Raw genomic sequence first — 56,809 nt, 5'->3', positions numbered from 1 at the left:
GCCGGAGTGGTCAGCCTGGACCTCACCGCCATGAACCGGGTCCTGGAGGTCGACGCCACCAGCCGGGCCGCGCTCATCGAGGCCGGAGCGCTCGGCCCGCACCTGGAGCGCCGGCTGCGGCCGCACGGGCTCACCCTGCGCTTCTTCCCCCAGTCCTTCGAGTTCTCCTCGCTCGGCGGCTGGCTGGCCACCCGTGCGGGCGGCCACTTCGCCACCCACCTCACCCACATCGACGACCTCACCGAGTCACTGCGCGTCGTCACACCCGCCGGCGTCGTGGAGACCCGCCGCCTGCCGGCATCCGGCGCCGGGCCGTCGCCCGACCGGATGTTCCTCGGCTCCGAGGGATCGCTCGGCGTCATCACCCGGGCCTGGGTCCGCCTCCAGGACCGCCCCCGTTGGCGCTCCGGCGCCTCGGTCTCCTTCAGCGACCACGACGCGGGCGTCCGAGCGGTCCGCGCGCTGTCCCAGTCGGGTCTGAACCCCGCCAACTGCCGTCTCCTGGACCCCGTGGAGGCGTTCCTCAACGCCGGTTCCCCGACCGCGGTCCTGCTCCTCGGCTTCGAGTCCGCCGACCATCCCGTCGACGCGTGGCTGGACCGGGCGCTGGAACTGTGCCGGGACCACGGCGGCACCCTGCCCGAGCCGCCCCGCCACACCGACGGCGCCGACCGCACCGGGGACGCGCGCACCGGGGCCGCCGACACCTGGCGCTCCGCCTTCCTGCGCATGCCCTACCAGCGGGACGCGCTCGCCGCCCAGGGCATGATCGTGGAGACCTTCGAGACGGCCTGCACCTGGGACCGGTTCGACGCGCTGCGCGCGGCCGTCGACGCCGCCGCCCGGGACGCCATGCGCCAGGTCGGCGCGACCGGCGTGGTGACCTGCCGCTTCACCCACGTCTACCCCGACGGCCCGGCACCGTACTTCGGTGTGTACGCCGCGGGCCGCTGGGGCAGCACGGTGGAGCAGTGGGACGAGATCAAGCGGGCCGTCTCCGAGGCGCTGATCGCGGGCGGCGCCACCATCACCCACCATCACGCGGTGGGCCGCGACCACCGGCCCTGGTACGACCGGCAGCGCCCCGACCTGTTCGCCGCCGCCCTCCGGGCCGGCAAGAAGGTCTTCGACCCGTCGGGAATCCTCAACCCCGGCGCGGTCGTCGACCCCCTGCCCTGACGGCCCGGCCCGGCGGCGGCGCCGGGCCTACGTCGAGTCGCCACCTCTCCACGAACCTACGGAAGGGTCCATTTCTGGTTGGGTCCGGTGTGGCAGGTCCACAGGTGGACGGCGGTTCCGTCGTTCCAGGTGCCGCCGGACGCGTCGAGGCACTTGCCGGACTGCGGGTTGCGGACGGTGCCGTCGGCCTGCGGCGTCCATTTCTGGGCGCCGGTGTTGTTGCAGGTCCAGAGCTGGATCCTGGTGCCGTCGGCGCTGCCGCCGCCGGAGACGTCGAGGCACTTGCCGAGCGCCCGGACGCTGTTGTCGCTGCTGATGGTCCAGGTCTGGGCGGCGGAGTTGTTGCAGCTCCACAGCTGGACCTTGGTCCCGTCCGCGGTGCCGGCGTTGTCGACGTCCAGGCACTTGCCGTTGACGCCCTTCACCGCACCCGAGCGAGGACCGGGCGTCGTACCGCCCGCCTCGTCGATCCGGATGTCGCGGAAGGCGACCTCGTCCCCGGCACCGTGGTTCTGGATGCCGATGTGCCCCTGGCGGAGGCTGCGGGCGGGGTCGGTGTTGGTGAAGTCGTTGATCCTGCGGCCGTTGAGGAAGATCTCCAGCCGTTCGCCGGTGACCCGGAGTTCGTACGTGTTCCACTCGCCCGGCGGATTCAGCGCCGCGTCCCGGGCCGCGATGTCGGCGGACTTGAACCCGTAGACGGAACCTGTCGTGCGGTCGGTGGCGTCGGTGGCGTCGATCTGGATCTCGTAGCCGTTGTTCACCGCCGACCACGGGTCGTCGGAGGCGGGGAAACCGATGAAGACGCCCGAGTTGTCGTCACCGGCGGCCCTCCAGTCGAGCTTGAGGGAGTAGTCGCCGGTGAACTCCTTCGCGGAGTACCAGAGCATGCCCAGCCCGCCCTGGGAGGTCAGGCTGCCGTCGGCGAGGGTGAAGCCGCCGGGGCCCGCCTGACGCCAGCCGGTGGTGGACGAGCCGTCGAAGAGGGAGGTGTAGCCGGTCTCGGGCCGGCAGTCCGCCTCCGTCATGCCGGAGGCCCAGCGGATCCCGCCGAGGAGATGGCGGCGGAACGCGGGTTCGGCGAACGACTCGTCGGTGTGCCCGCCGCCGGTGTAGAAGGCCCGGCCGCCCTGGTAGTCCTTGCACCAGGCGATCGGGTGGTCGCCGGACATGTTGCCGCCCGTGTAGCTGGACTCGTCGAGGGAGGCCAGCACCCGTGCCGTGGTGCGCGGATTGGTGCGGTAGTTGTACCACTCGTCGGTGCGCTGCCAGGTGGCGCCCAGATGGGCGGTGGCGTCGTGCGCCCGGTTCTCGACCTCGACGGTCGCGGACTGGATGGCCGGGTGGGAGTGGAACAGGGCGCCTGCCAGACCTTCGTAGAACGGCCAGTTGTACTCGGTGTCGGCCGCCGCGTGGATGCCGACGTAACCGCCACCGCCCTTGATGTACTGCTCGAACGCCGTCTGCTGGGCGTCGCCCAGGACGTCCCCGGTGGTGGAGAGGAAGACGACCGCCCGGTACTGGCCCAGGTTGCCGGTGGTGAAGACCTGCGGGTCCTCCGAGGCGTCGACGGTGAAGTTGTTCTCCGAGCCGAGGGACCGCAGGGTGGCGATGCCGTCGTCGATGGAGGAGTGCCGGAATCCCGCGGTGCGGGAGAACACCAGGATCTTGTAGGCCGGGTCGGCCGCCGCGACCTGCCGGGTGGAACCGGACGGCTCCTCGGCGGCGGCCGGCGCGGCGCCGGCCTGCGGGGTCAGACAGAGCACGAGGCCGGTGAACAGGCCGAGCAGGGTCTTGAGTCGCGTACGCATGTCGTGTCGCCTCCTCTCTACGGAAGGGTCCATTTCTGGTTGGGTCCGGTGTGGCAGGTCCACAGGTGGACGGCGGTTCCGTCGTTCCAGGTGCCGCCGGACGCGTCGAGGCACTTGCCGGACTGCGGGTTGCGGACGGTGCCGTCGCTCTGCGGTGCCCACTTCTGGGCGCCGGTGTTGTTGCAGGTCCAGAGCTGGACCTTCGTCCCGTCGGCGGTGCCGCCGCCGGAGATGTCGAGGCACTTGCCGAGCGCCCGGACGGAGCCGTCGCTGTTCGGCGTCCAGGTCTGGGCCGTGCTGTTGTTGCAGGTCCACAGCTGGACCTTGGTGCCGTCGGCGGTGCCGGCGTTGTCGACGTCCAGGCATTTGCCGTTGACGCCCTTCACCGCACCGGAACCGGTCGTGCCGCCGGAGGTGGTGAAGGAGAACTCGTCGACGTCGAACAGCGAACCGGCGCCGCCCTTGAACACCAGGTACAGCCGGGTGGAACCGGCGGGCTGGTTGGCGAGGCCCACGGTCACGTCCTGGAAGGTCTCCCAGCCGCCGGTCACCGGCACGGTCGCCGTGCCGAGCAGGGTGCCGGTCGGGGAACCGGTGCGCACCTCGATGGTGCCGCCCGCGCCCGCGGAGGACACCCGGGCGGTGAACCGTGTGGTGTTGTCCAGGGCGTACGGCGTGAAGGAGATCCAGTCGCCGTTCTCGATGTGGCCGACGGTCCTGCCGCCGTGCGCGGGAGCGTGGCTGACCACCTGGACGCCGGCGGAGTCGCCGTAGTGCTCGGCCTGCCGGTGAGAGGGCTGGGCGACATGCTGGTCGTGCGTGGTGAGCGCGGGCTGGCCGTTCGCGCCCTTGTCGGTGTACTCGGCGTCGATGACCCCGAAGATGTTGGCGTTCGGGTCGTGTTCGCCGTCGGCCAGGGTCTGCAGGGTGCCGGTGCAGCCGGTGGCCGAGGTCTGCGGGTGGCCGTGGCTGTCGTGTCCGACGATGAAGGACACCTTCACCTTGGAGCAGTCGATGGTGCCGTCCTCCGGGTCGGTCACCGTCACCCTGAACGGGATCGCCGCCCCGAAGTCGTAGATGCGGCCGTCGTCGGGCAGGTCGATCCGCACCGTCGGAGCGGTGTTGCCGACGGTGAGCCGCACGGACGCGGTCGCCGTCTTCCCGGTTGGGTCCGTCACCTTCAGCGTGGCCGTGTACTGGCCGTTGGCCGTGTAGGTGTGCGAGGGACTCGCGGCGGTGGAACTCGTTCCGTCGCCGAACGTCCAGGCGTACGAGAGCGTCCCGCCGTCCGGGTCCGAGCTGCCGGCCGAGGAGAAGGCCACCGCCAGGGGCGCGGTTCCGGAGGTGACGTTCGCCGCGGCCTGGGCGACCGGTGCGAGGCCGTCGGTCACATGCTCGATGCGGTACAGGGCGGAGTTCGCGTCCCCGTTGAAGTAGCCGGTGCCGTAGTCCAGGACGTACAGCGCGCCGTCCGGGCCGAAGGCCATGTCCATCACCTGGGTGCCGCTCCAGGGAACGGGGTTGATGGACTGCACGGTGCCGTCGGCGGCGGCCTCGACGCGCTTGATCCAGCGGCGGCCGAACTCCCCGGCGAAGTAGTCCCCGTCGTACTCCTGGGGGAACTTGACCGCGGAGGTGGAAGCGGCGTCGTAGCGGTAGACGGGGCCGCCCATCGGTGACTCCGAGCCGCCGCCGAACTCCGGTACGGAACCGCCGTTGTAGGGGATCCACGCCGGTTGCGCCGGGGGCAGGTCGGTCAGGCCCGTGTTGCGCGGTGAGGTGTTCCTCGGTGCGGAGCAGGAGAACTTGGCGCCCGAGGTGCCGGCGCCGAAGTCGTAGTCCGTGTAGGCGTCGTTGGCGCCGGTGCAGTACGGCCAGCCGTAGTTGCCCGCCCGCGTGATCCGGTTGAACTCGACCTGGCCCTCCGGCCCCCGGGTGGCCTGCGCGGTTCCGGCGTCGGGCCCGTAGTCACCGAGGTAGACGATGCCCGTGGCCCTGTCCACGCTCATCCGGAAGGGGTTGCGGAAGCCCATCGCGTAGATCTCCGGCCGCGTCCTCGCGGTGCCGGGCGCGAAGAGGTTGCCGCTCGGGACGGAGTACGTCCCGTCGGCGTTCACCTTGATGCGCAGCACCTTGCCGCGCAGGTCGTTGGTGTTGCCCGCGGAGCGCTGGGCGTCGAAGGCCGGGTTGCGGGAGGCCCGTTCGTCGATCGGGGTGTAGCCGTCCGAGGCGAACGGGTTGGTGTCGTCGCCGGTCGAGAGGTAGAGGTTGCCCGCCGCGTCGAAGTCGATGTCACCGCCGACATGGCAGCAGGTTCCGCGTGAGGCCGGTACGTCGAGGATCTTCGTCTCGCTCGCGGTGTCCAGCGTGCCGTTGGTCCGCAGGACGAACCGGGAGAGCCGGTTGACACCGTCGAACGGTGTGAAGTCGGCGCTGGTCCCGTCGCCGGGGGCGTCGCCGGCCGGCGTGCTGAGCTTGGGTGCGTAGTAGAGGTAGACGAAGCGGTTGGAGGTGAAGGACGGGTCCACCGCGATGCCCTGGAGGCCCTCCTCGTCGTGGCTGTACACGTCGAGCTTGCCCGCCACGGCGGTGTTGCCGTCGGCGTCGGTGAGCCGGACGGTGCCGTCGCGGGAGGTATGCAGTACGGAGCGGTTCGGCAGGACGGCGAGGGTCATGGGCTCGCCCGTCTCGGCCACGCCCTTGGCGAGCGTGATCTGCTGGAACTCCACGGCTTCCGCGTTCGCGCCGTCGGCCGGACCCGGCGGTGCGGCCGATGCAGCCCCCGGCGTCAGACAGCCGACGGCGCACACCAGCGCCAGTGTCAGCGAGCGGATGAGGCCGGGTCTGAGCAGTCGTGTGCGCACAGACGTCTCCCGAGGTGTGGGGATGACAGCAGGACAGGACCTGTCCTGCCTAGGGGAGAACCGGCGCGCGCCGTCGCGCCGTCGAACGAACCGGCCCGCATCAGCATGACCGGTTCATTTCAAGGAAGTTAGCGGCCTTGGTCCTGGCGCGTAACCCCTTTCGCGTCAGAACTCTCCGCTTCTTCCGTGATCAGGACAAAGTGAGGGGGGCGGTCCGGGGCGACCGGCCGAGATGGGCGGCGCCGACCGTGCTTCGAACGCGCGGAGTGGGGGACTTGGAGATCAGGCCAGGTTCCAGCGGCGTACCCCATGGGGGCTGACCCGGCCAGGCTCCCTTGGTTCGGCCCATGAGCCGAGGGGGCCGAATCAGCGTGTCTGAGGGCCCGGGTCATGTCCGGGGTCCGGCTCGTGCCCGGGTTCGGCCCTCGCGTCGGGACGGCCGGGCAGGGCCGTCAGAGCGGGCCGCCGTGCTCGCGTACGCGCTGCGCGACCTCGCGGAGCTTGACGTTGTGGGTCTGCGAGTACCGGCGCAGGACGTCAAAGGCCTGTTCCTCGGTCAGATCGCGGCTGCCCATCAGGATGCCCATGGCCTCACCGATGGTGTGGCGGGTGTCCAGGGCCCGCTCCATCTGGGCGTGCGAGCGGGCGCTGGAGAAGGCGACCGCGGCATGGGAGGCGAGGAGCCACCCGGCGAGTTCACTGGTCTCGGTGAACGCGCCGGGCCGGGAGGAGTAGACGTTCAGGGCGCCGAGGTCCTCGTCCTCGGTGTAGAGCAGAAAGCCCATCATGCTGCCCACGCCCAGCTCGCGGGCCTGCGGCACGTAGGCCGGCCAGCGAGGCTGGTCCTGGGTGAAGTCGCGGATACGGAACACGCGCTCGTCGGTCTCGGCCTGGGCCACGTCGAAGCAGGGGCCCTCGCCCAGCCGCTCCTGCAGGAGGTCGCTGGCCACGACGAGCTGCTCGGTCGGCGCCAGCGTCTGGATGCGGTCGCCGTGCAGGACCAGGATGCCGGCCGCCTCGCAGCCCTCGACCAGCTCGACCGCGGAACTCGTGATCCGCTCCAGCGTGCCGGAGAGGGAGTCCTGCGACAGCAGGTCCCTCGCCATCGATGCCATCTGCTGTGCGAAGAGCGCCCAGTCCATAGTCCCTGCCACCTCCGGCTCCGCCAGACCCGGGCTCCCGGGTCTGGCGCAAGCTTCGCAGCATCGGACGGGTTCGGGCGCTGCCGCCGGCTCGTGTCCCCGTGTGGCGGGCTGCGCCTGGAGAGGGTCCGCCCAATCCGGGCGGGGCGTTACGCCGCGGGGCGGGCGCGGTCGGTCACCAGTAGTGCCGTCGGCCGGCGACCGCGTGACCCATGGAGCCCATGACCCACAGGACGGCGCCGATGACGGCCAGGATCAGGCCGATCGTCCACAGGATCGAGATGCCGGTGATGAAGCCGATGATGAGCAGGATGATGCCTATGAGGAGCATGACGGCCTCCGTGTGAAGTGATGCAGTTACCGCTGTGAACCAAAACGGGCCCCTTGAAACACGCGGGAGGAAATCCCGGGGCTCCGGCGGTACCCCTTCGGCATCCGACGACAGGCCCCGGGCGGATCAGGCGACCAGCAGACGCAGTCCGAGTTCCGCGGCGTCGAGACCGGCCAGGTCCCGGTTGCGCTCGGCCCACCGGCCCGTGGCGAGGTCGTCACGGAGCCGGCTCACGGCCCGCTCCTCGGCCTCCGCGCCCACCCGCGTCCACACGGACACCGCACGGCGCACCCGCTCGTCCAAGTACGCCTCCGGCCGCCGCCAATGCGCCTCGAAGAAGCCGTCGGCACAGTCCCACGGGATGAGCACCGGCTCCAGCCGGGCCCCGATCGCCCGCGCCAGCTCGTCCACCGGCGGACGGCCCGCGACCAGATCGGCCACCTCGGGCAGATAGTCGCGCGTGAGCCAGAACCGGTGGTGCCAGCCGGCTCCACTGGCGTCATGCGTGAACACCACCACCCGGCGCGCCACACGCCGCATCTCGCGCAGCCCGGCGACGGGGTCGTGCCAGTGATGGACGGTGCTGAAGGCCATGGCCGCGTCGAAGGACTGGTCCTCGAACGGCAGGTTCTCCGCGGTGGCGGCCACACACGGCGCCGCGCCCCTCGGACGCTGCGCCCGCATGACCGCGGACGGCTCCACCGCCGTGACCTCGCGGTCCGCGGGCTCGTAGGAGCCGGTGCCGGCACCGACGTTCAGTACCGTCCGCGCGTCCCCCAGCGCGTCCCAGACCCGTGCCGCGATCCGCGGCTCGGTGCGCCGCGTCGCCGGATACGCGGACCCGATGGCCTCGTACAACTTCGCGCCGAACAATCGCAGTTGCTCCGTGGGTGTGGTCCTGATCCCCATCGCGCGTGCCTCCACTTCCCGGTCGATCGCCGTCACCATGGCGGCTGCCTGGTCGCGTTGCTCCAGCAGGAGGCCGCGCAGACGGCGCAGCCGCTCGACCGCGTCGGTGGCCGGGTCGTCGATGAGATCCGCGATCTCACTCAGCCCGAAGCCCAGCCGCCGGTGGGCGAGGACCTCCCGCAGCCGTTCCACGTCGTCCGCCGAGTAGGCGCGGTATCCGGACGCCGTCCGCGCGGACGGCCGTACGAGGCCGATGGCGTCGTAGTGATGCAGCGTTCGGACGCTGACACCCGCCAGCCCGGCCACGCGCCCCACGGTCAGGATCTCCTCCATGCCCTCGACCATGCGGCATCACGTCACGTCAGGGTCAAGAGTCCGGCGCCCCTGATCGTCGGGACGGGGTATGGTCCGGGCATGCCCTCCGACCTTCCGCCCTCCTGTCCCGCGTGCGGCGAGCCGATGAGCTTCGGCGGGCTGGTTCTCTGCGACCGCGAGGGCGTGAACGCCTGCCGCGGAGTGTGGGGTTGTCCTCTGGGTCATGTCTGGTGGCAGTGGGCGGACCGGCCAAAGACCCCGCCGGAGCCCTGTCCGTACCCGGACCTGTTCCAGGGGTGAAGTCGCCCGGCCGCGACCATGGCCGGCCGGCGTGCGGCGGAAGTCGCTCCCCGGACAAGGGAGTTGGTTCCGCCCCGCTCCACCCCGCGTGATCAACGGACGACGTCGAAGACCTGCTTCTGCAGCCCGTTGGCGTACGCCTCGTGCTCGATCAGCTGCAGCTTCTGGGTGTCCTTGTCCGTCTCACTGAACAGTCGCTTGCCCGCGCCGAGCAGCAGCGGGAAGGCGAGCAGGTGGTAGCGGTCGATGAGACCGGCGTCCGAGAGGCCGCGGTTGAGGGTGGCGCTGCCGTGCATGATGATCGGGCCGCCCTCGGTCTCCTTGAGCGCGGCGACCTCGTCGAGCGAGCGGAGGATCGTGGTCTCGCCCCAGTTCGAGACGAGGTCGTCCTCGGTGAGCGTGGTGGAGACGACGTACTTCGGCATGAGCTTGTAGTCGGCGAAGTCCTCCATGTCCGGCCACACGGGGCTGAACGCCTCGTAGCTGGTCCGGCCCAGCAGGATCGCCGACGCCTCCTTCTGCTCCCGGCCCTTGATCTCGAACGCCTCGGGCAGGAACTCCACGTCCTTGAAGGTCCATCCGGAGTTCCGGTAGCCGGGCTCGCCGCCCGGGGCCTCCACGACGCCGTCCAGGGAGACGAAGGCGGAGCTGATCAGAGTGCGCATGTCGGTCCTCGCTGAGTCGTATCGGTTCGTTTGTCGTGCGGCCGTCGTGTGCTCCGGTCGAACAACAGGTCAGACAGTGGGTCGTGCGGAAACTCATCGGTGTGGGGTGCGGAAGTTTCGAGCCCGTGCGGGCGGTGCCTCTTCCCGCGGTTCGCTCACAGGTAGTCGACCCTGTCCCGTACGTCTCGCGCCACCGGAACGCGGTTGACTCCGGGGGTGGGATATCGGCATAGTATTTCGACGAGACGGAACGGTCCGTCTCGCTTGGTCGACCGTGGGGGAGAAGTGGTGCGGCGCATGCCCCCCTCATGCCCCCGCGACGGTCGGCTTTCCGCTCGCCGGCGAGTAGACGAGCACCACGACGCCCGTGTCGAGGACCTCGGTGCGGACGTGCTCCAGACGGTCCTGGAAGCCGTCCGCGGCGAGTGTTCCGCCGCCCGCGATCACCGGGTGGACCCAGAAGTGGATCTCGTCCAGCAGGCCGTGCGACAGCAGGGACTTGGCCACGGGCCCGAAGCCGTACATGAGGATGTCGCCGCCCGGCCCGTCCTTCAGCGCGGCGATCGCCTGCACCGCCGTGTCCCGGGGCAGCACCGTGGTGGTGCCCCAGGCGCCGCCGTTGAGCGTCGAGGAGACGACGTACTTGTCGATGTCGTTCATCCGGTCGGAGAAGGCGTCGGCACCGGCGCGCCGCGACCACGCGGACTCGAAGTTCACGTAGGTCTCCCGCCCCATCAGCAGGGCGTCGGCGGCGAAGAGCAGCTTGTGGGCGTACCGCTCCAGGTCGTCGCTCCAGTAGTCGAAGGACCACCGGTCGAGCTTCTCGATGTCCCCGTCGAGGGAGAGGTACGTCGAGTTGATGATTCTGCGCATGGCGGTTCGGCTCCTTGACCGAGAGGGAATCCCCGGGGACCGGTTCGGCCGGCCGACAGATGGGCGGCCGGTCGGTGAAGAGTGAATCAAGTTGCCTGCTCGCGGCAGGCGTTGGAAGATTTCGCGCCGGTCGGGCGCGGCCGTCCCAGCATCGGGCCGGGGGAGCCGGCCGACAAGGCCGGAAGGGAGCACGCTGCGTTGAGCGTGGCTACACGACGAGGAGAGGCATGCTGGAACGACTGGAGCTGGAGGCGTTCCTCACGCTGGCCGAGGAACTCCACTTCGGCAGGACGGCGGCGCGTCTCCATGTCACGACCAGCCGGATCAGCCAGACCATCAAGCGACTGGAACGCCGCGTCGGCGCCGAGCTGTTCGTCCGCAACAGCCGCAGTGTGACGCTCACCGAGGTGGGCAAGCAGCTCCGCGAGGATCTGCTGCCCGCCTACGAACAGATCGGCGTGGGCCTCGCCCAGGCCGTCGCCTTCGGCCGCGGGGTGCGCGTCAAGGGCGTCCTGCGCGTCGGCTGGTCCGCGCCGTGGTGCGGGAACCTCATGGTGCGTGCCGCCGAACTGTTCCGCGTACGGCACCCGGAGAGCGACGTCGGGTTCGAGATCGGCGAGGTCCAGCTCTGCGACCCCCTCGGCGGTATGCGGGAGGGCCGCATCGACGTACAGCTGACCGAATTCCCCATCGCCGAGCCGGACATCACCACCGGACGCCGGGTGTTCTCGGAACCCCGCTCCCTCATGGTCCCGGCGGACCACCCCCTCGCCCGCAAGGAGTCCGTCTCGCTGGAGGACCTCGCCGACGCGGTCCTGATCACCCTCGCCGACGCGCGCATCCCCCGCTACTGGATGGACCGCTACTTCCCCCGCCGCACTCCCTCCGGCCGCCCGATCCCGCAGGGGCCGGCGACCAACTACTGGCCGGAGGTCCTCGTGCATGTCGCCGCCGGCACGGGCGTCAGCACCGTCGCCGCCCGCGCCGAACACTTCCACGCCCGGCCGGGTCTGACCTTCGTGCCGTTCCGGGACGCCTCGCCCATCGACTACGGACTGATGTGGCCCGCGGCGGGCCGCAACCCGCTGCTCCCGCCCTTCCTGGACGTCGTCGACGAACTCGCCCGGAACCAGGGAACGTGAGCGCCCCGGATCGGGCACCATCGAAGCCGACGAGGGCAACGGCCGGAACGGCCCGCGGGGCCGGAGGAAGGGAAGCGGTGCATGGAACGGTTCGAGACGGAGAGCCTGGCTCTTCTGCCTGGCCAGAGGGTGCGGGCCAGGGTCGTCAGCCACCATCCGTGGGGCGTGGCCGTGGAGATCGAGGGCCATGAGAACGCGGGACTGGTGGCCTCCGTCGACATGTTCGAGCACTTCTCCCGGACCACGAGCAGCTACGACGAACTCCTCGCGCTCTTTCCGCCCGTCGGCGAGTGGATCGACGCGGTGATCGAGCGCATCAGCCGCCTGAACCCGCCGGTGTCGGTCCGGCTGAGCATCCGCCCCGCCGACCTCCAGGCCCTGGTCAGGACCTGCGACTTCTGCGGCGACCCGATCACCCTCAGCCCGGGCGGCGACGCCCTGTTCCTGGAGTCCCGAAGCCACGACGGCCCGGGCAGCAGCACGGTCGTCTCCCACCGCCACTGCCTCGCCGAGCGCATCCGCCCGGGCAACGGCGGAGAACGGGCCCGCGCACTGCGCATCGGCCGGACGGACTGAGGGCGATATCGCTTGCCGCGCAGACCCGACAGGGAAGGTTGCCCCCGTGATCGATCGAGAGGCCGCGATGCGGACCGTCGGGCGGCTGGTGCGGGGGGTCGATCCGGGTCGGCCGTGGAGACGGTTCGGAGGGGTTCGGGTCGCCCGGGTTCGTGATCGCGGGTGCGGTGGGCGCGCTATTCGGAGCCGGTCACAACCCGTGGTTGTGTCAGGGTCAGCGTGCGGCGGTCGTGGTCGATGTTCGTGATGACGACGGCCATGTCGTCGCCGACGGCACTGCGCGCGGGCGCCGAGGGCGTGGCATCGAGGTCCTCGGGCCGGACCAGGCCCTCGATGCCATCGGCGACCCTGACGAAGACACCGATCGGGGTCAGCCGGGTGACCCGCCCCGGTAGCCGCTGCCCCACCGAGTGGCTCTCGGCGAAGGCCCGGAAGGGGTCCGGCCGGAGCGCCCGCAGGGACAGCCCGGCCTCACCGTGCCCATCGTCGAACTGGAGGAACTCGCACGACACACGCTGACCCACCTCGACGACGTCCGTCGCCGAGTCGAGGCGCCGCCAGGACAGTTCGGGAACGGTGATGAACCCGACCCCGGGGAGGACGGGATGCCCGGGGCCCTCGTCCAGCGCCACGAAGACACCGAATCGCTCGATGGCCGCGACCGTGCCGGACAGGACCTCGCCCGGGCGGCGCGCCTTCAGGAACGCCCACAGTTCCGGATGCTCGGTCGCGGTCATCGCGAGCCGGACCAGGCCCGCGTCCGGATCGACGGCGATCACCTCGCCGGTGACCCGCTCACCGACCCCCACGGCCGCGGACCGCGTGCCACTCCAGGAGACGTCCGACGGCCGGACGGTGCCCAGGGGGCGGGCGGGGAACCCGTCGAGGGTGATCGTCACCCCGCCGCGATCCGGGACCTCTGCCACGGTCCCGCCGCACACGTCGCCGATGCGGATGCCCGACAGGAACTCCCGAACCTTCTGATCATCCGACTCGGCCGCCACGCCGACGAGTCTCCCACGGAGCTCCTTCAGCCGTCAGTGGACCGCGGCGCCTCGACCGGCGTCAGCTGCGTCAGCGCGCAGCGCCACCGTTCGCCGTCCCAGACGAAGACGTCCGTGGCCCATTCGTCCGCGGTGAACCGCTCGCCCCGGTAGGCGCCGCTGTTGGTGCCGTGGGTCGTCACCAGCACCGTCGTGTCGGACAGCGACACCACGCGCTCCACGTCGAGGTTCATGGTGTCGTGGGTGAGGTCGCCCGAGGCGACCAGCTTGAGGAAGGTCGCGCCCGGCGTGACGCCGTTGCCGCCGACGAACGTCCAGTCCGCGGTGGTGAAGCGGGCGATCGCCTCGGCGTCGTTCGCGACGAGCGCGGCGGCCCACTCGTCGATCAGCGCGGCGAAGGTCTCTCGGTCCGCCCTCGGCGCCGCGCCCTCACCCCGGTAGGTGCCGAAGCTCCAGAGGTTGCCCTCGATGTCGCGGACGGTGAAGCCGCGCGATCCGTAGTCCTCGTCGACCAGGCCGCGCACGGTCTCGGCGCCGGCGGCGACGGCCCGCTCGAACAGCGCGTCGGGGTCGTCGCACACGACGTACACCGCGTCGTTGCCCGGGGTGCGCAGCCCCCACGCGGACTCGTCCTTCGCCGACGTACCCAGCATCACGCCGCCTCCCAGCGGCCAGCGCAGCTCCGCGTGCTCGACGACCGACGGGTCGTCCTGGCGTGCGTACACGGCGCTCTCCCGGAAGCCGAACGCCTCCGACAGGAAACGGATCGCGCCACGGGCGTCACGGTAGGTGAGGCACGGCCACAGGGCGGTTGTCGTTGTCTCGGTGGTGGTGTCCATGGTTCGACGATCCCGCGCCGACACGCGAACCGTCTTGGACGGATGGAACATCCCCCGCGAGCAGCATGGTCGGTGTGCAGCCGGCCAGCGCAACGAAGTCCCTGGTCAGATGGGACTGGTCGTAGTAGCCGCAGGCCGCCGCCACCTGGGCGACGGACACGAAGGGCGGCGCGTGCCGCAGCATCCGCTGAGCCCGTTCGAACCGCACCACGCGGGCCGCGAGCTTGGGCGAGAGCCCGAACTCGCCGCGGAAGCGCCGGGTGAGGTGCTGGCGGCTCCACCCGCTCTCCTCGGCCAGGTCACCGACGGACACCTCGCCGCTGGACGCCACCACCGCCTCCCACGCGAACCGCAGCTCGGGTGCCGGCTCCCGGTCCCCGGCCAGAGCGCCGAGCACGGCGTCGCAGACGGCGAACCGGTGCGCCCATCCGGCGGTCGGCTGGAGGCGCTCCCACAGCTCATGGCCGACGGGCCCGACCACGTCCCCGAGCTCCACGGACAGGTTCCACAGTTCACCCGCGGGCATCCCGAACAGCGCCCGGCTCCCGAGCGGCGTGAGCTCCACCGCCACGCCCTCCTGGTCGCTGCCGTGGGAGATCAGCGCCGTGGAAGCCTGGAGCCCGCTCAGCACACACCCGTAGTGCTGCGGAGGCTGCCCCGGATCGGTCTGGGCGACCACGTCGATGTCATCGCCGATGCTCACGATGAACGTCATGTGCCGCGACGGCAGCCCGCGATGCAAGGCCGGCGGAAACCCGGTGAGCCGGTAGCCGCAGTAACTCTCGACGAACGGCCGCAGCGACGGCCCCGGCACGCCCGTCACCCATTCCTCACACCGCTCCACCATGCCAAAAGTGTACAAGTCTAGCTGCATCGGGCGTCGGGTCGTTCGCATCGCCATGTCACAACACGGACACAGGGAACCCGCAGTGACCCCGTGGGGTGCTCCGCCGCATCATGATCCCTTTCAGTAGTCCGAACCTCAGGGGGAATCATGAAGACCCGTACCGCCGCTATTGCCGTACTGCTCGCATGCGCGGCGCTCACCGCGTGCAGCAGTGACGCCAGCGCCGACCCCGCCGCCTGTAAGGCCGCGCTCGCCGAGCAGGTGGGCGAGGCCATGGAGAGCGGCAAGGAAGGCAGCCGTCCCGGCGCGTGCGACGGCCTCAGCGACAAGGAGGTCGAGGACATCGCGCGGGAGGTCGTCGGTGAGGAGGTCGAGGACTCCCTCGGGGACCTCGAAGCCAGCCTCGACGACTCGCTCAAGGACCTGGAGACCGCGGCCCCCTGACAGGCCGTCCGACGCGGTGCCCGTCCTCGGTGACTCCCGCGACGGGCGCCCCGGCCGTCCGGACCAGCGGTCCGGCGGCCACGGTCGCGCCTTCGCTGCGCATCGTGCGGGTCACGGTCTCGGCGTCAGGTCCCACAACCTCTGGTTGTCGCTCAAGCCGGGCGGGAAGGGGCCGGCCCGGTCGTTCGAGGGGCGGGTGGTGCGGCGAGGGCAGACAGGCGGGGAAGTACGAGACGAACACGCAGGGGACGCCCAGCTGTTCGGCAGCCGTCCTCGCGCCCGCCGCCGCGGACAGCAGGCCGGTCGCCACCATCAGGTCACAGCCGTCGGCCGCGGTGCGGACCGCGCCCCACGTCGTCGGGGGCAGCGCGCCCGCCCGCGTGGGCAGCCCCTTCGCCGGCGCCATCGTCCGCCCCGCGAGCCGATCGGCACCAGCGGAAGGCCGACGGAGTCGCACAGCTCCGCGCCCGAGGCCCATCGCAACGCGAGTGGTGCGTGGGGCGTATCGACATGTCGTCCTTGGAGGGGAACCGGCGCGCGCGGCCCGGCGTCAATCCACGAGTCCGAAAGATCGATTTCGTTGGAGGACGTGCCCGTGAGTCGTACGGCCGCCCGCTATCTCTACCTCGCCCGCCATGGACAGGCCTCGCCGGACGAGAGCGAACTGACCGGCGCCGGACGTGAGCAGGCCACACTGCTCGGGCGGCGCCTGCGAGGTGTGCCCCTCACGGCTGTTCACCACGGTCCGCTCGGCCGGGCCGAACAGACCGCCCGTCTGATCGGTGACCAGCTCGACGACGTCCCCCTGCGCCGCTCCGAAGCGGCCGGGGACTACCTTCCCTACCTGCCGGCCCGGGACGAGCTGCCTCCGCAGGCCGCGGACGACTGGCTCGGGTTCCTGGACGGGTTCACGGCCGAGGAGCGGGCACAGGGCCCTGGACTCGCCGCGTCGGCGCTCGCCGAGTTCACCGGTCCGGTCGACGGGGACGAGCCGCGCCACGAACTCGTCGTCACCCACAACTTCCTGGCCGGCTGGCTGGTCCGAGCGGCCCTCGACGCGCCGAAGTGGCGGTGGCTGGGCATCAACCACGCGAACGCGGCCCTGACCGTCATCCGCTACACCCCCGACCGTCCCCCGGCGCTCCTCCTCTTCAACGACGCCCGCCACCTCCCCGCCGAACTGCGCTGGACCGGCTTCCCGCCGGAACTCCACGTCTGAGACGAGCCCGGCGACAAGGACGGGTGGGCGTCCTCCGTATGCTGCGGGCGGCGAGAGGTTGGCTCGTCGACCGCACGACTTCTCGGCGAGGGCATGAGCGATGGATGAAGACCAGTGGGTTCGTGAGTACGGCCTGCGGCCAGTCGGTGCGGCCCTCGACGAGGTCCGGAGCAAGCTCACGGAGCAGATCCGGCTGGAGCGGCGCGCTCAGGGCGACGGCGACACCCTGCTGATGAAGCTGTGCTGCGTCCAGCTGTTCAACGCCGGCGGCCAGGACGACGTACTGCTCATCTGGCAGGCCAAGACCGCCAGTTTCGACGCCGACTGCTCGATCGACATCCAGTTGCTGTGCGGCGGCGGACTGGACGCGACCAAGGCGTACCTGTCGTCCCGCCCCCTGCCCGAGGCCGAGGCCGCGCTCAGCCGCCTGCTCCACTGCGAGCGGAGCGGCGACTTCGAGGACTTCTCGGTGGAGAGGTACGCCGACTACTACGACGACCACTACGCGCAGTGAGAGGCCGCCCGTAGCCTCGGGTGCCATGAGTATCGAGATCGATGTCGTGGTGGGCCACCCGGACAACGACGAGGTGGAACGGGTGCTGCGGCTGGCCGAGACGGTCGCGGGGCCGGTCACCGTCACCTTCATGTGGGAGGGACGCGAGGAGGCGGAGCGCAGGGTCCTGGTGCCCGCGGCCACGCTGGCGCTCTGGGAACACTGGGCCCCGTCCGCGTACCCGGCGAGCGGCGTGGAGGCGGAGGAGCCGGAACTGGCGCACCCGGCCGGGTTCGGCGAGTTCACGCTCTTCCGGCGTCGCGTGGGGCGGCGTACGGCCGTCGCCCGTGACGGTGTCGTGGTCGCCGAGCTGCTGGAGCCCGGCGAGGCGCACTGGTTGCAGGAGACGGCGCGCAACGTCCGGCAGGGCTTCATGGACCCGAAGCAGAAGGCGGCGTTCGAGGAGTTCCTCGCCCGGCAGGCCGCCAAGGGTGACGGGTCCGCCTGAACGGCCCTGCGACGCAAGGGTGTTAGCTTCTGCTCCGTGGCGGAACACCAGGACGGGACCAGGGCGGCCTACGACGGGGTCGTCGAGCTCTACGCGTCGCTCTTCGCCGACCGGCTGGAGACTCAGCCGTTCGCGCGGGCGATGATCGGCACCTTCGCCGAGCTGGTGCGCGCGACGGGGAACCTACGGGTGGCCGACGTCGGATGCGGGCCCGGGCATCTGACCGGCATGCTCAACGAGTTGGGCCTCGACGCCTTCGGGATCGACCTCTCGCCCGGCATGGTGGAGCACGCCCGGCGCGCCCGACCGGCCCTGCGGTTCGACGAGGCGCGGATGGAGCGGCTGCCGGTCGAGGACGGTGCCCTCGGCGGCGTACTGGCCCACTACTCGATGATCCACACCCCGCCGGCCGAACTGCCCGCCCTGCTGAAGGAGCAGGTGCGGGTGCTGGCGCCCGGTGGTCTGCTGCTGGTCTCGTTCTTCGGCACCGACGGGCCGGACCCGGTCCGCTTCGACCACAAGGTGACACCCGCCTACAGCTGGCCCGCGGACCGGCTGGCCGAGCTGCTCACCGAGGCCGGCCTCGTCCCCTTCGCCCGCCTGCTCCACGACCCGGCGACCGAACGGGGCTTCCTCGACGCGCACTTGCTGGCCCGCCGCCCCTAGGACAGCTACAGGTACGTCGTGACGACGACCACCGACACCGTTGCGCCCGTCGCGGAGCGGCCGAGCCACACCGGCCAGGTTCCGTCGCCTCCCGTGGGGAACGACACCAGGTCGCTTCCGGACTCACGGTCGGCCACGCGGACATGGCTCTCGTCGATCTCCTCGCAGGCGTCGTCGTCCTGCTCCTCGTCGTGGAAGCGCCGGAACCTCTCCGCGAGGGCCCTCCAGGCGGCGGCGTCCGCGAAGCCGCCCGTGGCGGTGTCGGTGCCGAAGCCGTAGCCGTGGCCGTCCAGGAGGAGGCGCGGGTCCTCGCCCTCGGCGAGGGCCAACTCCCAGGTGACGGCGGGCTCGTCGCGGATCAGCAGTCGAACGGCGGGCTCCTCGGTGACCGGGAAGCGCTCACCGCAGTACTCGCCCTCGCCGACGACCACGGCCGCCTGCAGCGGGTACGCGCCGGGAGGGACGCGCTCGGCGAGTTCACGGGCGGCGCCGTCGCGCGGCTCGGAGACGGCCAGGCGTCCGGTCGGGACGCGCACCGTGGCGATGTGCCGCGGTGGCGCGGTCACGGTCTTCTCCCACGGTTCCACGGGGAAGGGGTTGCCCGGCTGGAAGAGGTCGTCGACCGCCGCACTCAGGCGCATGGGCGTCGGCGGGCGCCACGCGGACGCGGGCGCTTCGCCGATTCCCACGGTGGCCTCCCGGCCGCGGTCCGGCAGCCGCGGCGAGGTGTCCGCCAGGACCCCGAAGCCCGACCTGGAGTGCCGGCGCTTCTCCTCCGGTACATCGGCCAGGGTGTGGAACGAGCCGCCGAGGTCGCCGCGCTCCTCCAGGATGCTGCGCGCCTTCTCGCCGGGCAGCAGGTTCACGGTGCGCCGCCAGGCGTCCGGTGCCCGGTCCGGCTGCTCCGGTGAGGCGTACCGGCGTTCTACGTACTGGCGTAGGAACAGCCGGTCGTCGTTCAGTAGGCGGAGGTCGACGTCGTGGATGCGGCGCCCCAGTTCGTCGTAGACCCACTGGCCGACGAAGTGGTCGCGCCAGGCGATCAGATGGACCTCCGACGGGATCTCCCGCCCGGGAAGCCGGTGCAGCACCACGTACGGGTCCCCGGCGCCGTCCCGTTCGGCCGCCTGGGCCCGGGTCAGTGGCCCGAACGGGCGGCGGGCGTCGGCGTCCCAGCCCTCGGCATAGGAAACCGCCACGCCGTCCTCGCCCATGCTCCACCCCTCTGATCCGGCCACGACGGGCCGAGGCTACCCCGGCCTTTTGATCACGGCCGGTCAGCCCCTTGATACGCCACAGTTACGTCTCTCCCAAACCCTGGTGTCCAGGGGGTGAGCGCCTCATGATGAGACCATGACTGCCGCCTGGCATGCCATGGCTCAACTGGCGAGCTGGCCGGACCTCATGGAGGCTCCGCCCAGCTGCGGCACCGGCCGGGCGTTGCGCTCGACCCGTGCCGAACTCGCGCATTTCCACTCCGACCGCAGTGCCGACGTGCACCTGACCGCGGGAGCGATCCACCGCTTCGAGCGTCAGCTGCGGGACTCGACCGCCATCCATCTGATTCCGGGCTCGCACTGGGTGACCGTGCGCATGGAGTGCGAGGTGGACATCAGCCTGCTCATGACGTTGACGAGCGCGGCGCTCCAGGCACACGGCAGGTGGCCGGCGGGCCTGGCGGCGTTGCCCGTGCGCTGCAACGACCGCCGGGAGACGGTGCTCGCGCACCGGGTGTGCCTGTGACCGCCTGACGGGCCGGTCGCACGGTCACCGCCGCACGGGTTCGAGTCTGGACTGGAAGTGCCGCAGGATCGGCGGCTGTTCGACCAGGCGGTATCCCGGGATGCGGTCCCTGTCCCGGGCCGTCGCCGCGAGCACCTCGCCGACGTGGTCGAGGTGGCTGAAGGTGTACGTTCGGCGGGGCAGGGCCAGCCGCAGGAGTTCGAAGGGGGCCGTGGCGACGGGGTTGCCGTCGGCGTCCTCCTTGCCGAGGTAGAGGGAGCCCAGCTCGACGGAGCGGATGCCGCCCTCCAGATAGAGCTGGCAGGCGAGGGCGTGGCCGGGGAACCGGTGCGGCGCGATATGGGGCAGGAGCCGGCCGGCGTTGAGGTAGACCGCGTGCAGGCCGGGCGGTTCGAGGATGCTGATGCCCGCCTCGCGGGCCAGCCGGGCGAGATGCCGGGCCGCGTCCGCCCGGGAGCGGAGATAGTGAGGGTCGGTGACCTCGGTGAGGCCCTGGGCGACCATGTCGAGGTCACGTCCGGCCAGTCCGCCGTAGGTGGGGAAACCCTCGGTGGCGACGAGCAGCAGCCGGCAGCGTTCGGCGAGCGCGGTGTCGCGCAGGCCGAGGAAGCCGCCGATGTGGACGATGCCGTCCTTCTTGGCGCTCATCAGGCAGCCGTCGGCGAGGCGGAACGCCTGCTCGGCGACCTCGCGCGGGCTGACGTCCCGGTAGGCGGGCTCGTGCTGGGTGACCAGCCAGGCGTTCTCCGCGAAGCGCGCGGCGTCCAGGAAGAAGGGGACCTCGTGCTCCCGGCACAGCTCGGCGGCGCGCGCGAGGTTGTCCATCGAGACGGGCTGCCCGCCCTGCCCGTTGTTGGTCAGCGTCATGACGACCACGGCGACGCGGGAGGCGTCCGGGCCGCTGAGGGTCTCCTTGAGCCGGTCGAGGTCGATGTCGCCCTTGAACGGATCGTCGCTGTCGAGGTCCCGGGCCTGCGGGCAGGGCAGGTCGACGGCCAGCCCGCCGCACAGTTCCACGTTGGCGCGGGTGGTGTCGAAGTGGGTGTTGCTCAGGGTGATCCGCCCGGGCTTCAGCAGCGCGGAGAAGAGGATGCGCTCCGCCGCCCGGCCCTGGTGGACCGGCAGGACGTGCGGGTAGGACGTCAGCTCCCGCACCACCTCGTGGAAGCGGTGGTAGGAGCGCGAACCGGCGTAGGACTCGTCGCCGGCCATGCCCGCGGCCCACTGCGCCGCCGAGAGGGCGCCGGTCCCCGAGTCGGTGAGCAGATCGATGGTGACCTCGTCGGCGTGGAGGTCGAAGAGGTTGTAGTGCACGCGCCGCAGTGCCGTCTCGCGCTGTGCTCGGGTGGTGAGGGGGAGGGGCTCCACGGCCTTGATCCGGTACGGCTCCACGAGGGCTGTGCTCCTGTTCGGGGGTTCGGGTGGGTGCGTGCGAGACGTTGTGCCGCGGACGGGAGACAGGCCCTACGGCCGTTCCGGCAGGCCGGGCAGCGGGGGCCGGACCTCGTACGCCTCGGGGGAGAGGTAGACCGTCACCCGGGGCGGCTGCCGGGTGCTCCGGACCAGGGAGAGGTACGAGATCAGGCCCACCCCGTGCGCCGGGTCGCGGGGCGTCACGGCGGCGAGCGCCCGGTCGAGGCCGTCGGTGGGGATGCCGTGACGCCGCAGGAGGACCGCCGCGCGGTCCCGGGCGACCCGGTCGTCGGGGGCGTAGTCGCGGACCGGGACGTGCAGGGTGTAGCCGGTGGGGTGCTCGTCGTCCCCCGGGGTGAAGGACAGGCAGGAGACCAGCGGGCGGCGGTCGAAGCGTTCGGTGTCCCCGGCCGTACGGCAGAACTCGCCGACGGATGCGGCGTGTTCGCCGGGCAGCAGACGGGCGACCGACTCGGCGCCGGCGGCGGAGAAGCCGTGGTGGGTGACGTACACCTTGACCCGCGGTGTCCGCCAGCGGCCCAGGTCGACAGCGAAGAACGAGAACTCGTCGCCGCCCGGTCCGCGGGGCGCGGCGTGCTCCAGCAGCGCGGGCCACGCCCGGCCGAATCCGAAGCGGGTCAGCGCCTCCTCGGTGAGCCGCGGGGAGAGGCCGCTCCCCTGACAGCGCGGGTTGAGGTACACCTTGACGCCGGGGGCGCGGTCCCCGCGCAGGTCCAGCGCGCACCACAGGGCGAACGGACCCTGGGCGGCGGCCGGGAGGAAGAGGTCCGCCACCCGGTCCACGGGCTCGGTCGAGAAGTTCCAGCGTGCGGCCAGATCCGCGAGCGCACTTTGGCCCACCCGCCCGCTCTCCTCGAAGGACGTGGTCGCGCAGCCCGGTTCCGCGACGATCCGCACGGTCGGGGACCCGTCGGAGGGGAACGACACGGACAGCTCGGCCGGGGAGTGGTCGTCCGAGACGAAGGACGGCGACGCCGGGCCCGCGGCGAGCGGGCGCCGCGCGGCGCCGCCCAGCAGGTGGAACAGCGGGCCGACGCGCGGGCCCGTGGCCCCGCCGTCGGGCGCGCCGACGCCCATGGCGTCGCACAGCGCGAGGAGTTGGCGGCTCAGATGCTCACCCAGAGTCGCTGTCGGACGGGGTGGTGCGGTCGCCGCGTCGCACGAGGCGGCGGGCTGCGAGGTACGGGTCGAGGTCATGGCCTGCTCCGGGAGGCGTGGTCGGGACAGGTGCCACGGTCCCAACCGCCTCCGACGGCCCGGTCACCCCGCGGTCACACGATGATTACTCGGAGTCGCGGAGCGGTCACTCAGTGTCGTATGCTCGCGGAATTCGCGGCACGGAACACCGAGGGAGCAGTGAGCGCACGGTACGAGTTCAAGGTGCTGGGGCCGCTGGAAGTCCGCCGGGACGGGCGCCCGGTGGCCATCGGCGCCACCAAACTCCGGCTGCTGCTGGTGGCGTTGCTCGCCGAGGCCAATCAAGTGGTCACCGTGGAACGGCTGATGCACGGCCTGTGGGGCGAGCGGCCCCCGGAACGGGCCCGCAACACACTCCAGAACTACGTCCTGCGCCTACGACGGGTCCTCGGCTCCGCCACGGACGCCACCCCGCTGGTCACCCACTCCCGCGGCTACGGCATCGAGGTCGACGCGGACGCCCTGGACCTGCACCGCTTCACCGCCCTCGTCCACCGCGGCCGCACCGCACTCAAGGACGGCACGGCCGCCGGCGCCGCGCTCAGCCTGCGTGAGGCACTCGCCCTGTGGCGCGGCGAACCGCTCTCCGACCTCCCCGCGGACCTCCTCCACGACCTCGTGCCGGCCCTGCACGAGCAACGCCTGGACGCCCTGGAACTGCGGATCGACGCCGACCTCGCGCTCGGCCGGGCCGCCGACGTCCTCCCCGAACTGCGCGCGCTCATCGGGGCGCACCCCCTGCGCGAACGGTTCTGGGCCCAGCGTATGACCGCGCTCTCCCGCTGCGAGCGACAGGGCGAAGCACTGGAGTGCTACCGCGAGGTCGCCCGACTCCTCGCCGACGAACTCGGGGTGTTCCCGGGCCCGGAACTGAAGCGCCTGCACCGGCGACTGCTCGCCGCCGCACCCGGAGACGTGCGCGACACCGCGCCCACGACCCCCCGCGGAGTGGCACGCCTGCCCACCGACCTGACCACCTTCATCGGCCGCGAGGAGCAACTGGCCCAACTGCGGACCCTGTTGGCGTCCGCGCGGGTGGTCACGCTGACCGGAGTCGGCGGCGTCGGCAAGACCCGGCTCGCGCTGCGCGCGGCGGCGGACCTGGAGGCGGCGTTCCCGGACGGCGTCCGCCTCGCGGACCTCGCGCCCCTGACCGACCCCGAACTCCTCGACCGGGCCGTCGCCGAGGCGCTCGGCCTGCGCGACCACTCCGCCCGGCCCGCCGTGGACACCGTCCTGGACCATCTGCGCGACCAGCGGCTGCTGTTGGTCCTCGACAACTGCGAACACCTCGTCGACGAGGTCGCGGCACTCGTCCTGAGAATGGCGCGGGCGGCCCCCGGACTGCGCGTCCTGGCCACCAGCCGGCACCGGCTCGCCGTACCCGGCGAACACATCCTCACCGTGCCCTCGCTCACCGTCCCCGAGCCCCGTGCCCCGGCACCCGCCGAACGGACCGGGACCGTGCCCGAGGCCGACGAGACGGAGCCGGACCGCGCCGAGGCCGTACGGCTCTTCGCCGACCGCGCCGTCGCCGCCGCACCCGCGTTCCGGATCACCGCCCGCAACCGCTCCTCGGTCGCCCAGCTCTGCCGCCGACTGGACGGAATCCCCCTCGCCATCGAACTCGCCGCGGTACGGCTCACCACGATGACCGCCGAGGAGATCCTCGAACGCCTCGACGACCGCTTCCGCCTCCTGTCCGTCCCCTACGGCCACCCCGCCACCCGCTACCGGCACACGCTGCGCGGTGTCGTCGACTGGAGCTACGAACTGTGCACCCCCCGGGAGCGGCTGCTGTGGAGCCGGCTCTCCGTGTTCGCCGGCGGATTCGACCTGGAGGCCGCCGAGGCGGTGTGCGGGGGAGAGGGCATCGACCGGGACGACGTGCTCAACCTGCTGGCCGGGCTCGCGGACAAGTCGATCGTGACGGTGAACAGTTCGGGCGACCGCGCCCGGTACGCCCTGCTGGAGACCATCCGCCAGTACGGCCGGCAACGCCTGCGCGCCGAGGGCCTCGACGACGCCCTCCGCCTCGGGCACAGCGACCACTACCGCACCCTGGCCGTACACGCCGGCGAACGGTGGTGCGGCCGGGGCGAGGTCGACTGGCTGATGCGGCTCCGGGCGGAACTCCCCAACTTCCGTACCGCGCTGGACTACTGCAGCACGCGCGGCGACCGGGCCGACGCAGGCGTGGAGATCGCCGTCAACCTCGCCCGCACCCGGTGCTGGTTCTTCAACAGCACCCTGGGCGAGGGCCGGCACTGGCTGGAACGCCTCCTCCCGCTCAGCACGGCCCCGCCCCCCGCCCTGCTCGCGGGAGGGCTGGCGATGAAGGCGTGGATCGCCCTGTGCCAGGGCGACAACCCCTCCGCCGAGACGTTCCTCGCCGAATGCCGTGCCCTGGCCCACGGGCTCCCCGACGGCGCGGCGGAGGCCCCACCGCTGACCTTCATCGAAGGCGCGCACGCCCTGCTCGTCCGGGGCGACCCGCGCTCCGCCGCCCTGCTGGCCGAGGCACGCGAACAGTTCCGCGCGGCCGGACAGAGCGGCGACGCCCACATGGCCACCATGCTCCGGGCGATGGCCGAGGCGTTCCTCGGCGACCGGGAGGCAGCCGGCACCGCCCTCGACATCTACGTCACCGAGGCCGCGGAGAGCGGCGCCGAGTGGGCCCGGACCTGGGCCCAGTGGTGCACGGGACTCTTCGCACTGCGTCACGGCCGGGCGGACCGCTCCCCGCACCACCTGCGCGAGGCACTGGCCCGGCAATGGGCCATCGGCGACACCTGGGGCCCCGTCTGGGGAGTGGAGACCCTGGCCTGGGCCATGGCGGCCACCGGCCGCCACCAGCCGGCGGCACGCCTGCTCGGTGCCGCGCACCGCCTGCGGCAGGACACCGGAGTGGCGCTCATCGGACTGCGGCCGTTCCACGACGCCCACGCCGCCGCCGAGCACCGGGTACGGGAGGCCCTGGGCGGCCGGGAGTACGAGGCGGCCTGGTCCCAGGGCGCCGCCACCCCCGACTGCCTGCGCCTCGCCCTGGACGGGACCCTCTGAGGTCGGCGAGCCGCCGTGGACGTGAACCCCTGAGTTCAGCGAGGCGCCCCGGACGCGAGCGCCCGGCGCATACAGACCCGCGGCCAGCGGTCCAGGCCGTGCGCCGCCTCCTGCTCGCGGATCCGCCGCAGGCCGGGCCCGATTCCGCCGTCCTCCATGGGCTCGAAACCGCACCGCGCGTAGTAGGGGCCGTTCCACGGCACCTCGACGAACGTGGTGAGGGTCAGCGCCGGTACCCCCTCGCTCCTGGCATGGGCCGCGAGATGCTCCAGCAGCCGCCGCCCGACACCCCGGCGCGCATGGTCCGGGTGCACGGAGACCTGCTCCACATGCAGGTTTCCGTCGACACGGTCGGCGATCAGGTAGGCCGACGGGGCATCGGAGTCGTCGGCCGCCACCCAGGCCAGCCCGGCGTGGTGATACCGGGCGAGCACATCGAGGGGGAGCGGCTCGTCCTCGGCGATCTCCGGCATGCCGACGGAGTCGAAGCACTGCCCGGCGGCGCGCTCGATGTCCTGGAGGACGGGCAGTTCGTCCAGGCGCACGGCTCGGATACGCATGGGCCGCATTCTGCCCGGCATACCGGAGGGCGCCCACCGAATACGGGGGCGCCCCCACGGCGGTCCGCCGTCCGTGACCGCTCAGCCCTGCTTGGCGCGGACCCCCTCGGCGATGCGCTTGCCGAGCGAGGCGTCCACGTTCGACCAGTAGGCGAACGCACGCTCGAGAATCGGTTCGCTCACGCCGTCGAGGAGGTGACCGACCACGTTGTCGACGAGCCGGTCACGGGCCGCGTCGTCCAGGACCTCCCGCACGAGCGTGCCCGGCTGGCCCCAGTCGTCGTCCTCGGCGTGGCTGACGTACGCCGTCCGGGTGATCTCCCCGTCGGCGGCCCAGCTCGGCGGGGAGCCGTAACGCTCCGTGTCGGCCGCGGGGCCGCCCTTGGAGTTCGGCGCGTACACCGGGTCGCTCGTCCTGCGGTACGCCATCGCGCCGTCCTTGGAGTACGTGTGGACGTCGACGACGGGTGCGTTGACCGGCAGTTGCTGGTAGTTGACGCCGATCCGGGCCCGGTGGGCGTCGGCGTAGGAGAACAGCCGCGCCAGCAGCATCCGGTCGGGGCTCGGGCCGATGCCGGGGACCAGGTTGTTGGGCTGGAACGCCGCCTGCTCGATCTCGGCGTGGTTGTCGGTGGGGTTGCGGTCCAGCGTCATACGGCCCACCGGGATCAGCGGGTAGTCGCCGTGCGGCCAGACCTTCGTCAGGTCGAACGGGTTGAAGCGGTAGGCGGCCGCCTCCTCGTACGGCATGACCTGCACATGCAGCGTCCAGGACGGGAAGTCCCCGTCCCGGATGTGCTCGAACAGGTCCCGCATGTGGTAGTCCGAGTCCGCCCCGGCGATGCGGTCGGCCTCGTCCTGGGTGAGGAAGTCGATGCCCTGATCGGTCTTGAAGTGGTACTTCACCCAGAACCGCTCGCCGGCCGCGTTGATCCACATGTAGGTGTGGGAGGTGTAGCCGTTCATGTGGCGCCAGGTCTTCGGGATACCGCGGTCGCCCATCAGCCAGGTCACCTGGTGCGCGGACTCCGGGGACAGCGTCCAGAAGTCCCACTGCATGTCGTGGTCGCGCAGGTTGCTGTCGGCCCGCCGCTTCTGGGACCGGATGAAGTGCTGGAACTTCATCGGGTCCTTCACGAAGAAGACCGGCGTGTTGTTGCCGACCATGTCGTAGTTGCCCTCGGAGGTGTAGAACTTCACCGCGAAGCCGCGGGGGTCGCGCCAGGTGTCGGGGCTGCCGCGTTCGCCTGCCACGGTGGAGAAGCGGGCGACCAGGTCGGTGCGGGTGCCGGGCTGGAATACGGCGGCCTTGGTGTACCGGCTCACGTCGTGGGTGACCTCGAAGTGACCGAAGGCGCCGCTTCCCTTGGCGTGCGGCTGCCGTTCGGGGATGCGCTCCCGGTTGAACTGTGCCATCTGCTCGATCAGGTACGCGTCCTGCAACAGGATCGGACCTGCCGGTCCCACGGTGAGCGAATGCTCGTCGCTCTCCACGGGGGCGCCGGAGTCGGACGTCGTCGCGGGTCGGCTCTCGTTCATCGCTCAGTCCCTTCGTCGTCTCGCCCGACTACCCTCTTCCGGCCGGGTGAAAGCCGCTACTCGGGGCGTGACGCTGTGTGACCGTTCGGAGATCACGTCACCGGGCGTCACGACCCGCAGTCGGGGCTTCGCTCTCACCGGTGGCGCGGAGCAGCACGGCGCCGTGCGCCGGCAGATCCACCTCCACGCTGCGGCCGTCGTGCGGGACGTCGCGGCGGGTCCAGAGCTCCCGCAGCCGGTCGTCCGGACGGAGACCGATCGAGCCGAGGGGGACCGTGACCCGGCGGGGCTCCGCCGCCGGCGAGAACACGGCCGCGTAGCGCTGCTCCCCGTCGGTGTCCTCCGCGGTCCACAGCACCAGGCCGTTCTCGCGCAGGACCTCGCGGCCCGCGGTGCCGTGCCACAGCACCGCCAGGGCCTCCTCGTTGGTGAGGAGCTCGATGGTCTCGGGCGGGCTGGTGGGCAGGTCGCCGCCCATCATCAGCGGTGAACGCGAGACCAGCCACAGGCTGAGCAGGCTGATCTGCTCGGCCCGGGTCAGCCGGCTCAGCCGGTCCTGTCCGCGCTCGGCCCGGATCCCGATCCGCCCGAGCGGGAGCATGTCGGCGTCGGCCCAGCCCGCCGGGCTCTGCGACGGCGCCCAGCGGGCCATCCGCGCGAACTGGGCCTCCACGTCCTCCCACCGGTCCCACAGGTCGTCGCAGACCCTCCACATCGTGGCGTGCTCCCGAAGACGGTCCAGGTGGGCCAGGGAGACATCGGTGCCGGGCGACAGACTCAGCTCGATCGACCGTCCACTGCGCTCGATCGCCCGCGCGTAGGCCGCGATCTCCCGCTCGTGGAACGGATGCAGCATGTCGTCCGCCTTGACGAAGTCCACGCCCCATGCGGCGAACTGGGCGACCTGGGCGTCGTAGTACGCCTGCGCGCCCGGATGACCGTGATCGAGGCCGTAGTTGTCCGAGTTCCACGGGCACACCGACGTCGTGTCCGCCACCTGGTCCGCGGTGAACCCGGTTCCCGCCACCGGAAGCCGGGCGGCCACGGCACGGCGTGGGATGCCGCGCATGATGTGCAGGCCGAACCGCAGACCGAGGGCGTGCACCCGTTCGGCGAGCGGGCCGAACCCGGCGCCGCCCGCCGAGGAGGGGAAGCGGTTGGGTGCGGGCAACTGCCGTCCGAAGGAGTCGAGTTCGAGCGGTGCGTCGGGGTTTTAGCCGTGGGCCCGGGCGGTGGGCTCGTACCACTGGATGTCCACCACGACGGTGTCCCACCCGTAGTGCAGCAGGTGCGTGTGCATGAACTCCGCGTTGGCGAGCACCTCCTCCTCGGTGACGGTGGTCCCGTAGCAGTCCCAGCTGTTCCATCCCATCGGCGGACGCTGCGTACGATCCGGCAGGGGGCGGGCGATACGAGTCATGGACCTGGCCTTCTCGGAGGGGGAGGGGCGGGGCTGTCGGCGTGCGGATGAGCTTGCCGACGTGGCCGGGTGGTCTTCCCCTTCTTCGAGGACGCTATGTCTTCGCCAAGGAGATCGACGTCGACTTCCTGCACCAGGGGATCGCGCTCCGCCACGCGGACGGTTCGCCGCGTACGGCGGCGTCTGGCACGCGAGGGGCGGAACGTGAGTCGACCCACGACCGCCGTGGAATTCGCGCGACAGGGCGTGTGGGCTCTGGGACGCTACGGGCCGGGTGCGGAGGAGCCGTGCGGGTTGGTGATGGGTGGCGGATGAGTTTTGTGCTTGAGGGGCCTGTTCTGGAAGGCGCGTTCGTGCGGCTGGAGCCGTTGGAGCAGCGTCACGCGGCGGATCTGGCCCTGGCGGCGGAGGAGGATCGCGGTTCGTACCGGTTCACCTGGGTGCCCGAGGCCGCCGAGGTCGAGGGGTATGTCGACGCTCAGCTCGCCCGGGCCGCCGCGGGGAAGCTGGCGCCGTACGCGCAGGTCGACCCGGTGTCGGGGCGGGCCGTCGGCGCCACCTCCTTCTGGGATCCCCGGCCCTGGCCGGACGGAACCGGTCTGTGCGCGATCGAGGTCGGCTTCACCTGGCTCGCCGCGTCCGCGCAGGGTACGGGTGTGAACACCGAGGCCAAGTACCTGCTGTTCCGGCACGCCTTCGAGAGCTGGGAGGTGGCGCGCGTCGACCTGAAGACCGACGCGCGCAACGTCCGCTCCCGGGCCGCCATCGAGAGGACGGGCGCACGCTTCGAGGGCGTGCTGCGGAACTGGTCCCGCTCCTGGGTGCCGGGCGAGGACGGCAGGCTCCGCGACTCCGCGATCTTCTCCGTCATCGCCGAGGAGTGGCCGCGGACCCGGGAGGGACTGGAACGGCGCCTCGCGCGCAGGCGGTCCGGGGCCGGCCTGAACGTCTGACGCCTCAGCGGTGCTCGGGGTTGTCCGCGCCCGGCCAGCACCCCGCCTCCCACAGCGTCCGCTGGTTGCCGTACGCCGGGATGCCGCCGGAGCGCTTGAGCAGGGCGGCGAGATGCATCAGGTTCCAGGCCATGAACGAGGTGTTGCGGTTGGTGAAGTCGTTCTCCGGACCGCCCGAACCCGGATCGAGGTACGAGGGCCCGGGACCGGCCGGGCCGATCCAGCCGGCGTCCGCCTGCGGCGGGATCGTGAAGCCGAGGTGCTGGAGGCTGTAGAGGACGTTCATGGCGCAGTGCTTCACCCCGTCCTCGTTGCCGGTGATCAGACAGCCGCCGACCCGGCCGTAATAGGCGTACTGACCGTCGGGGTTGAGGAGAGCGGAGCAGGCGTAGAGCCGCTCGATCACACGCTTGGTCACCGAGCTGTTGTCGCCGAGCCAGATGGGTCCGGCGACGACCACGATGTCCGCCGCCATCACCCGCTCGTACAGCGTGGGCCATTCGTCGGTGGCGAAGCCGTGCTCGGTCATGTCCGGGTACACCCCGGGGGCGATGTCATGGTCGACGGCGCGGATCTCGGACGTGGTGACCCCGCGCTCCATCATGATCTCGGCGCTCTTGTCGATCAGACCCTGGGTGTGGCTCAGCTGCGGGGACGGCTTGAGGGTGCAGTTGATGTACAGGGCGGTGAGGTCGTCGAAGCGGGGCCCGCCGTCGGCGGAGGAGGAGGCTGTCATGAGGGCAGCGTCTCGCGTGCGGGACGGTTCGGGTCGCTTCGACACCCGTGGTGCACCCCTGTGACGGACGCGTCCGGCCGTCCGTCACAGGGGTGGCGTGGTGGGACCTACCGCGGGCCGCCGCCCGTCCGGCCCTCCAGGCCGCCGCGCTCGATGACGTCCGCGTACCAGCGGGCGCTGTCCTTGAGGGTACGGCGCTGGGTCGCGAAGTCGACGTGGACGATGCCGAACCGCTTGCTGTAGCCGTAGGCCCACTCGAAGTTGTCCAGCAGCGACCACAGGAAGTAGCCGCGCACGTCGGCGCCGTCCTCGATCGCGCGGTGCACCGCGGCCAGGTGGGCGTGCAGGTACTCCACCCGCTCGGGGTCCTTCACCTCGCCCGACGGGTCGGCGTAGTCGTCGTACGCGGCACCGTTCTCGGTGATCACCAGCGGGGTGCCCGGGAGGTCGTCGCGCAGGCGCAGCAGCAGCTCGTGCAGGCCGTTCGCGTCCACCGGCCAGTCCATCGCGGTCCGCGGACCCGGCGCGGGCAGGAAGCGGACGTGCTGCTCGGCGCCCGCCCAGGGCGACGGGTCCGTGAACGGCTCGGCCGAGGGGGCGGCGGCGACCACGGTCGGCGAGTAGTAGTTGATGCCGAGCGAGTCGATCGGGGCCGAGGCGGTGGCGAGGTCGCCGTCGTGGACGAACGACCAGTCCGTCACCGGGGCCGTGTCGACGATCAGGTCCTGGGGGAGCGTGCCGTGGAAGACCGGGTCGAGGAAGACCCGGTTGCCGACCGCGTCGATCCGCCGGGCCGCGTCCAGGTCCTCGGGCGCCTGCGAGTTCGGGCGCACGGCGTGCAGGTTCAGGGTCAGGGAGATCTCGGAGCCGCTGCCGAGCGCGGAGCGCAGCGCGCCGACCGCCAGCCCGTGCGCGAGGTTGAAGTGGTGTGCGGCGCGCAGCGAGGCGAGCGCGCTGGTCCGGCCGGGGGCGTGCACACCGTTGCCGTAGCCGAGGAAGGCCGCGCACCACGGCTCGTTCAGCGTGGTCCAGGTCGCCACCCGGTCGCCGAGGGCACCGGCCATGATGTGCGCGTACTCGCCGAACCGCTGCGCCGTCTCGCGCTGCGGCCAGCCGCCCGCGTCCTCCAGCTCCTGCGGGAGGTCCCAGTGGTAGAGCGTGGCCACCGGACGGATACCGGCCTCCAGCAGCTCGTCGACCAGACGGCGGTAGAAGTCCAGCCCCTTCTGCACGGCCGGCCCGCGGCCCGTCGGCTGGACCCGCGGCCAGGCGACCGAGAAGCGGTAGTCGGTGACCCCGAGCCGCCGCATCAGGGCGACGTCCTCGCTGAGCCGGTGGTAGTGGTCGGCGGCGATGTCCCCGGTGTCGCCGTTGCGGACCTTGCCCGGTGTACGGCTGAAGGTGTCCCAGATCGACGGGGTCCTGCCGTCCTCGGTGGCGGCTCCCTCGATCTGGTACGCCGCCGTGGCCGTGCCCCAGCGGAAGTCCGCCGGGAAACGGTGGGTCATGGTGTCGGGGCGGGTGTCGAGCGCGGTCATGAGGATGGAACTCCCAGGAGTGAGACGGTGGTGCGGGAAGGGGGGCGGGGCCGGTGCGCGCGTCAGCCCTTGACCGCGCCCTGCATGATGCCGCCGACGATCTGACGGCCCAGCAGGCCGAAGACGAGGAGGACGGGCAGCGTGCCGAGCAGGGTGCCCGCCATGATCACGGACTGGTCGTGGACGTAGCCGCCGCCGAGCTGGCGCAGGGCGACCTGGACGGTCGGTTCGGAGGAGGTCAGGGCGACGATGGGCCAGAAGAAGTCGTTCCAGGCGGCCATGAAGGTCAGCAGGCCCAGGACGGCCATGCCGGGCCGGGCCACCGGCACGACGATCGACCAGAAGATCCGCGCCGTGGACGCGCCGTCGACCCGCGCCGCCTCGATCAGCTCGTCCGGCAGGGACTGCACGAGGTACTGGCGCATGAAGAACACACCGAACGCCGAGACCAGACCCGGCAGGATCACCGCCTGGAGCTGGTTCACCCACTGCAGTTCGGCGATCAGCATGAACAGCGGGATCACCCCGAGCTGCGGCGGGATCATCATGGTGCCGACGGTGATGGCCAGCAGCGCGCCCCGGCCCCGGAAGCGGAGCTTGGCGAAGGCGAATCCGGCGAGCGTGGAGCAGAGCACGGTGCCGACGGTGATCGACCCGGAGACGATGAACGAGTTCAGCAGCGCCTTGCCGATGTCCGCCTCCTCCATCACCGCCTCGAAGTTCTTGATGAGGTTGGAGCCGGGCAGCAGCGTCGGCGGCACCTTCGCCAGGTCGGCGTTGGAGCGGCTCGCGGCGACGATGGTCCAGTAGAACGGGAACGCGGAGACCAGCACGGCCACGATCAGGACCGCGTAGGCGAGGGGCCCGCCGTGGTTGGTGCGCCCCGCGCGGGAGCGGCGGCGGAGTGCGGTGAGGGTGGGCCGTTGGGTCGGCTTGTCCTGCACCGGCGGTTCGGCGAGCGCGGTCATCGGCCGGCCTCCTTGCGGGAACTGCGGCGCGCGAGCAGGGCGTTGACCCCGACGAGCACCAGGATCAGCAGGAACATCACCCAGGCGATGGCCGCGGCCCGGCCCAGGTGGAAGAAGCCCCAGCCCTGTTCGTACATGTACAGGCCGAGCGTCTGGTACTGGTGCGAGATGCCGCCGGAGATGGAGCCCTCGAACAGCAGCGGCTCACCGAAGAGCTGGGTGGCGCCGATGGTGGAGACGATGACCGTGAAGACGATCGTCGGACGCAGCCCGGGCAGCGTGACATGGAAGAACTGCCGCCACTTCGAGGCGCCGTCCACCTCGGCGGCCTCGTACAGCTCGCCCGGGATGGACTGCATGCCCGCCAGGTATATCAGGGCGTTGTAGCCGGTCCAGCGCCAGATGACGATCGTGGAGACGGCGATCTGCGAGGCGACCGTGCCGGTCTGCCAGTCGACCGGGTCGATGCCGACGAGGCCGATGACGTAGTTGATCAGTCCGAAGTCGCGGCCGAAGAGCTGGGCGAAGACCAGGGTGGCGGCGGCCACGGACGTGGCGTAGGGCAGCAGCATCGCCGTACGCAGGAAAGTGCGGCCGCGCAGACGGTAGTTGAGCAGGTGGGCGAGGCCGAGTGCCATCACCAGCTGCGGCACGGTGGAGATCACGCCGATGGTGAAGGTGTTGCGCAGCGAGGTCCAGAAGAACTCGTCGCTCAGCAGCGCCGTGTAGTTGTCGAGGCCGCGCCACTCCATCTCGCCGGGGGTCTGGAGCTCGACCCGGTACAGCGACACGAACGCCGTGTAGATCAGCGGGAAGAGGCCGAAGGCGGCGAACAGGGTGAAGAACGGGGCGATGTAGGCGTAGGGCGAGACCTTCTGCCACGCGCGCCGGGCGGCATGCGGGCGGGGCGGTGAGATCGGCTTCGCGGGGGCGGTGAGGGTCACGGTGCGGCCCTTCGGATGAGTGGGTGCCGGATGCCGGTGGCGGCGGGAGCCGGGCGGGAGAAGTGGCGGGGCCCGGGGCCGGTCCCGGGCGCGGACGGGTGTCCGCGCGAGGGACCGGCCCCGGTGCGACGGGTCAGCCGATGGTGTTGTCGACGCCCTTCTTGGCGTTCGCCCACGCCTTGTCGGAGGAGGTGCCCTTGCGCTCGACCTCGCTCAGCGCGTTGGTGATCTGCTGCGCCACGTTCTGGTCGTGGATGCCCAGCACCTGGACCGGGGCCGCCTTGGCGGCGTCACCGAAGATCTGGCCGATCGGGGCGTCGGAGAAGTACGGGTCCTTCGCGTCCGCGACCTGGTCGATCGCGCCGGTGGCCGAGGGGAAGTTGCCCTGCTTCTGGAAGAGCTTGGCCTGCTGCTCGGGGGCGGTGAGCCACTTGATCAGCTCGTACGCCTCCTTCTTGTGCTCGGCCGCCTTGGGCACGGAGAGGTAGGAGCCGCCCCAGTTGCCGGCGCCGCCGGGCAGCGTGGCGATGTCCCAGGTGCCCTCGCCCGCGTCACCGGCCTGGCCCTTGATGTAGCCGAGCATCCAGGCGGGGCACGGGATGGTGGCGAACGAGCCGGCGGCGAAGGCCTGGTTCCACTGCGGGGACCACTGGTCGAGCTTGGCGCTCAGCCCGCCCTCGGCCGCCTCGACGGAGGTGTCCCAGGCGGTCTTCAGCGCCGGGTTGGTCTCCCAGATCAGGTCGCCGGAGGCGTTGTAGTAACGCTCCTTCTCCTGGCCGATCATGATCGAGTAGAGGCTGCCGACGCTGTCCAGCCAGGCGCTCTTGGCGGGGGCCTTCTTCTTGTACTGCTTGCCGAGCTCGATGTAGCCGTCCCAGCTGGACCACTTCTTCGCGAGTTCCTCGCGGTCGGTGGGCAGGCCGGCCTTCTTGAACAGGTCGGTGCGGTAGCACATGGCCTCGGGGCCGACGTCGGTGCCGAGGCCGAGGACCTCGCCGTTCTTGCCCGTGGCGGCGGACCACTTGGCCTCGGCGAACTCGCCCTTGAGCTCGTCGGCGCCGTACTTCTTCAGGTCTTCGAACTTGTCGGCCTGCAGCTGGGTCACCGAGGCGATCCGGCCGACCTCGATGCCCTGGACGTCGGCGAGTCCGCCGCCGCCCGCGAGGCGGGTCTGCAGCGACTTCCAGTAGTCGGCCTCGTCCTCGGTGTCGGTCTGCTTGATGGTGACGCCGGGGTTGAGCTTCTCGTACTCCGCGTAGAGCCCGGCCTCCTTGTAGCCGAAGGATCCGAAGAGGTCGACGGTGATCGTGACCTTTCCGCCCGCGCTGTCGGAGGTGTCCTCGGAGGAACCTCCGCAGGCGGCGAGCAGGGTACCGGCGACGACGACCGCCCCCAGGTTGAGGGTGGCCCTCTTGGCGGCTCGGGCGATGGGCATGGGAAGCCTCCCTTGGCTTCGGGGTGGAGCGAGAACACCTTGAGAGCGCTCTCAAACTGCGGGTGGAGCGTGCCTGTTTTGCAGGGGTCCCGTCAAGACTCGAAGACATAACGGGTTCAACACGGGGTCCAACTGCCTTCTGTGCCGCATCTATTGACGCCAGCGTTACCGGAGTCTTACGTTTCCGGCCATCTGAGAGCGCTCTCGAAACGTTCCGGACGCACACGGTGAGACCCCACTACCCCGTCGTGATGACACGAGGTGCCCCTTTTATGCTTGCCACGCGCAAGAGACCAGCCACCGTGCTGGTACTGGCCGCCGCACTGGCCGCCGCAGGACTGGGACCGGCGGCGACCCCGGCCGCCGCCGCCACGATCACCGTCGGAGCCGGCAGCTACTCCGACACCCGCCCGGCCGGGACGACCGGCCCGACGACCAACACCGGCACACCGGTCACGCCCAAGGTGACCTCCAACGCCCAGGGCAAGCCCGTCCCCACCAACGACTGGTGGTCCTCCCTGGCCTTCCAGCGCTACGGCGACAACCCGTACTCCACCCCCATGTACGGGCACCCGCTCACCTACCAGGCCGTCTCGGGCGGACTGGAGATCGGCTACCCCACCTCGCCCGCGATCGTCGGCGAGGGCCGTCAGTACGAGTACGCCCACAAGGCCGACCTCACCCTCGGCCTCACCGGGTTGAACTCGCCCGACACCAAGGCCGACGCCTGGTCCGACTGGACCGTCACGCCCTACTGGTCCGACGGCACCCGCACCCTGCGGACCACCATCGGCCACGGCATGCCCTTCGTATACGCCAAGGGCTCCGGCGGTGACGCCCGGATCAACACGGCGTCCACCCCGACCGTCTTCTCCGACCAGGGCAACGTCCTCGGCATCACGGTCGCCGGGCACCACTACGCCCTGTTCGCGCCCACCGGCAGCGACTGGAACGTCTCCGGCACCGCCGTCACCGCCGGCCTCGGCGGCAAGGACTACTTCTCGGTGGCCGTCCTGCCCTCGACCGACGCGCTCGCGACGTACCGCAAGTACGCCTACAGCTTCGTCACCGGCTCCACCGTGAACTGGAGCTACAGCGGCGGCACCGTCCGCGCCACCTACAGCCTCACCACCGAGGCCAAGGAGGGCACCGAGCGCGGGACGCTCCAGGCCCTCTACCGGCACCAGTGGCTCAACACCTCGGACGCGCTGACGTCGTACACCTACGTCTCCCCGCGCGGCACGATGAAGGTGCGCGAGTCGGCCTCGTTCACCACCTCGCAGAAGTCGTCCCCGGTGCTGCCCGCGCTGCCGAAGACCAGCGCCGTCGACACCAACCGGCTGCGCGGCTACCTGAACGACGTCGCCAACTCCTCGGACCCGTTCTCCGGCGCCGTCGACACGTACTGGACCGGCAAGGCGCTGGGCAAGCTCGCCCAGCTCGTGCCGCTGGCCGACCAGATCGGTGAGACCGGCATCCGCGACAAGCTCCTCGAACTCATCAAGGGCCGGCTCCAGGCCTGGTTCACCGCGGGCGGCGCCAACGAGTTCTCCTACGACCAGGCGTGGAAGACGCTCACCGGCTACCCCGCCTCCTACGGCAGCGACAGCGAACTCAACGACCACCACTTCCACTACAGCTACTACGTGTTCGCGGCCGCGATCGTCGCCCAGTACGACTCGTCCTGGGCCGCCGACTCCGCCTGGGGCGGCATGGTCAAGACCCTGATCCGGGACACGGCCAACGCCAGCCGCACCGACAGCGCCTTCCCCTTCCTGCGCGGCTTCGACGTGTACGCGGGCCACAGCTGGGCCTCCGGCCACCAGGGCTTCGCGGCCGGGAACAACCAGGAGTCGTCGTCGGAGTCGACCAACCTCAGCGCGGCCCTCGTGCTGTGGGGCTCGGCCACCGGTGACAACTCACTGCGCGACCTCGGCACCTACCTCCTGACCACCGAGGCGGAGGCCATCGCGCAGTACTGGTTCGACGCCGACGAGCAGGTCTTCCCCTCCACCTTCGGCCACGACACGGCCGGCATGGTCTGGGGCAGCGGCGCGGCCTACGCCACCTGGTGGACGGCCAACCCCGAGGAGATCCACGGCATCAACGTCCTCCCGGTGACCGGCGGCTCCCTCCACCTCGGTGGCGAGAAGGCGGCCATCCGGCGGAACCTGGCCGAGATGGAACGCGAGAACGGCGGCCCCGCCGTCGAATGGCGCGACCTGCTGTGGGAGTTCCAGTCCTTCGCGGACCCGGCCACGGCCAAGTCCAAGTGGGACGCGGGCAACGGCTCCTACACCCCCGAGGACGGCGAGTCCAAGGCGCACACCTACCACTGGATCACCACCCTCGACACGCTCGGGGCCCCCGATCCCTCGGTGACCGGCGACATTCCCACCTCCGCCGTCTTCACCAAGGGCACGACCCGCACCTACGCCGCCCACAACTACGGCTCCAGCGCCCGCACGGTGACCTTCTCGGACGGCAAGACCCTGTCCGTACCGGCCCGTTCGACCGCGACCGGCACGGGAACCGGCACCGACCCGGACCCCGACCCCGATCCCTCGACCGGGAACACCTTCCAGCTGCGGACCGGCGGCACGCTCACCACGGCCACCGGCGGCACGGCGGGCAGCGACACCATCGCCTCCGCCGGCGGCGCCAACCGGGACGGCACCCCGTACCAGCCGCTCGTCTACGAGGTCCGCGGTGTCAACGGCACGCTCACCTCGGGTGCGTCCACCTCGTTCAGGTTCCAGGTCGACGCCGGAACCGCGGTCGGCCTCGGCCAGCAGGTCAGGGTCAGCTACGACCTGACCGGCAACGGCAGCTTCGACCGCACGGAGACGTACAACTACTTCGCCACCGACCCGGTGACCGGCTGGGAGCAGTACACCCAGGCGCGCGGTCTGAAGGCGTCGACCGGAACCCTCGGCAACCTGTCGAACGGCACGGTCCGGCTGGAGGTGTGGAGCGCCATCGGCAACGCCACCTCCAAGATCCAGACGGGCACCGAGAACTCCGTACTGGTGATCCCGTTCAGCTGACCTGAACGGCGTCACCGTCCCGGCTCCCCACGGGACACGGCGGGCACCGGCGATCGAGCCGGTGCCCGCCGCTCTGCGTCCGCGCGGCCCCGTACGGCGGCTCAGGCCGAGGCGCGCCGCACCAGGGACGTGGGCGTGATCACCGAGGCCGGCGCGGGGCTCCCGCTCTCGTCGAGCAGCCGCATCAGGAGCTTCACCATCAGCCGGCCCATGCCCTCGATGTCCTGGTGCACGGTGGTGAGCGCCGGATCGGTCTGCTCCACCACCGACGCCATGTCGTCGAACCCGACCACGGCCACGTCCTCGGGGACCCGCACGCCCCGCTCCCGCAGGGTGCGCAGCGCGCCCAGGGCCATCATGTCGTTGGCGACGAACACCCCGTCGACGTCCGGGCGCCGCTCCAGCAGCTCGGCCATGGCCAGGGCCCCGCTGCGCTCGGTGAAGTCGCCCTGGCACATCAGGGACGGATCGGCGTCCAGGAGGACGTCGTGGTAGCCGTCGGCCCGGTCCAGGGCCGCCATCAGATCCAGCGGTCCCGCGATGTGCGCGATGGTGCTCCGCCCCTCGGAGACGAGGTGCTGCACCGCCTGGCGGGCCCCGCCGCGGTTGTCGCAGTCGACGTAGGGCATCGCGAGGGTCCGGTCCGAGCGGCCGCCGAACACGGTCGGGATGCGGGACTTGTCGATCAGGCCCGGCAGCTCGTCGTCGTTGTGCACGGAGAAGGCGAGCGCCCCGTCGACATGGCCGCCGCCGAGGTAGCGGGCGATCCTGTCATGATCACCGCGGCCCTCCACCCACAGCAGCACCAGCTGAGAGTCGTGCGCCGTCAGCTCCCGGCTGATGCCCCGGATCTGCTGCTCGAAGAAGGGGTCGGAGAACACCCGGAACTCGGGCTCGGCGATGATCACGGCCACCGCGCCGTTGCGCCGGGTGACCAGGGTCCGCGCCGCGTGGTTCGGCACGTAGCCCAGCTCCTCGACCGCCCGGCGCACCTTGTCGACCAGCGGGGCGCGGACCCCCGCACCCCCGTTGACCACCCGGGACGCCGTGGCCCGCGAGACGCCGGCGCGCGCCGCGACGGCTTCCAGGGTGGGGCGGGGCCCCGTGATCGGTTCGGGCAAGGCGGGCACTCCCTCTTCTGGTGCGTGTTCCGTCGTCGGCGATGTGGTCTCTTCCAGGATATCGGCAGCCCAGGGATCGGTGAGAGCGCTCCCAAGGTGACGGCCGGCCCGAAGACGATCACATTCCCACCGGTCCCGGCAAGCTCCGGTCATACGTGGAACGGGCCCCGGCCGGGGTGTGCCGGGGGCCGGCGTCGGGCAGATCCACCGTTGCGCGAGACATTCTGGGGGCGATGTTGCTGTTCAACCTTCTCACCTTGACCGTTGCTCTGGTGGCCGTCGTGATCGCCGCGGCCTCGGCACTGCGCCAGGCGTCCGACACACGCCGTACGAACCTGCTGCTCTACACCCTGGAGCTGGGAGCCCGCGCGCGCACGCCCGAGTTCAAGCGGGCCACCGAGTTCGTCCTGACCTCCCTGGACGGCCGGGACCCCGCGCTGGGCATCTCGGGCCTTCCCCCGGCCGAGCGCGAGAAGGTGCTGCTGGTCGGCGGCTACTACCAGGACCTCGGAATGCTGGTGGTGACCGGAGTGCTGGAGGAGCACATCGCCGTCGCGATCCACTACACCGGGATCAAGACGGTGTGGCGGGCACTGGACCCCTTCATCCAAGGGGAGCGCCGACTGCTCGACCAACGGCGGGCGGGCGGCCTGTGGGCGTCCTTCGAGCACCTGGCCGTCTACGTGGAGATCACGCCGTACGACGTCATGCGCCGGACGAACGACAGACGGTTCCGCCGCCGCCGCTTTCCCCTCCCGCAGGACTGACCGGTCGGGGGCATGTGCCGAGCCCGGCCGGCAGCCGCCGCGTCGCGGTACGGTGCGGCGGGTCATCCCTCGCCTCGTACCTGCCGGTGGAACTGCGGGAAACGGACGGCGTCCGGGTCGAGGAGGTCGATCAGCTCCACCAGTTGTCGCTGCAGGGTCGCCAGTCGTGCCTCGCCCGTGGTGATGTCCGCCGCGACCGCGTCCACGTCCTGGAGCAGTGGGGAGAACCAGGCGCCGAAGCGGTCGTCGGTGTCGAGGCGTGCGCAGAACTCCGGATAGTCGAGGCAGCGACGGTGGCCCGGCGCGCTCTCCGGGTGGATCATCACGGCGCCGATGGCACGCTGCTGGATGCGGAAGAGACTGAACTCCCCGGAGTGTGCGGGAGACTTGCCGAAGGTCTCGCTGATCCGGGAGAGCTGGGTCATCACCTTGCGGTTGGGTTCCGTTCGGCCCAGGTCCAGGAACTGCACGTCACGCCGGAGGATCTCCACCCACCCCAGGTACTCGGCGACGACGAAGACGGTGCTGCGCCGGGCGAGTTCCGCGTCCTGCCTGCTGCCCCCGGTCAGGAACAGTTCGAAGTACCTGCGCCCGAGGACGTTGTGCAGGCGGCTCTGGAGGTCGAACGCCGCCCAGGCGAGCGACGCCCCGTACTGCGTCATGTAGTTGAGCCGCTCCACGGTCACCGCACGTCGCTGGAACCAGTAGCCCAGGACGGCTGTCGTCACGGCGCCGGCCAGCGCCACGGCTGCTGAGATCCAGGCGAGTGCGTCCATGGAAGAGGTATGGGTCCTTGCTCCGTCCCCGCGGGCGGGTCAGCCGGCCGGGCGGGTCGGGTCGGGGTGGGTGTTTCTCCACTGGGTCAGCAGGCGGCGGGTGTTCGCGCTCGTCGGGTGGTCGGTGCCCAGGGCGCTTTCCATGTCCGCGACGACGGTGGCCAGTTCGTCGAGCGCGGCCGCCTTGTCCGCCGGGGTGCCGTCGGCGCGTTCGTGGTGCAGGATCGCCAGGGAGCTGCGGGAGATGAGGGTGATGTCGCGGTCGGGGCCGAGGTGCTCGGTCGCCATGGCGACGACACCTTTGAACTCCTTCTCGGCCTCGTCGGTGCGGCCGTCCTGGGAGAGCCACTCGGCGCGGGTGTACCGGGCGGCGAGCGTGTCGGCGTGGCCCTGGCCGAGGACTCGGGCCGAGTCCTCGATCAGGCTCGCGATCTCGGCGTGACGGTCCGTCAGGCCGCCGTGCTCGCCGCGTATCTGGAGGTTCAGGTTGCGGGCGGCCAGGGTGTCGGGGTGGTCGGCGCCCAGGGCCCGGACCAGTTCGGGCAGCGTGGTCGCGAGCCGGTGCACCGCGAGGCCCGGCTGCCCCTGCTGAAGGGCCATCGCGGCGGTCATGACCCGGGCGCGCAGTACATCGGGGTGGTCCCCGCCCAGCCGCCACTGCGCCACGGCGACCGGGAAGGGGATCTCGCGGTGTGCCATGCGCACCAGGGTGATGAACGCGCTCACCGCCAGGAACAGGTGCAGCCAGAGCAGCCCGCCGACCGGTACGAACCCGGCGCCCACGACGGAGACCACCAGCCCCCCTACGGGCCAGCGCCACGCCTTGGACAGTCTCCGCCCCTGCCGCACATTCTTCACATCGCCCATACGAACATCATGGTCCCCGCGATGATCGGAAAGGAAGCCCTCAACTTCCCATGCGGACAGGCTTGTTACGTGACCGTTCCCTGCCGTGCACCGGCGGTCGGGGCGTACTCGACGGTGCACGGGCGGGGCGGTCAGGGCTGGAGCGGCATGGTCCAGCAGTTGGAGGTGGACGGCTTGCCGGCGAGGCGGTCGGTCAGCCAGGAGACGGCGTCGCCCTGGTCGGTGATGAGCGGGACGAGATGGTTGGTGAGGATCTTGTCCCCGAGGTTCGGCAGGACCATGGCCTCGTAGGTGACGCTGCCGCCCTTGGCGCACCAGTCCTTGGCCAGTTGCCGGGCCTGGGCGTGGGGCACGATGTCGTCCTGGGTGCCGGTGACCACGCGGACCGGTCCGGAGGGCTTCAGCGTGCCGATGCGCTGCCGGTCCAGGGCCGCCCGGGCGAGGGGGTCGGCGGCGATGATCTCCGCGACGGACCTGCCGTTCTTCGTCCACTCGGTGCTGTTGGTGAATCCGTAGCCGAAGATCGCGTCGCCCACGCACATGGTCGACGCGTCCTTGAGGGCCGCCTTGCCGGTGTCGCTGACGTTCGCCTCGATGACGGCGCGCAGATCGGCGTCGGCCTGGGCGAAGCCGTTGATCGACCAGGCCAGCGCCCCGGCCAGGGCGCTGCCGTCGATGCCCTTCATGGTGGAGGTGAGGTCGGCGGGCGGCGCCCCGGCGTAGGTTCCGGCGAGCGGGACGTCGGGGGCGTAGGAGGACTGGAGCTCGGCCGCCGCCGCGCTGGCGCCGCCGCCCTGGCTGTAGCCGTACAGGCCGGTGGGGGAGGCGGAGGTGACCGAGGCGCCGGGGACGGCGCGGGCCGCGCGGGCGGCGTCGAGGAGGGCGTGCGCCTGGTCGAGGCGGTTGACGTAGGTGTGCAGACGGTCGGTGGCGCCGAGGCCGACGTAGTCGGTGAGGACGACGGCCGCGCCGGTCTGAAGGATCCGGTAGACGGCGAGGGCCTCGTAGCCGACGGAGACGGTGTCGCCGGTGAGGGTGAGCGGGTTCTCCAGGGCGAACGAGGGGGCGCACTGGTCGCCCTGGCCCATGGTGCCCGAGGCGACCGCCACCAGCGGCCGCGGCCCGGACCCCTTCCAGGCGGCGGACGGCTCGATGTAGGCGCCGGTCACCGCGACCGGCAGGCCCGCGGAGTCGGTGGACCTGTACATCAGCCGGGTCGCCGTGCCCGGCATCGGCCGGCCGTCGAGGCCCGGGATGCTCAGGCCGAGCGGCAGCGGCTCGGTGCGGATCAAGGCGCCGTTCGTCGCGGGCAGTTGGGCCGGCGGGGTGTAGAAGGCGGGGATGGTGACCCCGCGGGAGACGACGGGCGGCGTGTCGGCTGCCCCGGCGGCGGGCGCCGGGAGGCAGGCGCAGACGGCGCCCGCGACGGTCACGGCGAGCAGACGCGCACCGGCAGCGGTGGGGTGGGAACCGGATCGCTTGCGGCTCAAGGGGAGTTCCTCCTGTTTCTGGGTGTGGTGGTGGATCAGATGACCGTGCCGACGTCGTGAGCGGTGAGGGCGTCCAGCGCGCGTTCGGCGACCGCGGCGATGGTCATCGAGGGGTTGCAGGCCCCGGTCGTGCCGGGGATCAGCGCGCCGTCGAGCACGTAGAGGCCGCGCTGTCCCAGCACGCGCCCCTCCAGGTCGCAGACCGTGCCCATCGACGCGCCGCCCAGCGGATGCCAGGTGCTGTTGACCAGGGAGTTGGTGTCGGTGAGGACCCCGATGCCCTGGGAGATCCGGGTGACCCGGTCGTGGATGGCGCGGTGGCAGTCCGCGTCGCCGTCCGCCGGCCAGTGCAGGCGCACCGAGTCGGAGGCGGCGTCGTAGCGGAGCCGGCCGCGGCCGGGGCTGACGCCGAAACCGACCAGCATGGTGGTGCGGGTGTTGAGTCCCAGCGGCGGCAGCGAGGCCTGGATGACGGTGTTGGCGGTGGCCGGGTCCTGCCACGCCTTGCTGCCGTAGACGACGGGGCCGCCCTGCTCGGCGCCGAAGTCCTCGCGCAGGTTGGTCCAGGCGTAGATGCGGTCACCGTTGGTGCCCCACCCCTCGCCCAGCCCGTCGGGCAGGTCGGGGACGGCGCCGGTCGCCGCGGCGCGCACCAGGAGCTTGCTGGTGTTGACGCTTCCGGCCGCCATGATCAGCGCCCGGGTCGTGAGCACCTTCTGCTCCCGCACGGTCCCGGAGTCGTCGGTGCGGTCGACGTGGACCTCCCAGCGGCCGTCGGCGGCCCGTGCCACGGAGGTGACGTGGTGATGGGTGGCGACGGTGACCCTGCCGGTCGCCTCGGCCTCCTTGAGGTAGGTGACGTCCACGGAGTGCTTGCCGCCGTTGTTGACGCCGAGCGCGCAGTCGCCGTTGGTGTAGGAGGGCTTCATCTCGCCGCGCAGTTCGGCGAGGGCGTAGTCCCAGTCGATCGGCATCGGGATCTTCTCGACGCCGTATCCGGCCTTCCGTACGCGCTCGGCGAAGACCCGTGCCGTGTAGTAGGTGGGTGACTCGACCAGGGCGTCGGGGGCCGGGGCGACGCGGAGCATGCGCGCGACCCTGGGGTAGTGGACGGCGTTCATGTGCCGGTAGTCGAGTTCTTCGGGCAGCCAGGTGGTGAACACGGCCTCCGAGGGCTGAAGCGTCATGCCCTGGTACACCAACGACCCGCCGCCGACGCCGGCGGCGCAGACGCTCAGGATGTTCTCGCCGAGTACGGGTTCGAGGAGCCCCGTGTAGGGCGGGAAGTCGAGCGCGGTGCCCAGGAGGCGTGCGAGCGGGCGGGCGGCCTCGGGGAGGGTGCCGTACCAGAGCATCCGCTTGTCGAGGCCGGAGACGCGGGGGAACGTCTCGGCGTTCGGGCCGGTCGGCCAGCGCCGTCCGCGTTCCAGCACGGTCACCGGGACGCCTGCCTGGGCGAGGCGCAGCGCGGCCACGCCGCCGCCGAAGCCCGAGCCGATCACGACGACGCGGTGCTCCTCCCTGGTGAGCCGTACGCGGGCCGGGGCGGCCGAGGCGGGCGGTGGGGGCAGAGCGCTCGCGGCGGTGAGCGCGGCGGCGCCGGTGAGCAGTGCGCGCCTGCTGGGAGGGGGCATGTGCGACTCCTTGACGAGGGTGTGGGGTGCCGTCGATCGGTGTGCGGGCCCGGGCGCGGCAGGTCCTGCCGGGAGTGGAGGGCTGGTCGAAAATGGCGTGCGCATGCCAAAGAGGGGCGAGTGGTGGGGTGGTTACTCGCCGGTCAGCTACCGCAGAGTAGGGTTGTCTGTCACTCAGTGACAAGGTGTCTGCGTGCGTCAGTTGTGCGGGAGTTGGCGGTCGGTGCGGGTGAAGCCGGGCGGTCGGTGCGCGTGACACCGGGCGATCGGCCGCCCGTCGGGGCGCCGTGGACCCGGCCCGCGCGGGAGGTGCCGGGGTTCGTCCGGGGGTGTCGCCTGACTATGCTGCGGTGATCCGGTAGCGGTGTGCGGGGGGCGAGGGTGCGACAGACGCCGTCGAAGGCGCGGGAGCGGTTCACACAGGACGACGGAGACCGTCCGTCACTCGTCGAGCGCCGACGGGCCGCGCTCCGGCTGGAGATAGCCCGGGAAGCGGTCCGCCTGTTCACCTCGCAGGGAGTCGCGGCGACGACGGGGGAGCAGATCGCCCAGGCCGTCGGGATCTCCGCCCGGACGGTGTGGCGCCACTTCCCCACCAAGGAGAGCTGCGTCCTTCCCCTGCTCGCGGCGGGGCTCGACTTCGCCGTCGACCGGCTGGGCCGCTGGCCCGCGGAGGCGAGCCTGCTGGACTTCGTCGCCGAACTGTTCCACGACGGCGACCTCCCGCCCGGTACGCCCGCCATCCTCGACCTCATCCGCATGACGTCGTCCGACCCGGCCCTGCGCGCCGTCTGGCTCCAGGCCCACGACGAGGCCCTGCCCGTCCTCGGCCGGCTCCTGGCGGAGCGCGTCGGTGCGGACCCCGGCGACCTGCGCATCGCGGTGCACGCGGCGACGCTCAACGGTGCCCTGCGCGCCGCGGCGGAGGAGTTCGCCCGCCGGCACGCCGACGACCCGAGCGCCGCGAACACCGAGATGGCCGCCTGCCTGGACGCGGCCCTGCGTGCGGCGTCGGAGGGCTTGCCGTACTGAGTGGGCTCCCGTCCGAGGCGCTCCCGCTCGGGAGCCGAGGCCGGACCGGGTTCGCCGCCGCCCGGGTCCCGGGCGCTTCCGTGAATGTCGTTCCGTCACCTGCGGCCCACTTGTCACTGAGTGCCGCCGTCCCTATCCTCTGACCTGACCGGCCAGTAAGTTACTGTTCAGAAAGGTTGCTTGTCCGGCCACGCACCGCCGCACCAAGCACCGCCCTCCCGCGCTCGCCATCACCTGTTTCCCCTGTTCGCGGGGGGTCTGCACGGCTCTCCGGTACCGCGCGTCCCCACCCACGCGGCGCCCACCGGCAGAGTCCGCCCGCACCGCTCCGGAGCACCCGCACTCGCCTCACCCGCCGTCATGGCGGCACCCCGTGCCGAATCCCGCGCCACCCGGCCCGCCGTAACGCGCCGCCGGAGCCGGGCACACCGTGGACCACCCCGTACCGCTCCACTCCCGGTACGCGCACCCGGCGCCGGAACGAGCCGGGGTTCGCCGGTATCCCCATCCCCACACATCAGGCCCGCTCGGGCCAAGAGGCAGGGCCGTGAAGTTCATCGACCTAGACGATCTCGCGCTACGCCCGGGCCGGTTGACGGTCTGGAGGGCCACGACGGCCACCCCGGCCGCTCCGGCCGCGACCCCCACGCCGGATGCCTGGGCCCCCGACGGCCGGCCGCCGTCGTACCTCCAACAGGCCTACCTCAACGACGCCTTGCGCCACCGCACCGGCCCGCGCCCGCCGGCCTGGCTGGCCACCGCCTTCGAACTGCCGGGCCCACTGGACGCGACCGCCCTCCGGCGAGCGCTGCTGGACTGGATCGACCGTCACGAGACCCTGCGCAGCAGACTCACCCCGCACCCCGACGGCGACCCCCCTCGGTTACGCCGCACCACCCTGAGTCCGGGCGCGGCCGACGTACAGCGCACCCCCCGCGGCGAGTTCACCGACCGAACGGCCCTGCTGGCCCGCGTGGAGCGGCTCCTCGACGCCCGGACCGACCCGCTGACCTGGCCGTCGTTCGTCTTCCTCACCGTGGAACGCCTCGGGTCCACCACCCTGCTGCTCGGCTTCGACCACCACAACGTCGATGGTTACTCGGTCTTCCGGATCGCCCGGGAGATACACGAGCTGTACGCGGCGGCGCGCGAGGGACGCGCCGCGACACTCGAACCGGTGGGCGGCTACCCGGAGTTCGCCGAGACCGAGCGCGCCGAGGCGGCGTCGTTGCGGGACGGACACCGAGCCGTGGAGCGGTGGCGCGAGTCGCTCGCCGAGACCGGCGGCGGACTCCCCGGGTTCGTCCTGCCGCTCCTCGCCCCCGAGTCCGCCGGACGCGCCCCGCAGACCGGCGCCTGCGAATGGCTCCTCGACGCCGAGGAGGCCCGCGCCTTCGACCTGGCCTGCCGAGCCCAGGACGGCACCTTCCTCTCCGGGGTCCTCGCCTGCCTCGCGCTCGCCGCCCGCGAACGGGCGGGACTGCGGACCTTCCGTACCGCGGTGCCCTTCCACACCCGGCGCGAGGGACGCCACCGCCCGGCGATGGGCTGGTACGTGGGGATCGCGCCGGTGAGCGTGCCGGTGCCCGACGCCGACGACTTCGGCCGCGTGCTGAAGGAGTCCACCGAGTCGATCCGACGGGCCCGCCCCCTGGCCGACGTGCCGCTGGCCAGGGTCGCCGAACTGCTCGGCCGTGAACTGCCCGTCCGCTTCATGGTGTCCTACATGGACCTCCGCCACCTCCCGGGCTCCGCGCAGTGGACCCGGTGGAACGCCACCGCGCTGCGCAGCCGCCGCGTCGGCACCCGGGAGGTCTTCCTGTGGGTGATGCGCAACCACGAGGGCTGCTACCTCAGTTACCGCTTCCCCAGCAGCCACACCGCACGGAACACCGTCCCGCGCTACCTCGCCGAGTTCCGGCACCGCATGAGCCGGGTGGTCGCGCAGCAGTCCCCGCACCCCACCGGAACACCGGCCGAAACGACGGCGACCGGGCGAACCGGCCGCCGCGACGCCGTCGAAGGAAAGGAACCAGCGCCATGCGGATGACTCCGCTCGCCGACCACCTGCCGCGCCCCGGCGAACTGGTCGAATTCCGGATCCCCGAGCGCGTCCTGGCCAAGGCCCGGCGAGCCCCCGTCCACCCCGCGCCACCGTCCCTGGTCCAGGAGAACCACATCCGCCGCAGACTCGCCAACGCGCGGGCCGGGCGCGCCCAGTCGCCCTGGCTGGGCATCTGCTTCGACCTCCCCGGCCGCCTCGACGCCCCCGCCATGGCCCGGGCCCTGCGGCGGTGGATCCTGCGCCACGACACGCTCCTCACCTACTTCACCGCGCACCCGGACGGAGCACCGGCGCCCGCCAGGGACGGCACCGGGGAGGAGGCTGACGACGTACGGCTGGTCCGGCACCGCGTCGACGCCGACGACGTACACGTCCAGGCCGTCCCGCTCGGGCCGTCCGGGTCCGGGCCAAAGCTGCGGGACTTCCTGACCGAGCGGTTCCGCACGGGCACCGACCCGCTGGCCTGGCCGCCGTTCACCGCCGCCGCCGTACTGCGCGAGGACTCCTCGACCCTCTACTACGCAGTCGACCACGCGCACACCGACGGCTACTCCGTCACCCTCGTCTTCGCCGAACTGCGCGCGCTGTACGAGGCGGAACTGCGCCGGACCCCCGCCCTGCTCCCGGACGCGGGCAGTTACGTCGACGCGGGCCTCGTCGACCGGCGGCGCGCCTCCGCCCTGCGCCTCGACGGGCCGGAGGTCGGCCGGTGGGCGGAGTTCTTCCTGTCCGGACCGATGCCGTCCTTCCCCCTCGACCTCGGCGTCCCCGCCGGGGAGAACCGCCCGAGCAGGGCCCTGGAACTCGATCTGCTCACGCCGGACCAGGGCGACGCGTTCGCCAAGGCGTGCCGTGCGCACGGCGCCGGATTCTCCGCGGGACTGCTGGCCGCCCTCGGCGTCGTCCACCACGAACTGGGCGGCCGGGACGCCTACCGGGGCCTGTCCGTCGTCCACACCCGCGACGAACCCCGCTGGCAGGCGACACAGGGCTGGTTCATCAACCTGGTGCCCGTCGCCTTCCCGCTCGTCGACGCCGACGGCACCGCCCTGCCCCTGCCCCGGCTGCTCGCGGCCGCGGGCGGGTCCTACGCCAGGGCCGCAGACCTCACCCTGGTCTCACCCCTGCGCGTCGCCGAACTCACCGGCTTCTCCCTGCACTCCGACGCCGCCCGCGTCCTGCCGGTCGTCTCCTACATCGACGCCCGGCACATCCCCGGTTCCCGCGAGTGGCAGGACGCCGAGTGCAACGCCCTCGTCGGCCCCAGCCCGGCCAGCGAGGTGCTCCTGTGGATCAACAGGGTGTGGGACCGCACCTACCTGCTCGCCAGCTACCCCGACACGCCGCGGGCGCGCACCGAGGTGCCGCGCTTCTTCGCCTGCTTCCAGCGGGCCGTACGGAGGATCGCCGAGACGGCGTGACGTACGGGGTACTCCGTTTCGCTGCCGGATACGGGGTACTCGGCACCGGTAGGACATCCCCTCACGGAGGAGAGTGAACACAGATGGCCGGACGGCAGAAGGCCAAGGGCAAGATGGAAGAGGCTGCGGGAAAGGCCAAGGAGACAGCCGGCCGGACCGTGGGCAACGAGCAGATGGTGGCCGAGGGACAGGCCAAGAAGTCCAAGGGCGCGGCCCGTCAGGCCAAGGAGAAGACCAAGGACGTCTTCAAGCACTGACCGGCCCGAGAGCCCGGCCGGCCGGGACGCCCCGACCGGCAATCAGTCCCGACCGGCCGGCAAGGCCGGCTCCACGACCACGGGCGGGGTCCCCTCTCGCGGACCCCGCCCGTCGTCGTGCTCACCGGGCTTCGGCCGGCAGGCTCTCCGGCAGCCCCAGCCGCGGGAACCGGTCGGCGTGGAACGTCGTGATCTCGGCGATCGCCCCGCCGGCGATCCGCAGGACGTCGATCGTCAGCGGCAGATACGCGCCCGCCCGCTCCTGCCAGAGGTAGAAGGCGACGGCGGGCTGCCGGTTCACGGCCGTGAGGAGCGGGCGCAGGCCCTTCATGCCCTCGAAGCCGCCCTCGACCCAGTCCTTCACCACGGCGTCGCGGCCCACGTTCAGGCCCGGCGTGGGCGGCATCGAGCAGCGGACGTCGTCCCGCAGCATGGTGGCGATCGTGCCGATGTCCGTGGCCACACTGGCATCGGTGTAGCGGCGTACGAGATCGCGCGTGCCGGCGTCCTGCTCACCGCCGGTCCAGTCCTGCCGCTCGGCGGGCAGATGCTCCCGCATGCCCGCCCGGGCCCGCTGGAGCGCGCTGTTCACGGAGTTGACGGAGTCCCCGAGGATCTCGGCGACCTCCTTCGCGGGCCGGCCGAGCACGTCCCGCAGGATCAGCACGGCCCGTGGGCGCGGCGCGAGGTGCTGGACCGCGACGACATACGCCAGCTCGATCGTCTCGCGTGCGACGGCGACCGCCTCCGGCTCGTCCGTGTCGCCCGCGGGCAGCTCGTCGAGGAGCCGGTCCGGGTAGGGCTGGAGCCACAGCACCTCGCCGCCGGTGGCGGGTTCCGGGCGGGACTTGGCGAGCAGGTCGAGACAGGTGTTGGTGGCGATCCGGTACAGCCAGGCCCGGAACGTCGAGCGTCCCTCGAAGGTCTCCCGGCGCCGCCAGGCTCTCAGAAAGGTCTCCTGCACGGCGTCCTCGGCGTCCTCGAACGAGCCGAGCATCCGGTAGCAGTGCACATGCAGCTCCCGCCGGTGCCGCTCCGCCAGTGCGGAGAACGCCGGCTCGTCGACCTCGTCCAGGCTGCTCACACCCAGCTCCTCCAGCCGCGTGTCCGTACTCATCACATGATCCTTCCGCCTCGTGGTGTCCCGTCGTAGGTGTGACGGGTACGAGCGCGAAAAGTCATCACTCGGGTCGGCGGCCACCCGCTCGGGAGTGGGGTCGCCATGGGGGAGGATGCGTTCCCATGGACCGTCCGCTGCATCTCGACCGTACGCTCGACGAGCTGGACCCGCCCCGGTGGCCGGACCCCGACGACGCGACGGGGCTGGTGCGCACGGTGCACGGACTGCGGCGGGTGCCGCTGGGCAGGCTCGGTCCGGCGGATCTGCGCGTTCTGGTCACCCAGCAGGTGGCACCGACCCGCATCCTGCCCCTCGCGGTGCGCCTGCTGGTCGGGGAACCACTGCTCGACGCCCGGTTCTACGGGGGCGATCTCCTGCTGGCCGCCGTCGGAGCCCCCGCCTCGGCCTGGGAGGTGCTGCCCGACGACGCAGCGCGCCTGCGCGAGGTGGTGCGGGCGCTGACGCCGGCGGAGGTCGCCGGGCTGCCCCGCGGTGCCGCCGGGCAGCTCGCACGCTTCTGCGCCCGGCCGTGAGCTGCCCGGCCGGGCGCAGAGGTGTCGCCCTGGCTCAGGCCGAGGCGAGGAGTTCGAGGCTGTCGATCACGCGGTTGGAGAAGCCCCACTCGTTGTCGTACCAGGCGACGACCTTGACATGGCGGCCCTCGACCCGGGTCAGCTCCGAGTCGAAGATCGACGAGGCGGGGTTGCCCGTGATGTCGGACGAGACCAGCGCGTCCTCGGAGTACTCCAGGACACCGGCCAGGGGCCCCTCGGCCGCGGCGCGGTAGGCGGCCAGCACGTCGTCGCGGCTGACGTCGCGGGCGACGGTCGTGTTCAGCTCGACGATCGAGCCCACGGGGACGGGCACGCGGATGGAGTCACCGGAGAGCTTGCCGTCGAGCGCCGGCAGGACCAGGCCGATCGCCTTGGCGGCGCCGGTGGTCGTGGGCACGATGTTGACGCCGGCGGCGCGGGCGCGGCGCGGGTCGCGGTGGGGGCCGTCCTGCAGGTTCTGCTCCTGCGTGTAGGCGTGGACGGTGGTCATGAAGCCGTGCTCGATACCGGCCAGGTCGTCGAGGACCTTCGCCAGCGGCGCCAGCGCGTTGGTGGTGCAGGAGGCGTTCGAGACGATGGTGTGCAGGTCCGGGTCGTAGGCGTCGGTGTTGACCCCGTAGGCCAGGGTGACGTCGGCGCCGTCGGAGGGGGCGCTCACGAGCACCTTGCGCGCGCCGGCGTCGAGGTGGGCGCGGGCGGCCTTGGCGGAGGTGAAGCGGCCGGTCGCCTCCAGGACGATGTCGATGCCCAGCTCGGCCCACGGCAGGTTCGCCGGCTCGCGCTCGGCGAGCACGGTGATCCGGCGGCCGTCGACGACGAGGGTGTTGCCGTCGGTGGTGACCGGACGTCCGAGGCGGCCCGAGGTGCTGTCGTAGGCGAGGAGCCGGGCGAGAGCGGTCGGCTCGGTGAGGTCGTTGATGGCGACGATCTCGAGGCTGCTGTCGCGCTCCAGCAGTGCGCGGAGCACGTTGCGCCCGATGCGGCCGAATCCGTTGATGGCGATGCGAGTCATGTGTGGGGTCCCTTCCCGTCCCCGCCAGCATCGTCCGCGGCGGACGCCACTGACAGTGGCTGGATCGCCATGGTTCAAAAGGATCCCGCCAGCCGGTGGGAGGTGGGTCACTCGCCGCGGGTGAAGGTGCGCCGGTACTCGGTGGGGGTCGTGCCCAGGATCCGCTGGAAGTGCAGCCGCAGATTGGCGCCGGTGCCGAGCCCGACATCGCCCGCGATCTGCTCGACGCTGCGCTCGGAGCGTTCGAGGAGCTCGCGGGCCAGGTCGATCCGGGCGCGCATCACCCACTGCATGGGCGTGTAGCCGGTCTCCTCGACGAAACGGCGGGAGAACGTGCGCGGCGACACCTCGGCCTGCCGCGCGAGCGTGTCGAGGGTGAGCGGCTCGCCCAGCCGGTGCAGCGCCCACTCACGGGTGGCGGCGAACCGCTCGCCGAGCGGTTCGGGCACGCTCCGCGGTACGTACTGGGCCTGGCCGCCGCTGCGGTAGGGGGCGGCGACCAGCCGCCGGGCGGCGTGGTTGGAGGCGGCGACGCCGAGGTCGGCGCGGAGGATGTGCAGGCACAGGTCGATGCCGGAGGCGGCGCCGGCCGAGGTGAGCACACTGCCCTCGTCGACGAAGAGCACGTTCTCGTCGACCCGGACCAGCGGGTGCTTCGCCATCAGCGCCCGGGTGTAGTGCCAGTGGGTCGTGGCGCGCCTGCCGTCCAGCAGGCCGGTGGCGGCGAGGGCGAAGGCGCCGGTGGAGATGGCGGCGAGCCGCGCGCCCCGGTCGTGGGCGGCCGTCAGCGCGTCGAGGACCGCCTGGGGCGGGTCGTCGCGGTCCGGGTGCCGGTAGCCGGGTACGAAGACGATGTCGGCCCACGCCAGCGCCTCCAGCCCGTGCTGCACGGAGTAGGCGAGGCCGTCACCGCCGGCCACCAGGCCGGGTTCGGCCCCGCACACCCGTACCTCGTACGGCATGCTCGCCCGCGTGGTGAACACCTGTGCCGGGATGCCGACATCCAGCGGCTTCGCGCCGTCGAGAACGAGCACGGCGACGCGATGCGGGCGGGAGGCTGGCACAGGGAAAGGTTACGCGGGCGGCGAGCCGGGTGCCGCGAGACGGCGGCCGGTCATCCCGCGGCGGCGTGTGCCGCCGGGCCGGGCTCCGGCCAGGAGGTGTCCTCTTCTCCGAAGTCGGGGGCCTGGAAGGGGTCCGTGACCGGAGGCGGTGCCGCCTCCGTGGAACGTAGGGGCTGCCCCTCCGGAGCGGAGAACAGCGAAGTCGCGTTGATGAGAGTTCTGCCTTTCGTTACCGGCCCCGTACGGGGCCGGTCGCCGGAACCGCGTGCAGCGGCTCTACAGCTTGGTCATCTTGTTGTACGGGCTCAGGACCCGGACCGGCGTCGAGCCGAAGTCCACCAGCGTCGCGACGCCGTCCTCGACGCCGATCACCCGGCCGAGGCCGTACATGTCATGAGTGACCTGATCGCCCGGTTCGAAGTGTTTCGTGGGGGGTGCGACGGGTGCTGCGAAGGGGCTGGTGGGCAGATGGCGCCGGCGGCCCGGAGAGTTCGTCATGGCTCAGTATGCACGCGTCCGCATCCCGCGTGTTGTGACCAATGGCACAGAGCACCGTTTCGATGACGGTTCGGACGCCCGTCACCACTCGTTCGTGCCCTCGTACATGCCGTCCACCGCCGCCGCGTACGTCCTCTCGACCACCGGGCGCTTGATCTTCAGACTCGGGGTGAGTTCACCGTGTTCGACGTCCAGGTCCCGGGGGAGCAGCGTGAACTTCTTGACGGTCTGCCAGCGTTGCAGCTCCCCGTTGAGGCGTCGCACGAAGCCGTCGATCAACCGCCGCACCTCGGGAGTGGCGACCACGTCCGCGTAGGACCCGCCGGCGAGGCCGTGTTCGGCCGCCCACGGCATGATCACGCTCTCGTCCAGGGTGATGAGGGCGGTGCAGTAGTTCCGGCCCTCGCCGATCACCAGGATGTTGCTGACGAACGGGCAGACCGCCTTGAACCTGCCCTCGATCTCGCTGGGGGCGACGAACTTGCCGCCGGAGGTCTTGAACAGGTCCCGCTTGCGGTCGGTGATCCGCAGACAGCCGTCGGCGTCGAGTTCCCCGATGTCCCCGGTGTACAGCCAGCCGTCCGCGTCCAGCGCCTCGGCGGTCCGGTCGGGCAGGTTGTGGTAGCCGCGCATCACGCCGGGGCCGCGCAGCAGCACCTCCCCGTCCTCGGCGATCCGGATCTCGGAGCCCGGCAGGGCGGTGCCCACGGTGCCGATCCGCATGTCGTGCTGCCGGTTGACCGCGACGGCACCCGTCGTCTCGGTCATGCCGTAGCCCTCCAGGACGGGTATGCCGGCGCCGGCGAAGAAGTAGGTGATCTCGGGTGCCAGCGGGGCGCTCCCGGACACCGCGCGGCGCAGCCGCCCGCCGAACGCCGCCCGGATTTTGGCGTAGACGAGCCGGTCCGCGAGCGCGTGCTGGAGCCGCAGCCCCAGCGGCGCGCCGCCGCGCCCGGTGGCGAGGCGGCGGGCCTCGGTCGCTCTCGCGTGGCTGCGGGCGACGTCCACCGCCCAACGGAAGATCCCGTACGTGATGCCGCCCCGCGCCCGCGCGTTGCCTGCGGCGCTGTTGCACACCTTCTCGAAGATGCGCGGCACGGCGGCCATCACGGTCGGCCGGACGAGCGGCAGATTGTGCACGATCCGGTCCACCCGCCCGTCCACGGCCATCGTGTGCCCCGTGTGGATCTGGCCGGAGACGAGCGTCTTGCCGAAGACGTGCGCCAGGGGCAGCCACAGGTACTGCACGTCGTCCGCGGCGATCAGGGCGCTCTCCGCCTGCGCCAGGCCCTGGTAGGCCAGGCCGTCGTGCGACAGGCGCACCCCCTTGGGGCGCCCGGTCGTGCCGGAGGTGTAGACGAGGGTGGCGAGTCCGTCGCCGTCGACCGCTTCGACCGCCGCTTCGACCGCGCCCGGGTCCAGGGCCAGGTGCTGACTGCCCAGGGCCTCCAGTTCGGCGAGGGTGAGGACGGTCAGACCGTCCGCGGTGATCCCGCCGTCCGGGGCGTCGAAGAGGATCACATGGGTCAGTTCGGGCAGCCGGTCCCTGCTCGCGACGGCCTTGGCGAGTTGCTCCGTGTCCTCGGCGAACAGGGCCCGGCTGCCGGAGTCGGCGAGGATGAACGCCGTCTCGTCCGTGTTGGTGGTGGGGTAGACGGTGGTGGTCGCGGCCCCGGCGCACATGATGCCGAGGTCGGCGGTGATCCATTCGACGCGGGTGCCGGAGGAGATCGCGACCCGGTCCGCGGGGCGGATGCCGAGCGCCATCAGGCCGGCGGCGACCGCCTTCACCCGCTGGGCGGTCTGCGCCCAGGTCAGCGTGTGCCAGTGTTCGTCGGCCACGGTGCCGTCGGCGTCGCCGGCCACGGTGCCGTCGGGGCCGGTGCGGTCGGGGTAGCGGTAGGCCTCGGCGTCGGGGGTGGCGTTCACCCGGTCGAGGAACAGGTGGGCCACGGACGGCGGACGGGTCTCGATCAGGGGCTGTACGGAACGCACGATGACCTCCAGGGCGGATGGGCCAGCGGGGGAGAAGGCTGGTAAGGGGGCGGGCGTCGGAACCAGGGGTGGCGAGTACGGGCCGTTCCGAGGCGGCGTTTTGGTCCGTGGCCTCGGGGTGCCCGACCGGTCGTCGCCGCGTCGGGCACCCCGGGAACGTCCGCAGGGAACGGGCCTCTACACGGCGTCGCTGAAGAGCAGGCCGCGCTCGGCCTTCTCCACCAGCAGCGCGGGCGGCGTGAAGCGGTCGCCGTACCGCTCGGCGAGTTCGCGGGCGCGGGCCACGAAACCGGTGAGGCCGCCCTCGTAGCCGTTGATGTACTGGAGCACTCCGCCGGTCCAGCCGGGGAAGCCGATGCCGAAGATCGAGCCGATGTTGGCGTCGGCGACCGAGGTCAGCACGCCCTCCTCCAGGAGGCGGACGGTGTCCAG

The 56,809-nt window shown here is 71.6% G+C and carries 50 protein-coding genes and 1 pseudogene (1 of these 51 cut by a window edge); 18 read left to right on the top strand and 33 right to left on the bottom strand.

Translation table 11 applies throughout. From position 1 onward, the window contains the following. Window positions 1-1,179: the 3' portion of an FAD-binding oxidoreductase gene (locus ABT296_RS18085; protein ID WP_351928342.1), read on the top strand. 435 nt of this gene lie to the left of the window's left edge; 1,179 of the gene's 1,614 nt are visible here — the last part of the coding sequence; its start codon lies beyond the left edge, outside the window; its stop codon occupies window positions 1,177-1,179. A gap of 56 nt (window positions 1,180-1,235) precedes the next feature. Here ABT296_RS18085 and ABT296_RS18080 read toward each other — a convergent pair whose 3' ends face one another. The 7 genes from ABT296_RS18080 to ABT296_RS18050 form a co-directional block, all read right to left on the bottom strand. After that, the gene (locus ABT296_RS18080; RefSeq protein WP_351928340.1) at window positions 1,236-2,990 is read right to left on the bottom strand and encodes a ThuA domain-containing protein; all 1,755 of its coding nucleotides are present in this window, start codon (window positions 2,988-2,990) and stop codon (window positions 1,236-1,238) included. Window positions 2,991-3,007: 17 nt separating this feature from the next. Beyond that, entirely contained in the window at window positions 3,008-5,854 is a 2,847-nt protein-coding gene (locus ABT296_RS18075; RefSeq protein WP_351928338.1) for a PQQ-dependent sugar dehydrogenase, read from the bottom strand. A gap of 452 nt (window positions 5,855-6,306) precedes the next feature. Continuing rightward, window positions 6,307-6,996 carry a GAF and ANTAR domain-containing protein gene (locus ABT296_RS18070; RefSeq protein WP_351928336.1) on the bottom strand — a complete coding sequence of 230 codons (690 nt, stop codon included), beginning with the start codon at window positions 6,994-6,996 and terminating at the stop codon, window positions 6,307-6,309. A 175-nt stretch (window positions 6,997-7,171) separates the two neighbouring features. Then, window positions 7,172-7,327, bottom strand: coding sequence for a DUF6131 family protein (locus ABT296_RS18065; protein WP_351928334.1), 156 nt, complete (start codon window positions 7,325-7,327; stop codon window positions 7,172-7,174). 126 nt (window positions 7,328-7,453) lie between these two features. Then, window positions 7,454-8,569, bottom strand: a complete 1,116-nt coding sequence (locus ABT296_RS18060) for a MerR family transcriptional regulator (protein WP_351928332.1) — start codon at window positions 8,567-8,569, stop codon at window positions 7,454-7,456. A gap of 374 nt (window positions 8,570-8,943) precedes the next feature. Then, entirely contained in the window at window positions 8,944-9,516 is a 573-nt protein-coding gene (locus ABT296_RS18055; protein ID WP_351928330.1) for a dihydrofolate reductase family protein, read from the bottom strand. A gap of 306 nt (window positions 9,517-9,822) precedes the next feature. Beyond that, entirely contained in the window at window positions 9,823-10,389 is a 567-nt protein-coding gene (locus ABT296_RS18050) for a dihydrofolate reductase family protein (RefSeq protein ID WP_351928328.1), read from the bottom strand. 227 nt (window positions 10,390-10,616) lie between these two features. Here ABT296_RS18050 and ABT296_RS18045 point away from each other — a divergent pair, with 227 nt between their 5' ends. Both ABT296_RS18045 and ABT296_RS18040 read left to right on the top strand, forming a co-directional pair. Further along, the gene (locus ABT296_RS18045) at window positions 10,617-11,531 is read left to right on the top strand and encodes a LysR family transcriptional regulator (RefSeq protein WP_351928326.1); all 915 of its coding nucleotides are present in this window, start codon (window positions 10,617-10,619) and stop codon (window positions 11,529-11,531) included. An 81-nt stretch (window positions 11,532-11,612) separates the two neighbouring features. Next, complete coding sequence (locus tag ABT296_RS18040; protein WP_351928324.1) at window positions 11,613-12,107, top strand: hypothetical protein; 495 nt, start codon at window positions 11,613-11,615, stop codon at window positions 12,105-12,107. Between the two features lie 176 nt (window positions 12,108-12,283). Here the strand turns inward: ABT296_RS18040 and ABT296_RS18035 are convergent, their stop codons facing one another. Genes ABT296_RS18035 through ABT296_RS18025 form a run of 3 tightly spaced genes read right to left on the bottom strand, consistent with a single transcriptional unit; the run spans window position 12,284 to window position 14,797 of the window. After that, complete coding sequence (locus ABT296_RS18035; protein WP_351928322.1) at window positions 12,284-13,111, bottom strand: S1 RNA-binding domain-containing protein; 828 nt, start codon at window positions 13,109-13,111, stop codon at window positions 12,284-12,286. 26 nt (window positions 13,112-13,137) lie between these two features. Beyond that, complete coding sequence (locus ABT296_RS18030) at window positions 13,138-13,950, bottom strand: DUF4440 domain-containing protein (RefSeq protein ID WP_351928320.1); 813 nt, start codon at window positions 13,948-13,950, stop codon at window positions 13,138-13,140. Beyond that, window positions 13,892-14,797: a helix-turn-helix domain-containing protein gene (locus ABT296_RS18025; protein ID WP_351928318.1), complete on the bottom strand. Its 906-nt coding sequence runs from the start codon at window positions 14,795-14,797 to the stop codon at window positions 13,892-13,894. The genes ABT296_RS18030 and ABT296_RS18025 overlap by 59 nt, the downstream gene beginning before the upstream one ends. Window positions 14,798-14,944: 147 nt before the next feature. On the opposite strand from ABT296_RS18025, the gene ABT296_RS18020 reads away from it, so the two are divergent. The 5 genes from ABT296_RS18020 (at window position 14,945) to ABT296_RS18000 (ending at window position 18,127) form a co-directional block, all read left to right on the top strand. Continuing rightward, window positions 14,945-15,241, top strand: coding sequence for a hypothetical protein (locus ABT296_RS18020; RefSeq protein WP_351928316.1), 297 nt, complete (start codon window positions 14,945-14,947; stop codon window positions 15,239-15,241). Between the two features lie 595 nt (window positions 15,242-15,836). After that, complete coding sequence (locus ABT296_RS18015) at window positions 15,837-16,460, top strand: histidine phosphatase family protein (RefSeq protein WP_351928314.1); 624 nt, start codon at window positions 15,837-15,839, stop codon at window positions 16,458-16,460. Window positions 16,461-16,560: 100 nt separating this feature from the next. After that, window positions 16,561-16,974 (top strand): hypothetical protein, encoded by a 414-nt coding sequence (locus ABT296_RS18010; RefSeq protein WP_351928312.1) that lies wholly within the window; start codon window positions 16,561-16,563, stop codon window positions 16,972-16,974. 25 nt (window positions 16,975-16,999) lie between these two features. Continuing rightward, complete coding sequence (locus ABT296_RS18005; RefSeq protein ID WP_351928310.1) at window positions 17,000-17,461, top strand: hypothetical protein; 462 nt, start codon at window positions 17,000-17,002, stop codon at window positions 17,459-17,461. A 36-nt stretch (window positions 17,462-17,497) separates the two neighbouring features. Continuing rightward, a complete protein-coding gene (locus tag ABT296_RS18000; protein WP_351928308.1) occupies window positions 17,498-18,127 on the top strand; it encodes a class I SAM-dependent methyltransferase in 630 nt (209 codons plus the stop codon). 5 nt (window positions 18,128-18,132) lie between these two features. Here the strand turns inward: ABT296_RS18000 and ABT296_RS17995 are convergent, their stop codons facing one another. After that, a complete protein-coding gene (locus ABT296_RS17995) occupies window positions 18,133-19,365 on the bottom strand; it encodes a DUF4241 domain-containing protein (RefSeq protein WP_351928306.1) in 1,233 nt (410 codons plus the stop codon). 115 nt (window positions 19,366-19,480) lie between these two features. Between ABT296_RS17995 and ABT296_RS17990 the strand changes: the two genes are divergently transcribed. Continuing rightward, complete coding sequence (locus ABT296_RS17990) at window positions 19,481-19,870, top strand: luciferase domain-containing protein (protein ID WP_351928304.1); 390 nt, start codon at window positions 19,481-19,483, stop codon at window positions 19,868-19,870. Between the two features lie 24 nt (window positions 19,871-19,894). Here ABT296_RS17990 and ABT296_RS17985 read toward each other — a convergent pair whose 3' ends face one another. Both ABT296_RS17985 and ABT296_RS17980 read right to left on the bottom strand, forming a co-directional pair. Continuing rightward, on the bottom strand, window positions 19,895-21,262 hold the full coding sequence (locus ABT296_RS17985) for a tryptophanase (protein ID WP_351928302.1): 1,368 nt from the start codon (window positions 21,260-21,262) through the stop codon (window positions 19,895-19,897). A gap of 72 nt (window positions 21,263-21,334) precedes the next feature. Next, window positions 21,335-22,501: a tryptophan dimethylallyltransferase family protein gene (locus tag ABT296_RS17980; protein ID WP_351928301.1), complete on the bottom strand. Its 1,167-nt coding sequence runs from the start codon at window positions 22,499-22,501 to the stop codon at window positions 21,335-21,337. A 159-nt stretch (window positions 22,502-22,660) separates the two neighbouring features. Here ABT296_RS17980 and ABT296_RS17975 point away from each other — a divergent pair, with 159 nt between their 5' ends. Further along, a complete protein-coding gene (locus ABT296_RS17975) occupies window positions 22,661-25,564 on the top strand; it encodes an AfsR/SARP family transcriptional regulator (RefSeq protein WP_351928299.1) in 2,904 nt (967 codons plus the stop codon). A gap of 35 nt (window positions 25,565-25,599) precedes the next feature. Here the strand turns inward: ABT296_RS17975 and ABT296_RS17970 are convergent, their stop codons facing one another. The 4 genes from ABT296_RS17970 to ABT296_RS17955 all read right to left on the bottom strand — a co-directional run bounded on the left by ABT296_RS17970 (window position 25,600) and on the right by ABT296_RS17955 (window position 29,035). Next, window positions 25,600-26,124, bottom strand: a complete 525-nt coding sequence (locus ABT296_RS17970; RefSeq protein ID WP_351928297.1) for a GNAT family N-acetyltransferase — start codon at window positions 26,122-26,124, stop codon at window positions 25,600-25,602. A gap of 81 nt (window positions 26,125-26,205) precedes the next feature. Further along, entirely contained in the window at window positions 26,206-27,663 is a 1,458-nt protein-coding gene (locus tag ABT296_RS17965) for a catalase (protein ID WP_351928295.1), read from the bottom strand. A 97-nt stretch (window positions 27,664-27,760) separates the two neighbouring features. Next, the gene (locus tag ABT296_RS17960) at window positions 27,761-28,834 is read right to left on the bottom strand and encodes a glycoside hydrolase family 27 protein (RefSeq protein WP_351928293.1); all 1,074 of its coding nucleotides are present in this window, start codon (window positions 28,832-28,834) and stop codon (window positions 27,761-27,763) included. 42 nt (window positions 28,835-28,876) lie between these two features. Continuing rightward, complete coding sequence (locus tag ABT296_RS17955; RefSeq protein ID WP_351928291.1) at window positions 28,877-29,035, bottom strand: hypothetical protein; 159 nt, start codon at window positions 29,033-29,035, stop codon at window positions 28,877-28,879. 359 nt (window positions 29,036-29,394) lie between these two features. On the opposite strand from ABT296_RS17955, the gene ABT296_RS17950 reads away from it, so the two are divergent. Beyond that, a complete protein-coding gene (locus ABT296_RS17950; RefSeq protein ID WP_351928289.1) occupies window positions 29,395-30,036 on the top strand; it encodes a GNAT family N-acetyltransferase in 642 nt (213 codons plus the stop codon). Between the two features lie 4 nt (window positions 30,037-30,040). Here ABT296_RS17950 and ABT296_RS17945 read toward each other — a convergent pair whose 3' ends face one another. The 5 genes from ABT296_RS17945 to ABT296_RS17925 form a co-directional block, all read right to left on the bottom strand. Further along, window positions 30,041-30,772, bottom strand: a complete 732-nt coding sequence (locus ABT296_RS17945; protein WP_351928287.1) for a flavodoxin family protein — start codon at window positions 30,770-30,772, stop codon at window positions 30,041-30,043. Between the two features lie 107 nt (window positions 30,773-30,879). Further along, the gene (locus ABT296_RS17940; protein ID WP_351928284.1) at window positions 30,880-32,310 is read right to left on the bottom strand and encodes a GH1 family beta-glucosidase; all 1,431 of its coding nucleotides are present in this window, start codon (window positions 32,308-32,310) and stop codon (window positions 30,880-30,882) included. 62 nt (window positions 32,311-32,372) lie between these two features. Further along, on the bottom strand, window positions 32,373-33,278 hold the full coding sequence (locus ABT296_RS17935; protein ID WP_351928282.1) for a carbohydrate ABC transporter permease: 906 nt from the start codon (window positions 33,276-33,278) through the stop codon (window positions 32,373-32,375). Further along, window positions 33,275-34,222, bottom strand: a complete 948-nt coding sequence (locus ABT296_RS17930) for a carbohydrate ABC transporter permease (RefSeq protein ID WP_351928280.1) — start codon at window positions 34,220-34,222, stop codon at window positions 33,275-33,277. Before ABT296_RS17930 ends, ABT296_RS17935 begins: the two co-directional genes overlap by 4 nt. Window positions 34,223-34,355: 133 nt before the next feature. After that, window positions 34,356-35,657: an ABC transporter substrate-binding protein gene (locus ABT296_RS17925; RefSeq protein WP_351928278.1), complete on the bottom strand. Its 1,302-nt coding sequence runs from the start codon at window positions 35,655-35,657 to the stop codon at window positions 34,356-34,358. A 272-nt stretch (window positions 35,658-35,929) separates the two neighbouring features. Here ABT296_RS17925 and ABT296_RS17920 point away from each other — a divergent pair, with 272 nt between their 5' ends. Beyond that, the gene (locus tag ABT296_RS17920) at window positions 35,930-38,704 is read left to right on the top strand and encodes a glycosyl hydrolase (protein WP_351928276.1); all 2,775 of its coding nucleotides are present in this window, start codon (window positions 35,930-35,932) and stop codon (window positions 38,702-38,704) included. Window positions 38,705-38,805: 101 nt separating this feature from the next. Here ABT296_RS17920 and ABT296_RS17915 read toward each other — a convergent pair whose 3' ends face one another. Further along, window positions 38,806-39,825, bottom strand: a complete 1,020-nt coding sequence (locus ABT296_RS17915; RefSeq protein ID WP_351928274.1) for a LacI family DNA-binding transcriptional regulator — start codon at window positions 39,823-39,825, stop codon at window positions 38,806-38,808. Window positions 39,826-40,082: 257 nt separating this feature from the next. On the opposite strand from ABT296_RS17915, the gene ABT296_RS17910 reads away from it, so the two are divergent. Next, window positions 40,083-40,592 (top strand): DUF4760 domain-containing protein, encoded by a 510-nt coding sequence (locus ABT296_RS17910; protein WP_351928272.1) that lies wholly within the window; start codon window positions 40,083-40,085, stop codon window positions 40,590-40,592. 62 nt (window positions 40,593-40,654) lie between these two features. On the opposite strand, the gene ABT296_RS17905 is transcribed toward ABT296_RS17910, so the two are convergent. The 4 genes from ABT296_RS17905 to ABT296_RS17890 all read right to left on the bottom strand — a co-directional run bounded on the left by ABT296_RS17905 (window position 40,655) and on the right by ABT296_RS17890 (window position 45,359). Next, complete coding sequence (locus ABT296_RS17905; RefSeq protein WP_351928270.1) at window positions 40,655-41,368, bottom strand: hypothetical protein; 714 nt, start codon at window positions 41,366-41,368, stop codon at window positions 40,655-40,657. Window positions 41,369-41,407: 39 nt separating this feature from the next. Next, window positions 41,408-42,235, bottom strand: coding sequence for a tetratricopeptide repeat protein (locus tag ABT296_RS17900; RefSeq protein ID WP_351928268.1), 828 nt, complete (start codon window positions 42,233-42,235; stop codon window positions 41,408-41,410). Between the two features lie 131 nt (window positions 42,236-42,366). Further along, window positions 42,367-43,725: a lipase family protein gene (locus ABT296_RS17895; protein WP_351928266.1), complete on the bottom strand. Its 1,359-nt coding sequence runs from the start codon at window positions 43,723-43,725 to the stop codon at window positions 42,367-42,369. Between the two features lie 35 nt (window positions 43,726-43,760). Beyond that, window positions 43,761-45,359, bottom strand: coding sequence for a GMC oxidoreductase (locus ABT296_RS17890; RefSeq protein WP_351928264.1), 1,599 nt, complete (start codon window positions 45,357-45,359; stop codon window positions 43,761-43,763). A 381-nt stretch (window positions 45,360-45,740) separates the two neighbouring features. On the opposite strand from ABT296_RS17890, the gene ABT296_RS17885 reads away from it, so the two are divergent. From ABT296_RS17885 to ABT296_RS17870, 4 genes are all read left to right on the top strand, one after another. Continuing rightward, window positions 45,741-46,391 carry a TetR/AcrR family transcriptional regulator gene (locus ABT296_RS17885; RefSeq protein ID WP_351928262.1) on the top strand — a complete coding sequence of 217 codons (651 nt, stop codon included), beginning with the start codon at window positions 45,741-45,743 and terminating at the stop codon, window positions 46,389-46,391. 547 nt (window positions 46,392-46,938) lie between these two features. Then, window positions 46,939-48,441, top strand: a complete 1,503-nt coding sequence (locus ABT296_RS17880) for a condensation domain-containing protein (RefSeq protein WP_351928260.1) — start codon at window positions 46,939-46,941, stop codon at window positions 48,439-48,441. Beyond that, on the top strand, window positions 48,432-49,877 hold the full coding sequence (locus tag ABT296_RS17875; RefSeq protein WP_351928258.1) for a condensation domain-containing protein: 1,446 nt from the start codon (window positions 48,432-48,434) through the stop codon (window positions 49,875-49,877). Before ABT296_RS17880 ends, ABT296_RS17875 begins: the two co-directional genes overlap by 10 nt. A gap of 83 nt (window positions 49,878-49,960) precedes the next feature. Continuing rightward, window positions 49,961-50,134, top strand: a complete 174-nt coding sequence (locus ABT296_RS17870; RefSeq protein ID WP_351928256.1) for a CsbD family protein — start codon at window positions 49,961-49,963, stop codon at window positions 50,132-50,134. Window positions 50,135-50,255: 121 nt separating this feature from the next. On the opposite strand, the gene ABT296_RS17865 is transcribed toward ABT296_RS17870, so the two are convergent. Further along, the gene (locus ABT296_RS17865) at window positions 50,256-51,251 is read right to left on the bottom strand and encodes an RNA polymerase subunit sigma-70 (protein ID WP_351928254.1); all 996 of its coding nucleotides are present in this window, start codon (window positions 51,249-51,251) and stop codon (window positions 50,256-50,258) included. Window positions 51,252-51,376: 125 nt separating this feature from the next. Here ABT296_RS17865 and ABT296_RS17860 point away from each other — a divergent pair, with 125 nt between their 5' ends. Continuing rightward, entirely contained in the window at window positions 51,377-51,787 is a 411-nt protein-coding gene (locus ABT296_RS17860) for a contact-dependent growth inhibition system immunity protein (protein ID WP_351928252.1), read from the top strand. Between the two features lie 34 nt (window positions 51,788-51,821). On the opposite strand, the gene gap is transcribed toward ABT296_RS17860, so the two are convergent. The 5 genes and pseudogenes from gap to ABT296_RS17835 form a co-directional block, all read right to left on the bottom strand. Next, window positions 51,822-52,820, bottom strand: coding sequence for a type I glyceraldehyde-3-phosphate dehydrogenase (gap, locus tag ABT296_RS17855; protein ID WP_351928250.1), 999 nt, complete (start codon window positions 52,818-52,820; stop codon window positions 51,822-51,824). A 107-nt stretch (window positions 52,821-52,927) separates the two neighbouring features. After that, window positions 52,928-53,884, bottom strand: a complete 957-nt coding sequence (locus ABT296_RS17850; RefSeq protein WP_351928248.1) for a GlxA family transcriptional regulator — start codon at window positions 53,882-53,884, stop codon at window positions 52,928-52,930. Window positions 53,885-54,160: 276 nt separating this feature from the next. Continuing rightward, window positions 54,161-54,382, bottom strand: coding sequence for a hypothetical protein (locus ABT296_RS17845; RefSeq protein ID WP_351928246.1), 222 nt, complete (start codon window positions 54,380-54,382; stop codon window positions 54,161-54,163). Window positions 54,383-54,463: 81 nt separating this feature from the next. Continuing rightward, window positions 54,464-56,377, bottom strand: a complete 1,914-nt coding sequence (locus ABT296_RS17840; protein WP_351928244.1) for an AMP-dependent synthetase/ligase — start codon at window positions 56,375-56,377, stop codon at window positions 54,464-54,466. 177 nt (window positions 56,378-56,554) lie between these two features. After that, a pseudogene (locus tag ABT296_RS17835) lies at window positions 56,555-56,809 on the bottom strand (3-hydroxyacyl-CoA dehydrogenase); the annotation flags it as partial.

Origin of the sequence: Streptomyces sp. NPDC000983, assembly GCF_040299205.1 — a bacterium.
Taxonomy (GTDB): Bacteria; Actinomycetota; Actinomycetes; order Streptomycetales; family Streptomycetaceae; genus Streptomyces.
The sequence above is the reverse complement of the archived record's forward strand: the minus strand, read 5'-3'. Positions and strand labels throughout refer to the sequence as shown.

What these genes read in the sequence shown, in the direction of transcription:
- ABT296_RS18080 (WP_351928340.1), bottom strand. Translation starts at nt 2,990, where the DNA reads ATGCGTACGCGACTCAAGACCCTGCTCGGCCTGTTCACCGGCCTCGTG.
- ABT296_RS18070 (WP_351928336.1), bottom strand. Translation starts at nt 6,996, where the DNA reads ATGGACTGGGCGCTCTTCGCACAGCAGATGGCATCGATGGCGAGGGAC.
- ABT296_RS18065 (WP_351928334.1), bottom strand. Translation starts at nt 7,327, where the DNA reads ATGCTCCTCATAGGCATCATCCTGCTCATCATCGGCTTCATCACCGGC.
- ABT296_RS18060 (WP_351928332.1), bottom strand. Translation starts at nt 8,569, where the DNA reads ATGGAGGAGATCCTGACCGTGGGGCGCGTGGCCGGGCTGGCGGGTGTC.
- ABT296_RS18055 (WP_351928330.1), bottom strand. Translation starts at nt 9,516, where the DNA reads ATGCGCACTCTGATCAGCTCCGCCTTCGTCTCCCTGGACGGCGTCGTG.
- ABT296_RS18050 (WP_351928328.1), bottom strand. Translation starts at nt 10,389, where the DNA reads ATGCGCAGAATCATCAACTCGACGTACCTCTCCCTCGACGGGGACATC.
- ABT296_RS18045 (WP_351928326.1), top strand. Translation starts at nt 10,617, where the DNA reads ATGCTGGAACGACTGGAGCTGGAGGCGTTCCTCACGCTGGCCGAGGAA.
- ABT296_RS18040 (WP_351928324.1), top strand. Translation starts at nt 11,613, where the DNA reads ATGGAACGGTTCGAGACGGAGAGCCTGGCTCTTCTGCCTGGCCAGAGG.
- ABT296_RS18030 (WP_351928320.1), bottom strand. Translation starts at nt 13,950, where the DNA reads ATGGACACCACCACCGAGACAACGACAACCGCCCTGTGGCCGTGCCTC.
- ABT296_RS18025 (WP_351928318.1), bottom strand. Translation starts at nt 14,797, where the DNA reads ATGGTGGAGCGGTGTGAGGAATGGGTGACGGGCGTGCCGGGGCCGTCG.
- ABT296_RS18020 (WP_351928316.1), top strand. Translation starts at nt 14,945, where the DNA reads ATGAAGACCCGTACCGCCGCTATTGCCGTACTGCTCGCATGCGCGGCG.
- ABT296_RS18010 (WP_351928312.1), top strand. Translation starts at nt 16,561, where the DNA reads ATGGATGAAGACCAGTGGGTTCGTGAGTACGGCCTGCGGCCAGTCGGT.
- ABT296_RS18005 (WP_351928310.1), top strand. Translation starts at nt 17,000, where the DNA reads ATGAGTATCGAGATCGATGTCGTGGTGGGCCACCCGGACAACGACGAG.
- ABT296_RS17990 (WP_351928304.1), top strand. Translation starts at nt 19,481, where the DNA reads ATGACTGCCGCCTGGCATGCCATGGCTCAACTGGCGAGCTGGCCGGAC.
- ABT296_RS17980 (WP_351928301.1), bottom strand. Translation starts at nt 22,501, where the DNA reads ATGACCTCGACCCGTACCTCGCAGCCCGCCGCCTCGTGCGACGCGGCG.
- ABT296_RS17970 (WP_351928297.1), bottom strand. Translation starts at nt 26,124, where the DNA reads ATGCGTATCCGAGCCGTGCGCCTGGACGAACTGCCCGTCCTCCAGGAC.
- ABT296_RS17965 (WP_351928295.1), bottom strand. Translation starts at nt 27,663, where the DNA reads ATGAACGAGAGCCGACCCGCGACGACGTCCGACTCCGGCGCCCCCGTG.
- ABT296_RS17955 (WP_351928291.1), bottom strand. Translation starts at nt 29,035, where the DNA reads ATGGGATGGAACAGCTGGGACTGCTACGGGACCACCGTCACCGAGGAG.
- ABT296_RS17950 (WP_351928289.1), top strand. Translation starts at nt 29,395, where the DNA reads ATGAGTTTTGTGCTTGAGGGGCCTGTTCTGGAAGGCGCGTTCGTGCGG.
- ABT296_RS17945 (WP_351928287.1), bottom strand. Translation starts at nt 30,772, where the DNA reads ATGACAGCCTCCTCCTCCGCCGACGGCGGGCCCCGCTTCGACGACCTC.
- ABT296_RS17940 (WP_351928284.1), bottom strand. Translation starts at nt 32,310, where the DNA reads ATGACCGCGCTCGACACCCGCCCCGACACCATGACCCACCGTTTCCCG.
- ABT296_RS17935 (WP_351928282.1), bottom strand. Translation starts at nt 33,278, where the DNA reads ATGACCGCGCTCGCCGAACCGCCGGTGCAGGACAAGCCGACCCAACGG.
- ABT296_RS17925 (WP_351928278.1), bottom strand. Translation starts at nt 35,657, where the DNA reads ATGCCCATCGCCCGAGCCGCCAAGAGGGCCACCCTCAACCTGGGGGCG.
- ABT296_RS17920 (WP_351928276.1), top strand. Translation starts at nt 35,930, where the DNA reads ATGCTTGCCACGCGCAAGAGACCAGCCACCGTGCTGGTACTGGCCGCC.
- ABT296_RS17905 (WP_351928270.1), bottom strand. Translation starts at nt 41,368, where the DNA reads ATGGACGCACTCGCCTGGATCTCAGCAGCCGTGGCGCTGGCCGGCGCC.
- ABT296_RS17900 (WP_351928268.1), bottom strand. Translation starts at nt 42,235, where the DNA reads ATGGGCGATGTGAAGAATGTGCGGCAGGGGCGGAGACTGTCCAAGGCG.
- ABT296_RS17890 (WP_351928264.1), bottom strand. Translation starts at nt 45,359, where the DNA reads ATGCCCCCTCCCAGCAGGCGCGCACTGCTCACCGGCGCCGCCGCGCTC.
- ABT296_RS17875 (WP_351928258.1), top strand. Translation starts at nt 48,432, where the DNA reads ATGCGGATGACTCCGCTCGCCGACCACCTGCCGCGCCCCGGCGAACTG.
- ABT296_RS17870 (WP_351928256.1), top strand. Translation starts at nt 49,961, where the DNA reads ATGGCCGGACGGCAGAAGGCCAAGGGCAAGATGGAAGAGGCTGCGGGA.
- ABT296_RS17865 (WP_351928254.1), bottom strand. Translation starts at nt 51,251, where the DNA reads ATGAGTACGGACACGCGGCTGGAGGAGCTGGGTGTGAGCAGCCTGGAC.
- ABT296_RS17860 (WP_351928252.1), top strand. Translation starts at nt 51,377, where the DNA reads ATGGACCGTCCGCTGCATCTCGACCGTACGCTCGACGAGCTGGACCCG.
- gap (WP_351928250.1), bottom strand. Translation starts at nt 52,820, where the DNA reads ATGACTCGCATCGCCATCAACGGATTCGGCCGCATCGGGCGCAACGTG.
- ABT296_RS17845 (WP_351928246.1), bottom strand. Translation starts at nt 54,382, where the DNA reads ATGACGAACTCTCCGGGCCGCCGGCGCCATCTGCCCACCAGCCCCTTC.